The sequence below is a fragment of the Mixta tenebrionis genome (genome assembly GCF_006517625.1).
Classification (GTDB): Bacteria; Pseudomonadota; Gammaproteobacteria; order Enterobacterales; family Enterobacteriaceae; genus Mixta; species Mixta tenebrionis.
The window spans coordinates 1-57,333 of record NZ_VHQI01000002.1 but is presented as its reverse complement, the minus strand read 5'-3'; the positions used below and the strand labels follow the sequence as shown (position 1 = coordinate 57,333).

General features: G+C 56.0%; 56 protein-coding genes (1 of these 56 only partly in view). 26 read left to right on the top strand and 30 right to left on the bottom strand.

The window, feature by feature from the left end; genetic code table 11:
• The 6 genes from FKM52_RS03205 to zapE all read right to left on the bottom strand — a co-directional run.
• Positions 1-573 carry the 5' portion of an autotransporter outer membrane beta-barrel domain-containing protein gene (locus FKM52_RS03205; protein WP_141174763.1) on the bottom strand. It extends 2,667 nt beyond the left edge of the window, so only the first 573 of its 3,240 coding nucleotides appear in the window; it begins with the start codon at positions 571-573; its stop codon lies beyond the left edge, outside the window.
• A gap of 615 nt (positions 574-1,188) precedes the next feature.
• A complete protein-coding gene (gene sspB / locus FKM52_RS03200) occupies positions 1,189-1,674 on the bottom strand; it encodes a ClpXP protease specificity-enhancing factor (protein ID WP_141174762.1) in 486 nt (161 codons plus the stop codon).
• Positions 1,675-1,679: 5 nt separating this feature from the next.
• The gene (gene sspA, locus FKM52_RS03195) at positions 1,680-2,321 is read right to left on the bottom strand and encodes a stringent starvation protein SspA (RefSeq protein ID WP_141174761.1); all 642 of its coding nucleotides are present in this window, start codon (positions 2,319-2,321) and stop codon (positions 1,680-1,682) included.
• A gap of 301 nt (positions 2,322-2,622) precedes the next feature.
• Positions 2,623-3,015 (bottom strand): 30S ribosomal protein S9, encoded by a 393-nt coding sequence (gene rpsI, locus FKM52_RS03190; RefSeq protein ID WP_038628814.1) that lies wholly within the window; start codon positions 3,013-3,015, stop codon positions 2,623-2,625.
• Positions 3,016-3,030: 15 nt separating this feature from the next.
• On the bottom strand, positions 3,031-3,459 hold the full coding sequence (gene rplM / locus FKM52_RS03185; RefSeq protein ID WP_006121722.1) for a 50S ribosomal protein L13: 429 nt from the start codon (positions 3,457-3,459) through the stop codon (positions 3,031-3,033).
• A gap of 226 nt (positions 3,460-3,685) precedes the next feature.
• A complete protein-coding gene (gene zapE, locus FKM52_RS03180) occupies positions 3,686-4,801 on the bottom strand; it encodes a cell division protein ZapE (protein ID WP_141174760.1) in 1,116 nt (371 codons plus the stop codon).
• 174 nt (positions 4,802-4,975) lie between these two features.
• Here zapE and zapG point away from each other — a divergent pair, with 174 nt between their 5' ends.
• From zapG to FKM52_RS03160, 4 genes are all read left to right on the top strand, one after another.
• The gene (gene zapG / locus FKM52_RS03175; protein ID WP_141174759.1) at positions 4,976-5,377 is read left to right on the top strand and encodes a Z-ring associated protein ZapG; all 402 of its coding nucleotides are present in this window, start codon (positions 4,976-4,978) and stop codon (positions 5,375-5,377) included.
• A gap of 100 nt (positions 5,378-5,477) precedes the next feature.
• A complete protein-coding gene (gene degQ / locus FKM52_RS03170; RefSeq protein ID WP_141174758.1) occupies positions 5,478-6,854 on the top strand; it encodes a serine endoprotease DegQ in 1,377 nt (458 codons plus the stop codon).
• A 95-nt stretch (positions 6,855-6,949) separates the two neighbouring features.
• Entirely contained in the window at positions 6,950-8,008 is a 1,059-nt protein-coding gene (gene degS, locus FKM52_RS03165) for an outer membrane-stress sensor serine endopeptidase DegS (RefSeq protein WP_141174757.1), read from the top strand.
• Between the two features lie 196 nt (positions 8,009-8,204).
• Positions 8,205-8,519: a hypothetical protein gene (locus tag FKM52_RS03160; protein WP_141174756.1), complete on the top strand. Its 315-nt coding sequence runs from the start codon at positions 8,205-8,207 to the stop codon at positions 8,517-8,519.
• Here FKM52_RS03160 and FKM52_RS03155 read toward each other — a convergent pair.
• Complete coding sequence (locus FKM52_RS03155) at positions 8,516-9,313, bottom strand: DUF4225 domain-containing protein (protein ID WP_141174755.1); 798 nt, start codon at positions 9,311-9,313, stop codon at positions 8,516-8,518. The genes FKM52_RS03160 and FKM52_RS03155 overlap by 4 nt on opposite strands.
• Before the next feature lie 75 nt (positions 9,314-9,388).
• Between FKM52_RS03155 and FKM52_RS03150 the strand changes: the two genes are divergently transcribed.
• On the top strand, positions 9,389-9,871 hold the full coding sequence (locus FKM52_RS03150) for an Hcp family type VI secretion system effector (protein ID WP_141174754.1): 483 nt from the start codon (positions 9,389-9,391) through the stop codon (positions 9,869-9,871).
• 328 nt (positions 9,872-10,199) lie between these two features.
• On the opposite strand, the gene FKM52_RS03145 is transcribed toward FKM52_RS03150, so the two are convergent.
• From FKM52_RS03145 to mdh, 10 genes are all read right to left on the bottom strand, one after another.
• Positions 10,200-10,904, bottom strand: a complete 705-nt coding sequence (locus tag FKM52_RS03145) for a triphosphoribosyl-dephospho-CoA synthase (protein ID WP_141174753.1) — start codon at positions 10,902-10,904, stop codon at positions 10,200-10,202.
• 52 nt (positions 10,905-10,956) lie between these two features.
• On the bottom strand, positions 10,957-12,258 hold the full coding sequence (locus tag FKM52_RS03140; RefSeq protein WP_141174752.1) for an oxaloacetate decarboxylase subunit beta: 1,302 nt from the start codon (positions 12,256-12,258) through the stop codon (positions 10,957-10,959).
• Between the two features lie 12 nt (positions 12,259-12,270).
• Positions 12,271-14,034, bottom strand: a complete 1,764-nt coding sequence (oadA, locus tag FKM52_RS03135; protein ID WP_141174751.1) for a sodium-extruding oxaloacetate decarboxylase subunit alpha — start codon at positions 14,032-14,034, stop codon at positions 12,271-12,273.
• 15 nt (positions 14,035-14,049) lie between these two features.
• Positions 14,050-14,298, bottom strand: coding sequence for an oxaloacetate decarboxylase subunit gamma (locus FKM52_RS03130; protein ID WP_141174750.1), 249 nt, complete (start codon positions 14,296-14,298; stop codon positions 14,050-14,052).
• Positions 14,299-14,435: 137 nt separating this feature from the next.
• Positions 14,436-15,053, bottom strand: coding sequence for a L(+)-tartrate dehydratase subunit beta (gene ttdB / locus FKM52_RS03125; RefSeq protein WP_141174749.1), 618 nt, complete (start codon positions 15,051-15,053; stop codon positions 14,436-14,438).
• Positions 15,053-15,952, bottom strand: a complete 900-nt coding sequence (ttdA, locus tag FKM52_RS03120; RefSeq protein WP_141174748.1) for a L(+)-tartrate dehydratase subunit alpha — start codon at positions 15,950-15,952, stop codon at positions 15,053-15,055. The genes ttdB and ttdA overlap by 1 nt, the downstream gene beginning before the upstream one ends.
• A 36-nt stretch (positions 15,953-15,988) precedes the next feature.
• Positions 15,989-17,257, bottom strand: a complete 1,269-nt coding sequence (locus FKM52_RS03115; RefSeq protein ID WP_141174747.1) for an SLC13 family permease — start codon at positions 17,255-17,257, stop codon at positions 15,989-15,991.
• 418 nt (positions 17,258-17,675) lie between these two features.
• Complete coding sequence (locus FKM52_RS03110; protein ID WP_141174746.1) at positions 17,676-18,341, bottom strand: GntR family transcriptional regulator; 666 nt, start codon at positions 18,339-18,341, stop codon at positions 17,676-17,678.
• The gene (locus FKM52_RS03105) at positions 18,328-18,957 is read right to left on the bottom strand and encodes a GntR family transcriptional regulator (protein ID WP_141174745.1); all 630 of its coding nucleotides are present in this window, start codon (positions 18,955-18,957) and stop codon (positions 18,328-18,330) included. Before FKM52_RS03105 ends, FKM52_RS03110 begins: the two co-directional genes overlap by 14 nt.
• A 126-nt stretch (positions 18,958-19,083) precedes the next feature.
• Positions 19,084-20,019 (bottom strand): malate dehydrogenase, encoded by a 936-nt coding sequence (gene mdh, locus FKM52_RS03100; RefSeq protein ID WP_141174744.1) that lies wholly within the window; start codon positions 20,017-20,019, stop codon positions 19,084-19,086.
• A 467-nt stretch (positions 20,020-20,486) separates the two neighbouring features.
• Here mdh and argR point away from each other — a divergent pair, with 467 nt between their 5' ends.
• The 3 genes from argR to yhcN (FKM52_RS03085) all read left to right on the top strand — a co-directional run bounded on the left by argR (position 20,487) and on the right by yhcN (FKM52_RS03085) (position 22,137).
• A complete protein-coding gene (gene argR, locus FKM52_RS03095) occupies positions 20,487-20,957 on the top strand; it encodes a transcriptional regulator ArgR (protein ID WP_141174743.1) in 471 nt (156 codons plus the stop codon).
• A gap of 491 nt (positions 20,958-21,448) precedes the next feature.
• Positions 21,449-21,712, top strand: coding sequence for a peroxide/acid stress response protein YhcN (yhcN, locus tag FKM52_RS03090; protein ID WP_141174742.1), 264 nt, complete (start codon positions 21,449-21,451; stop codon positions 21,710-21,712).
• A 155-nt stretch (positions 21,713-21,867) separates the two neighbouring features.
• The gene (gene yhcN / locus FKM52_RS03085; protein WP_141174741.1) at positions 21,868-22,137 is read left to right on the top strand and encodes a peroxide/acid stress response protein YhcN; all 270 of its coding nucleotides are present in this window, start codon (positions 21,868-21,870) and stop codon (positions 22,135-22,137) included.
• Between the two features lie 81 nt (positions 22,138-22,218).
• Here yhcN (FKM52_RS03085) and FKM52_RS03080 read toward each other — a convergent pair whose 3' ends face one another.
• The 5 genes from FKM52_RS03080 to aaeX form a co-directional block, all read right to left on the bottom strand.
• Complete coding sequence (locus FKM52_RS03080) at positions 22,219-22,494, bottom strand: barstar family protein (RefSeq protein ID WP_141174740.1); 276 nt, start codon at positions 22,492-22,494, stop codon at positions 22,219-22,221.
• 48 nt (positions 22,495-22,542) lie between these two features.
• On the bottom strand, positions 22,543-23,994 hold the full coding sequence (locus FKM52_RS03075; RefSeq protein ID WP_141174739.1) for an NAD-dependent succinate-semialdehyde dehydrogenase: 1,452 nt from the start codon (positions 23,992-23,994) through the stop codon (positions 22,543-22,545).
• 112 nt (positions 23,995-24,106) lie between these two features.
• Entirely contained in the window at positions 24,107-26,074 is a 1,968-nt protein-coding gene (gene aaeB / locus FKM52_RS03070; RefSeq protein ID WP_141174738.1) for a p-hydroxybenzoic acid efflux pump subunit AaeB, read from the bottom strand.
• An 11-nt stretch (positions 26,075-26,085) separates the two neighbouring features.
• Positions 26,086-27,018 (bottom strand): p-hydroxybenzoic acid efflux pump subunit AaeA, encoded by a 933-nt coding sequence (aaeA, locus tag FKM52_RS03065; protein ID WP_141174737.1) that lies wholly within the window; start codon positions 27,016-27,018, stop codon positions 26,086-26,088.
• An 8-nt stretch (positions 27,019-27,026) separates the two neighbouring features.
• Positions 27,027-27,230: a p-hydroxybenzoic acid efflux pump operon protein AaeX gene (gene aaeX, locus FKM52_RS03060; RefSeq protein ID WP_141174736.1), complete on the bottom strand. Its 204-nt coding sequence runs from the start codon at positions 27,228-27,230 to the stop codon at positions 27,027-27,029.
• Positions 27,231-27,501: 271 nt separating this feature from the next.
• Between aaeX and aaeR the strand changes: the two genes are divergently transcribed.
• Positions 27,502-28,428 (top strand): HTH-type transcriptional activator AaeR, encoded by a 927-nt coding sequence (gene aaeR, locus FKM52_RS03055; protein ID WP_141174735.1) that lies wholly within the window; start codon positions 27,502-27,504, stop codon positions 28,426-28,428.
• Positions 28,429-28,463: 35 nt separating this feature from the next.
• On the opposite strand, the gene tldD is transcribed toward aaeR, so the two are convergent.
• From tldD to csrD, 8 genes are all read right to left on the bottom strand, one after another.
• Positions 28,464-29,909 (bottom strand): metalloprotease TldD, encoded by a 1,446-nt coding sequence (gene tldD / locus FKM52_RS03050; protein WP_141174734.1) that lies wholly within the window; start codon positions 29,907-29,909, stop codon positions 28,464-28,466.
• Between the two features lie 63 nt (positions 29,910-29,972).
• On the bottom strand, positions 29,973-33,827 hold the full coding sequence (gene yhdP, locus FKM52_RS03045; RefSeq protein WP_141174733.1) for an AsmA2 domain-containing protein YhdP: 3,855 nt from the start codon (positions 33,825-33,827) through the stop codon (positions 29,973-29,975).
• Positions 33,828-34,008: 181 nt separating this feature from the next.
• On the bottom strand, positions 34,009-35,478 hold the full coding sequence (gene rng, locus FKM52_RS03040) for a ribonuclease G (RefSeq protein WP_141175193.1): 1,470 nt from the start codon (positions 35,476-35,478) through the stop codon (positions 34,009-34,011).
• Entirely contained in the window at positions 35,478-36,065 is a 588-nt protein-coding gene (locus FKM52_RS03035) for a Maf family protein (RefSeq protein ID WP_141174732.1), read from the bottom strand. Before FKM52_RS03035 ends, rng begins: the two co-directional genes overlap by 1 nt.
• Positions 36,066-36,073: 8 nt before the next feature.
• Positions 36,074-36,562, bottom strand: coding sequence for a rod shape-determining protein MreD (mreD, locus tag FKM52_RS03030; protein ID WP_141174731.1), 489 nt, complete (start codon positions 36,560-36,562; stop codon positions 36,074-36,076).
• Positions 36,559-37,587 carry a rod shape-determining protein MreC gene (gene mreC, locus FKM52_RS03025; RefSeq protein ID WP_141174730.1) on the bottom strand — a complete coding sequence of 343 codons (1,029 nt, stop codon included), beginning with the start codon at positions 37,585-37,587 and terminating at the stop codon, positions 36,559-36,561. Before mreC ends, mreD begins: the two co-directional genes overlap by 4 nt.
• A gap of 69 nt (positions 37,588-37,656) precedes the next feature.
• Positions 37,657-38,700, bottom strand: a complete 1,044-nt coding sequence (gene mreB / locus FKM52_RS03020; protein WP_003855260.1) for a rod shape-determining protein MreB — start codon at positions 38,698-38,700, stop codon at positions 37,657-37,659.
• Between the two features lie 305 nt (positions 38,701-39,005).
• The gene (gene csrD, locus FKM52_RS03015; RefSeq protein ID WP_141174729.1) at positions 39,006-40,955 is read right to left on the bottom strand and encodes an RNase E specificity factor CsrD; all 1,950 of its coding nucleotides are present in this window, start codon (positions 40,953-40,955) and stop codon (positions 39,006-39,008) included.
• Between the two features lie 215 nt (positions 40,956-41,170).
• On the opposite strand from csrD, the gene acuI reads away from it, so the two are divergent.
• The 17 genes from acuI (at position 41,171) to FKM52_RS02930 (ending at position 57,189) form a co-directional block, all read left to right on the top strand.
• A complete protein-coding gene (gene acuI, locus FKM52_RS03010; protein WP_141174728.1) occupies positions 41,171-42,154 on the top strand; it encodes an acrylyl-CoA reductase (NADPH) in 984 nt (327 codons plus the stop codon).
• Between the two features lie 116 nt (positions 42,155-42,270).
• Positions 42,271-43,275: a protein-methionine-sulfoxide reductase catalytic subunit MsrP gene (gene msrP, locus FKM52_RS03005; RefSeq protein WP_141174727.1), complete on the top strand. Its 1,005-nt coding sequence runs from the start codon at positions 42,271-42,273 to the stop codon at positions 43,273-43,275.
• Entirely contained in the window at positions 43,276-43,881 is a 606-nt protein-coding gene (gene msrQ, locus FKM52_RS03000) for a protein-methionine-sulfoxide reductase heme-binding subunit MsrQ (protein ID WP_141174726.1), read from the top strand.
• Positions 43,882-44,118: 237 nt separating this feature from the next.
• Positions 44,119-44,571, top strand: a complete 453-nt coding sequence (gene aroQ, locus FKM52_RS02995) for a type II 3-dehydroquinate dehydratase (protein ID WP_141174725.1) — start codon at positions 44,119-44,121, stop codon at positions 44,569-44,571.
• A 21-nt stretch (positions 44,572-44,592) separates the two neighbouring features.
• The gene (gene accB / locus FKM52_RS02990; protein WP_141174724.1) at positions 44,593-45,063 is read left to right on the top strand and encodes an acetyl-CoA carboxylase biotin carboxyl carrier protein; all 471 of its coding nucleotides are present in this window, start codon (positions 44,593-44,595) and stop codon (positions 45,061-45,063) included.
• An 11-nt stretch (positions 45,064-45,074) separates the two neighbouring features.
• Positions 45,075-46,424, top strand: coding sequence for an acetyl-CoA carboxylase biotin carboxylase subunit (accC, locus tag FKM52_RS02985; RefSeq protein WP_141174723.1), 1,350 nt, complete (start codon positions 45,075-45,077; stop codon positions 46,422-46,424).
• Between the two features lie 78 nt (positions 46,425-46,502).
• The gene (locus FKM52_RS02980) at positions 46,503-46,745 is read left to right on the top strand and encodes a YhdT family protein (protein WP_141175192.1); all 243 of its coding nucleotides are present in this window, start codon (positions 46,503-46,505) and stop codon (positions 46,743-46,745) included.
• Positions 46,735-48,183: a sodium/pantothenate symporter gene (gene panF / locus FKM52_RS02975; protein ID WP_141174722.1), complete on the top strand. Its 1,449-nt coding sequence runs from the start codon at positions 46,735-46,737 to the stop codon at positions 48,181-48,183. Before FKM52_RS02980 ends, panF begins: the two co-directional genes overlap by 11 nt.
• A gap of 15 nt (positions 48,184-48,198) precedes the next feature.
• The gene (gene prmA / locus FKM52_RS02970) at positions 48,199-49,080 is read left to right on the top strand and encodes a 50S ribosomal protein L11 methyltransferase (RefSeq protein WP_141174721.1); all 882 of its coding nucleotides are present in this window, start codon (positions 48,199-48,201) and stop codon (positions 49,078-49,080) included.
• A gap of 178 nt (positions 49,081-49,258) precedes the next feature.
• Positions 49,259-49,993: a carbonic anhydrase gene (locus tag FKM52_RS02965; protein ID WP_141174720.1), complete on the top strand. Its 735-nt coding sequence runs from the start codon at positions 49,259-49,261 to the stop codon at positions 49,991-49,993.
• A 292-nt stretch (positions 49,994-50,285) separates the two neighbouring features.
• On the top strand, positions 50,286-51,251 hold the full coding sequence (gene dusB / locus FKM52_RS02960) for a tRNA dihydrouridine synthase DusB (protein ID WP_141174719.1): 966 nt from the start codon (positions 50,286-50,288) through the stop codon (positions 51,249-51,251).
• 24 nt (positions 51,252-51,275) lie between these two features.
• Positions 51,276-51,572, top strand: coding sequence for a DNA-binding transcriptional regulator Fis (gene fis / locus FKM52_RS02955; RefSeq protein WP_000462905.1), 297 nt, complete (start codon positions 51,276-51,278; stop codon positions 51,570-51,572).
• Positions 51,573-51,776: 204 nt separating this feature from the next.
• Positions 51,777-52,697 (top strand): kdo(2)-lipid IV(A) palmitoleoyltransferase, encoded by a 921-nt coding sequence (gene lpxP / locus FKM52_RS02950; RefSeq protein WP_141174718.1) that lies wholly within the window; start codon positions 51,777-51,779, stop codon positions 52,695-52,697.
• Between the two features lie 340 nt (positions 52,698-53,037).
• Positions 53,038-54,063, top strand: a complete 1,026-nt coding sequence (locus FKM52_RS02945) for an amino acid ABC transporter substrate-binding protein (RefSeq protein WP_141174717.1) — start codon at positions 53,038-53,040, stop codon at positions 54,061-54,063.
• 66 nt (positions 54,064-54,129) lie between these two features.
• A complete protein-coding gene (locus FKM52_RS02940; RefSeq protein WP_141174716.1) occupies positions 54,130-55,308 on the top strand; it encodes an amino acid ABC transporter permease in 1,179 nt (392 codons plus the stop codon).
• An 11-nt stretch (positions 55,309-55,319) separates the two neighbouring features.
• Positions 55,320-56,423 carry an amino acid ABC transporter permease gene (locus tag FKM52_RS02935; RefSeq protein ID WP_141174715.1) on the top strand — a complete coding sequence of 368 codons (1,104 nt, stop codon included), beginning with the start codon at positions 55,320-55,322 and terminating at the stop codon, positions 56,421-56,423.
• Between the two features lie 10 nt (positions 56,424-56,433).
• Positions 56,434-57,189, top strand: coding sequence for an amino acid ABC transporter ATP-binding protein (locus FKM52_RS02930; protein ID WP_141174714.1), 756 nt, complete (start codon positions 56,434-56,436; stop codon positions 57,187-57,189).
• Positions 57,190-57,333 lie beyond the last annotated feature (144 nt).

Sequence of the window (57,333 nt, the reverse complement as noted above, 5' to 3'; positions counted from 1 at the left end):
AATATATAATGCCCCGTTGGTGGTCAGCCTGTTGATATCCAGCGTAACGCCGTTGCTGGTGGTTAACGCATAGCCGAACTGATCATTTACGAAATTAATGCTGCTGTTGTCGAGCGTCAGGCTGCTGTTGTCACTTACGCTCAAAACATTGCTGCCGAGAGTGGTATTTATTTCTGAATTATTCAGCTTAATCGTGGAGCCAGAACTGCGCAGATAGCCGCCGTTGATGGTGGCGTTATTCAAGGTGACCGTAGCGCCGTTTTCTACCGAAACGGCTTTATTATCAAGCGCCGCATCGCTGGTATTGATGGTTATATCGCTTGCGTTGATTTTTTTCCCTGGGCCGTTGGCGACGATAACGGCGTCGGCCCAGTCGGAAAAGGCGGCATCATAAGTACCGCCGTTTATCTCCAGGTTTTGGTCGTGCTCATCGTCAACGACAAATAATGGCGCCGCCGGGGAAGAGAGGGGATAGCCCGTAATCAGTAGCGTACTTACTAATCCAGCAAGATAGCGCTTTTTGAATTTAACGCCGTCCGCTTTAATTCTTACATGATGTTTTAACTCAGACATGTAACAACTCCATTTGCTAATGTTCTTTGCGGAATTAAAATATTAAAAGCCGCCAAAATAATATCATAACCCTTCAGCGCAAATAGATAAAAAAATTTAACGAAATTATTAATGTCAATAAAATAACGTTCTGGTCAGACTGCCTTCCTTCTTTCATCGGCAATATTTATGTAGCGACAGGAAATGCGCTCAGGCGAAGTTAATGCCGCAGTAAAAATAACTAACTAACTATAAGCATATCCAAAACCGTGATATTCAAGACAATCTCATTGATTTAAAAGAAAATAAACAACGCTGCGCAAATTAATCTTCTGCGATGACGCACCAGAATACGCCGCAGGTAAATTGATATTATTTTAATAACTAAGAAAATTACATTAAAAATACCCAGAATTATTAATTAGCTTTTATAGCAGAAATTTATCTTTTCCGATCGTGAACGCTGCCCATAGCATGCCAATTAAGTTAGTGGAATATCTAATAAAGTTGAATCAAATATTGATATATGCCGTCGGTAAGCGCGCCTGATGCGCTGGCGAGGTAAATAACGGCGCGCAGGCCTGACGCCGGCAGCAGGAAAAATGTCGCATAAAAAACGGGCCCGCAGGCCCGTTTTTATTTTACCACCCGTAAAGCAGGCCGCCCGCCGCGCGGCGGCGGATCGTCCTCTGGATTTTCATCTTCCGCGTCAGCGCTATCAGGGCGATCGCCATCAATCACCGACATCACCGTTTCTTCGCCCGACGCCTGTTCTTCGCCTGCCAGCAGCTCATAGGCCGGTTCAGGTTCAAACATAGTACCCGCGCCATTTTCACGCGCGTAAATTGCCAGCACGGCGGCGATCGGCACCGTAACCTGGCGCGGAACGCCGCCAAAGCGCGCGTTGAAGCGCACCTCGTCATTGCCCAACTCCAGATTGCCCACCGCGCGCGGCGCGATATTTAACACAATCTGTCCGTCACGGGCATATTCCAGCGGCACCATTACGCCAGGCAGGTTAATGTCTACAACCAGATGCGGCGTAAGCTGGTTATCCAGCAGCCAGTCATAGAAGGCGCGCAGCAGGTAGGGACGGCGTGCGGTAAGTTGAGACATTTCCATAGCCGTTAGCCTCGGGCTTGCAGGCGCATTTCGCGTTCTGCTTCGGTCAGCGAAGCAAGGAAAGAGTCGCGCTCAAAAACGCGCGTCATATAGCCTTTCAGCTCTTTTGTTCCGCTGCCGCTCAGCTCGACGCCAAGCAGCGGCAAACGCCACAGCAGCGGAGCCAGATAGCAATCCACCAGACTAAACTCTTCGCTGAGGAAAAACGGCGTACGGGTAAAGAGCGGCGCAATAGCCAGCAGCTCTTCACGCAGCTGCTTACGCGCATTCTCTACCTGCTGGCCGGAACCCGTTTCGATAGTGCGCATCAGGCTATACCAGTCCTGCTCGATGCGGTGCATCATCAGACGGCTTTCGCCGCGCGCAACCGGATAAACTGGCATCAACGGCGGATGCGGAAAACGCTCGTCGAGATATTCCATAATGATGCGTGATTCATACAGCGTCAGCTCACGATCCACCAGCGTCGGAACGGTGCGGTACGGGTTGAGGTCAATCAGATCCTGCGGCAGATTATCCGTTTCAACCTGCTCGATCTCTACGCTGACACCTTTTTCTGCCAGTACGATACGTACCTGATGGCTGAAAATGTCAGTGGGACCAGAAAACAGCGTCATTACCGAACGTTTGTTGGCAGCGACAGCCATGAAAACCTCCAAGTTTATCCAGAATACAGTGCGAATAGCCAACCGCGCGGCGACTAACCTGCTTAACGACATCGCCCGCCAGCCGGAATCCTGTGAATCCCCTTCCTGTCAGGATTCCCTCCGTTTAACGGGCGCAAAGTGACAGTCAGTTTACCAGATTTTAGGCAGTTTGTGGGGAAGGAAGAAAAGAATTGCCGGTAAAAAGGCGCAATAGTCCGAAACCATAGCGGATAGCGCGCATAAAAAAACCCGACGCAGGGCGCCGGGTTTTCTGTAACTGCAGCTGCCGAAGCAGAAACAATTAACGTTTGGAGAACTGCGGACGACGGCGTGCTTTACGCAGACCGACTTTCTTACGTTCAACCTCACGAGCATCACGAGTAACGAAGCCTGCTTTACGCAGTTCGCCACGCAGTGACTCGTCATACTCCATCAGCGCGCGGGTGATACCGTGACGGATCGCACCAGCCTGACCAGAGATGCCACCGCCTTTAACGGTGATGTACAGATCGAATTTACCAACCAGATCCAGCAGTTCCAGCGGCTGACGAACTACCATGCGGGCAGTTTCGCGACCGAAATACTGTTCCAGAGAACGCTGATTGATAACGATGTTACCGCTACCCGGCTTAATGAAGACGCGAGCGGAAGAGCTTTTGCGGCGACCAGTGCCGTAGTTTTGAGTTTCAGCCATTGCCTGTAATCCCGATTAAATGTCAAGAACTTGCGGTTGCTGTGCCGCATGGTTGTGCTCGTTGCCCGCGTAAACTTTCAGTTTACGGTACATAGCACGACCCAGCGGGCCCTTTGGCAGCATGCCTTTAACCGCGATTTCAATCACACGCTCAGGACGGCGAGCAATCATCTCTTCGAAGGTCGCTTGCTTGATACCACCGATATGACCGGTGTGATGGTAATAGATCTTGTCGCTACGTTTGTTGCCGGTTACAGCAACTTTTTCTGCATTCAGAACGATGATGTAATCACCGGTATCGACGTGCGGCGTATATTCCGCTTTATGCTTGCCACGCAGGCGGCGCGCCAGTTCAGTCGCTAAACGACCTAAAGTTTTACCTGTCGCATCAACTACATACCAGTCACGCTGGACGGTTTCTGGCTTAGCTGTAAAAGTTTTCATCTAAAAGCTTACCCAAATTAAGTTACACGTTGGTGAAATCCCAAACGCTTGAATAAACGGTTGAGGCTCACACGACCTTATCGACCAGCAAGCCCACCCCCTCGGACAGTTTTGCCGGTGCTACAAAGTTTCTGGGAAAAAAAACCTTGTCGTAACGTGGGGTCGCAAGATTATAGAGAAGTCATTGCCAAAGATCGATCTCTTTTCATTAAAAAACGCACCCGCTTCAGCGGAGGTGTTTCAGCCGCAGATACTCCTCGCTCTGCATCTCCTGCAGGCGCGACAGACAGCGCTGATATTCAAATTTCAATCGCTCGCCCTGATAGATAGCGAACAGCGACGCCTCTGCCGATACCACCAGCTTCACGTGCCGCTCGTAAAACTCGTCCACCAGCGCCAGGAAACGACGGGCGCGATCTTCGCTGCGGGCATGCATCACCGGCACATCCAGCAGCAGCACGCTATGAAAGCGGCGCGAAAGCTCAATATAGTCATGCTGGCTGCGCCCTTCGCCGCACAGCGTGGCGAAATCGATCGCCAGCACGCCGTTTTCAACGCCCTGAGTCGCCAGCTGTCGATGATTGATTTCCAGCACCGGCTTATCCTGCGCCTCCTGCCCCGCCAGCGCAATAAACATGCGCGCCATCTCCTGCTGCGTCTTTGCATTAAGCGGATGCATCCAGAGGTGCGCCGAGGTCAAGGTGCGCAGCCGGTAATCGACGCCGGCGTCGACATTCATAATCTCGCAGTGCTGTTTAATCTGTTCGATGGCGGGTAAAAAGCGCGCGCGCTGCAGGCCGTTGCGATAAAGCTCGTCAGGCGGAATATTCGAGGTCGCTACCAGCGTAATGCCGCGGGCGAACAGCGCCTCCATCAGCGTGCCCAGCAGCATCGCGTCGGTTATATCAGAAACAAAAAACTCATCGAAACAGAGCACGTCCGCCTGCGCCTTAAAGCGGTCCGCGACGATTTCCAGCGGATCGCTCTCGCCCTGCAGCGCGGTTAACTCTTCATGCACGCGCAGCATGAACCGATGAAAATGCAGCCGCAGCTTACGCTCGCCAGGAATAGACTGAAAAAACAGATCCATCAGCCAGGTTTTTCCACGCCCGACGCCGCCCCACATATAGAGTCCGCGTAGCGGCGGCGTAGCGGCGTGTTTCTTCTTACCAAGCAGCCTGCCGAGCCAGCCGCCGTTCGGCTGGATTGAGGGAGACGCGGCGCTCAGCGCCTGCTGGATGGCGTCTAACCGACTGATAGCGGCGCGCTGCACGGCATCAGGCTGATACTCGCCTTGCGCGAGCGCCTGTTCATAGCGCGCCAGAGGGGAGAGGGTTTGCATGCTTCGTCTTACTTCCTTAAAAAACACAGGTCGCTGCCTGTTTGCTGAAAAAAAGTCCGTTCTACACTAAGCGAAGCTGCTGCAGGATTCCACTTCCGCAAGATTAACGGTTATAGTGGCTATTATTATGTGTGTTACGCCCTACGGAACAACGAGGACAATACGGGAGTCATTATGACCTGGGAATACGGGCTAATTGGGTTAGTCGTTGGCATTATTATCGGCGCCGTCGCCATGCGCTTTGGCAATAAAAAACTGCGCGAACAGCGCAGCATGCAGTATGAGCTGGAAAAATCGAAGGCAGAGCTGGCGGATTACCGCGAAGAGCTGACCAACCATTTCGCGCAAAGCGCCGAACTGCTGGATAATATGGCGCGCGATTATCGCCAGCTTTATCAGCATATGGCGAAAGGCTCTAATGATTTACTGCCGAATCTGCCCGGCGAGAAAAACCCGTTCGCTTATCAGCTTACCGAAGCGGAAGCGGATAACGATCAGGCGCCGGTGCAAATGCCGCGCGACTACTCAGAAGGCGCATCCGGCCTTCTGCGCGGCGAACGTTCGCCGCGTAGCTGATAAACAGGGCGCACCCGCGCCCTTTTTCTTTAACGTCGCCATACCAGTAGCAAATCATCCATTCCTTTTCCCTCAGTTGAGCAGCGAGAGCGTCGTAACGATGAAGAAAAAATCATTATTGTTGAGCGCAGTAGCCCTGGCCGTTGGCATACCTCTGACCATGGCGCCGTCAGCCATGGCGTCGCTACCGGCCCAGGTGCAGGATCAGGCGCTTCCCAGCCTCGCCCCGATGCTGGAGAAGGTGCTGCCGGCGGTGGTCAGCGTACACGTTGAAGGCACCGCGACAGAGGAACAGGCGCAGGATCTGCCTGAACCGTTAAAACGCTTTTTCGGCCAGGGAGAAGAGGATGAGCAGCCGCAGCCGTTTGAGGGGCTGGGCTCCGGCGTAATTATCGATGCGCAAAAAGGCTACGTACTGACCAACAATCACGTGGTGAACGGCGCCGACAAAATCAGCGTGCAGCTCAGCGACGGTCGCGACTATGACGCAAGGCTTATCGGACGCGATGAACAAACCGATATTGCGCTGATTCAGCTGCAGAACGCGCAGAACCTGACGCAGATTAAGGTGGCCGATTCCGATCGGCTGCGCGTAGGCGATTTCGCTATCGCTATCGGCAACCCTTTCGGGCTGGGGCAAACCGCCACGTCCGGCATTATCTCCGCGCTGGGGCGCAGCGGTCTGAATCTTGAAGGGCTGGAAAACTTTATTCAAACCGATGCCGCCATCAACCGGGGCAACTCCGGCGGCGCGTTGGTCAACCTCAACGGCGAACTGATCGGCATTAATACGGCAATCCTCGCCTCAAGCGGCGGCAACATCGGCATCGGTTTTGCTATTCCCGGCAATATGGCTATCGAACTGGCTAAACAGCTGATGGAAAGCGGCGAGATAACCCGCGGACAGCTCGGCATTAAAGGAACGGAAATGACCGCCGAAATGGCGCGCGCTTTTAACGTCGACGCCCGGCGCGGCGCCTTTGTTTCCGAGGTGTTGCCCCACTCGGCCGCCGCTACCGCCGGGATTAAAGCAGGCGATATCATTACCGCGATAGACGATAAGCCGATTGCCAGCTTTGCCGAACTGCGGGTAAAAATCGGCACCACGCAGCCGGGCAAAGAGGTAAAAATCGGCCTGCTGCGCGACGGGAAACCCTTATCGGTAACGGTGAAGCTGGACGCCAGCGCCCGGACGATGAGCAGCGCCGAGCTGGTCGCCATGGCGCCCGCGCTGCAGGGCGCCTCGCTAAGCGACGGACAGCTGCCGGACGGCAGCAAAGGCGTCAGGGTTGATGAGGTGCAAAAAGGAACGCCGGCCGAGCAGATCGGCCTGCAAAAAGAGGATGTGATTATGGGCGTCAACCGTACGCGCGTACAGAACCTGGCAGAGATGCGCAAAGCGCTGGAGAGTAAACCGTCGTTCCTGGCGCTTAACGTCGAACGCGGCGGTGAACGTATCTATCTACTGCTGCGTTAAATCACGCCTTGTTGCACAACGCGGACACAACCTCGTGTGTGTCCGCTTAACTCATGATATTCTGCCTCGGATCTTTTTTGCTGTGACTTAACACCATGTTTCTTAAACTCTTGCGTTCGGTAGTTTTGGGGCTGATCGTCGCAGGTATTTTACTGGCGGCGATGCCTGCATTGCGTATCGGCAGCGGTCTGCTTTCCGAACCGGAAAACAGCGCCGCTCAAACGCCATTCAGCTTCAATCAGGGCGTGCGCCGCGCCGTTCCGGCCGTGGTCAACGTCTACAATCGCAGCGCGTCCAGCAGCAACGGGCGAGGCATTACCACGCTCGGCTCCGGCGTGATCATGAATAACAAAGGTTACATCCTGACCAACCGCCACGTTATCAATGGCGCCGACCAGATTATCGTTGCGTTACAGGATGGACGTTTTTTTGAAGCGATGCTGGTAGGCTCTGACAGCCTGACCGATTTGGCAGTGCTGAAGATCACCGCGGCCAATCTGCCGGTTATACCGATTAACCCTAAGCGCGTGGCCCACGTCGGCGATATCGTGATGGCTATCGGCAACCCTTATAACCTGGGACAAACCGTAACCCAGGGGATTATCAGCGCTACCGGCCGCATCGGCTTAAGCCCCTCCGGACGTCAGAACTTTTTACAGACCGACGCCTCGATTAACCGCGGCAACTCCGGCGGCGCGCTGATTAATTCGCTGGGCGAGCTGATGGGCATCAACACCCTTTCCTTTGATAAAAGCAACGACGGCGAAACGCCGGAAGGTATCGGCTTTGCTATCCCTACCGCGCTGGCGACCAGGATTATGGATAAGCTGATCCGCGATGGGCGGGTTATCCGCGGCTATATCGGCATTACCGGGCGCGAGGTGCCGCCGCTGCACGGTCAGAACGCAGGCATCGATCGCATTCAGGGGATTGTTGTCAACAATGTCGCGCCGGACGGTCCGGCGGCAAAAGCGGGCATTCAGGCCAATGATTTGATTGTCAGCGTGAATGGCAAACCGGCGGTTTCCGCACAGGAAACTATGGATCAGGTAGCGGAAATCCGTCCAGGCTCAGTGATTGATGTACAGGTAATCCGTAACGATAAACGGCTAACGCTGCCGGTTACTATTCTGGAATACCCGGCGGCTAACTAAACCCGCGCGCCGCCGGGAGCGCCTTGGAACAACACCTATCGTTCCTGCAGGATAGCCGCCAGCAAATCCGGTAATAGCCTGGTAAGAGAGCCTTTGTTCCGCAGCCAAAGCCTGGTTGTTTACCGGCAGGACATTGCCAGTCTATTTCGGAGAAACTAAAGTAGGCTCGTACTTGTCAGGCCGGAGAAGAGGAAAAATGAACAGCGCTAAGATAGAGAAAGATCTCGCCAGAAACGGATTTACCGGAAAAGATATAGCCGCAATGCGGCAGTATCTGGGGCAGGATGGCGCAACTTATCCAACATTGCTTAATGAATTAAGACGTCGTTTTATTTTTTCAATAATAATTAGTTTTATACTTGTTTGCGCGACTATACATCAGGTTTATTCCGGAGACATTAATTATTTATTCGCCTATTCTCTTACATGGATAATCATTGGGCCAATTATATATTTCATGACACCGATGAAGCTTGGTTTTAAGGCATTCAGATACAAGTTGAAAAATTAGCCACTGTTTATATCATCGTAAAGGGTCTTTATCGATAACGTATCATTGTATGCTTCAATTCCTAAATCCAGACGGCTCATATCTTTTATCCCTCTGACATAGTCTGTACTCAGATAGTGAAAAAGACGATATTGCTGGGGTTTTATAATCAATCTCGCCATACCGTATACAGATAAAAGTAAGTCCATAGATGTATAAGCCAGCTCTGCCAATCTCTGGTCAAAACCGAAAAATTCTGCGCCTCCAATGTAGAATTTTCTTAAAAAACCCTGAGCATCGTTTTTACCGGTAAAAAGATTAAGACTACTTTCTACAACGCCATTAGCCCCATGTAAAATAAGCATTGCTCCGAATCCTGTACCTATTACATTACCTGTCGCAAATGATACCGCAGCCACTCCCAGCCCAGCGACAACCTGCATCCCGCCCAGCACAACCCCCACGCCATTAATAACCCAGTGCCAGACTTTGTCATTCTTAATAAACTGTACTGAGGCATGCAGGGCGGCCTCGCCTGAGCGCAGCATTTGATCCTGTAAGGACAAATATTTATGCTCGTCCTGCAGATTTCTCAGGCATTGCTGACACTCGATTTCCGAACTGGCAGAGCGGATGGCATCCAGCTGCGCGTCAATAAAACGCTTCACCTCATCCTGAAAAGCCATCTGTGTGAATCCATCCTTCAGATGGATAAAAGCTGCTTCCGTCGCCTTACTGTACAGCTGCTGCGCTTCCAGATTTGCCAGCGTAAGAAAATAACGGGAAAATCTGTCCTTATCCCAGTAGTTATCCATAACGTTACCTCGGTGGGAGCACGGGAAATTAGTGGAATTTAAACAGATAACACGGAAGACGCAAAGGAACACGCCATGAGCACTGATATTTTTTTACGCATTGAGGGGATAACCGGCGAGTCGCAGGATGCAAACCACAAAGGCTGGATCAACGTCGACTCATTTACCTGGGGCGCGGCACAGCCGGGAAACATGGGGGTTGGCGGCGGTGGCGGCGCGGGCAGGGTTCAGTATCGCGATCTGTCGGTACAGGCGGGCATCGATAAGGCCACGCCCGCCATCATGCGCTACGTCTCAAACGGTAAGCATATCAGTAAACTGGAGGTTTCTGTCTGTAAAGCCGGCGGCAGCCAGATCGAGTACTGTCGTATCACTCTTGAAGATGTGCTGATCACTAACGTCCTGTTCAGTGGCGCCACGCACCGGGATCTCACAGGCATCAGCTACCAGTTCCAGGCAGCAAGGGTCAAAAACCAGTACTGGGAGCAGACGGCCAGTGGAGGAAAAGGAGCAGAGACACAGTCAGGATGGAATATTAAAGAAAACCATGAGTTCTGATCGGGTCAGCCATTTGCCGCCCCGCAGGAAAGCTGACCAGGCCGTTTTTTATCGCCGGAGCAAAAAGTAATTCAGCCTGCCCGCTTTTTCCTGCTTCAGCGCTTCTTCCGGTGGTTAAAGCTGCTCTTGCTATTAGTCGGCGCGCCTCTCTCACCATGCCGATGCCTTTTCCGGCGTGCGATTCGCTCTTGCGGCATAAGCTTTATAACCTGATGTCGCTCTGCCGCACTGTTTCCAGTGCGGCAGATATAGGATTTCACCGTATGCTGGTTCCACCAGATTATCAGCGAGGCGTCATTCAGCCATACCGCCCTCGGCAACGCCTCAGTTAATCAACAAATATCGGCCCTGCTGGATAGCGGGCAAGAAATCCGGTGATGGCTAACAGCGCCCACAGCGTTGACCAGCTAAACTGTCGGGCGCTCAGCTCGTTATCTAACGTCAGCAACGCCGCAACGCCCTTCTCACCCAGCACGCCGCCCATCCAGAGCAGACGCTGAGCCTGCTGACGCACGCCGGGAACCTCGCTTTTCCACGCCAGCAGATGAAGCAGCGTTTGCTGCAGGCAGACTTCGTATGAGTGGCGATCGCGCTGCAGGCGGCGCCAGGCCGGCAACGCCACGCTGCGTAGCGTATAAAAGCCGCCGCGCACTTCGCTGTCGATCGCCGGCAGGTCAGCGCAAAGCTGGCCTGCCAGATCGCATAAGCGATTACTGGTGAGCGACTGACCTGTCGCGGCCATCCGTCCCGCAGCGGCGCACAGCAGGCCGAAGCCCTGCAGCCACAGCGTTGATGACTGTAACAGTTCGTCAGGCAAGATCGTCAGCGCGATAGCCTGCTGCGCATGCTGTTCGCCGCATTGATAGCAATCATTCAGCAAACGATGCCAGTCAGGTGGAAGCGCAGGGTGTTTCAACAGCTTCAGCGTCGGTTGCAGGCGGGAAAAATCTGCCTGCGACGCCAGCACATCGTTAATAACTCTTTCTTTTTCGAAGGCATGCATAACTAAATCAGGTGCCGCTTGTACATTCATTGCTCATTCCTTTTCGTCCAGGAAAAGGCCGTCGCCCTTTCCTGACGCCTTATCACATCGCCATCACATACTTAAGCATCACGCCCGCCGCAATTGCAGAACCGATCACGCCCGCGACGTTTGGCCCCATGGCATGCATCAGCAAGAAGTTCTGCGCATCCGCTTCCAGACCAACCTTATTTGATACGCGGGCCGCCATCGGTACCGCCGACACGCCGGCCGAGCCAATCAGCGGGTTGATTTTGTTTTTACTGAACAGATTCATTAGTTTCGCCATCAGCACGCCGGCGGCGGTGCCGATACCAAAGGCAATGACTCCCAGCAGCAAAATACCCAGCGTCTGCGGCTGCAGAAACTTATCCGCCACCAGCTTCGCCCCCACTGACAAGCCGAGGAAAATAGTAACGATATTAATCAGCCCGTTCTGCACCGTATCGCTCAGACGCTCCACCACGCCGCTTTCGCGCATCAGATTGCCGAAGCAGAACATTCCCAGCAGCGGCGCGGCATCGGGCAGCAACAGCGCCACCAGCAGCAACAGTACAACCGGAAACAACATCTTCTCGCGGCGGCTTACCGTGCGCAGCTGCACCATACGAATTTTGCGCTCCTTTTCGCTGGTCAGCAGCTTCATAATCGGCGGCTGGATTAGCGGCACCAGCGCCATGTAGGAGTATGCCGCCACCGCAATCGCCCCCAGCAGTTCCGGCGCCAGCTTGCTGGCAAGGTAGATAGCCGTTGGGCCGTCCGCGCCGCCGATAATGCCGATCGCCGCCGCCTGCGGCATGGTGAAGTGAATGATCCCCAGCATGTTCAACGCCAGCGCGCCCAGTACGGTAGCAAAAATACCGAACTGCGCTGCCGCGCCCAGCAGCAGGGTACGCGGGCTGGCTAACAGCGGGCCGAAATCGGTCATGGCCCCGACGCCCATAAAAATCACCAGCGGCGCAACGCCGGAGCCAATCGCAACTTTATAAAACAGCGCCAGCACCCCAGCGGAATAGCCCATATCCGTCGCCAGGACTTCCAGCTGATCCTGCAGCGATGGCAAGGCCAGCGCCAGCGCCTCTTTGATCGCCGTCACATCCGGCACGCAGTTGAGCTTCGCCGCGATCGCCGCCAGCTGTTCGGCATCCTGATGCGCCAGCAGATTCTCCAGCGCGGTCAGCGCCATGCCGGCTTCAGGAATATTTGATAGCAGCCCGCCGAACCCGATCGGCAGCAGCAGCAGCGGCTCAAATTTCTTCGCTATCGCCAGCCACAGTAGCAGCAGGCTCACCAGCAGCATCACCGCCTGCCCTGCGCCGAGGTGCATAAACCCCATACCCTGTAACAGAGCATTCAGACTTTCCATACCGCGCCTCCGTTACGCCAGCTGCATCAGAATATCGCCCACCGCCACGGCATCACCGGCTTTCACCCTGATGTCGCGTACGGTGCCCGCCTGGGCGGCGCGAATTTCGGTTTCCATCTTCATCGCCTCCAGAATCAGCAGCACGTCGCCTTCCGCCACCGTCTGACCCTCCGTGGCCACCAGCTTCCAGATGGTGCCGGCCAGCGGCGAGTTGACCGGCACGCCATTACCGACAGCTGCAGGGGCCGACGGCATCGGCGCCGCATTGCCGATCTGGCTAACATCGCCGCCTTCGCTGACTTTCACCACAAAAGCTTTGCCTTCCAGCTCCACGGTATAAACGCCGCAGGATGGCTTTTGCGTTGACGCCGGCGCAACCGGGCTGGCGCTTTGCGTCTGCGGCGCCGGTTCGAAGGCCGCCGGATTATTACGGTTCTCCAGGAATTTCAGACCGGGCTGTGGGAACAGCGCCACGGTCAGCACATCCTCAATAGCGTTCTCCGCCAGCACGATGCTTTTTTCCTGCGCCTGTTGCCTGATATCCGCCTCCAGCGTCGCCAGCTCCGGCTGCAGCAAATCCGCCGGACGGCAGGTAATCGGCTGGCCGCCTGCCAGCACCCTCGCCTGCAGCGCAGCGTTAACCGGCGCCGGGGTGCGGCCATACTCGCCCTTCAGGATACCGGCGGTTTCTTTCGCGATGCTTTTATAGCGCTCGCCGGTCAGTACGTTTAACACCGCCTGGGTGCCGACAATTTGTGAGGTGGGCGTAACCAACGGAATAAAGCCGAGGTCTTCGCGCACGCGGGGAATTTCCGCCAGCACCGCATCCAGTTTATCGCTCGCGTTCTGCTGCTTAAGCTGGCTTTCCAGATTGGTGAGCATTCCTCCCGGCACCTGCGCCACAAGAATACGGCTGTCGGTGCCTTTCAGCTGGCCTTCAAAAGCGTGATATTTCTTACGCACCTCGCGAAAATAAGCCGCAATGCCTTCCAGCCGACGGATCTCCAGCCCGGTGTCATATTTTGTGCCGGCCAGCGTCGCAACCAGCGCCTCGGTGGCCGGATGTCCGTAGGTGGCGCTCATGGAGGAGATGGCGGTATCGATGCCGTCCACGCCAGCTTCGATGGCTTTCAACAGCGCCATTTCCGCCATGCCGGTAGTAGCGTGACAGTGCAGGTGCAGGCGCACCTTGTAGCGTTGTTTAATTTCGCTGACCAGTTCATATGCCGCGCCCGGCGTCAGAATGCCGGACATATCTTTGATCGCTACTGAATCAACGCCGATTTCCAGCAGCTGTTCGGTAAGATCGAGCCAGGTTTGCAGCGTATGTACCGGGCTGGTGGTATAGGAGAGGGTTCCCTGCGCGTGCGCCCCGTGCTGGCGCACCGCCTGCAGCGCCGTCTTCATATTGCGCGGGTCGTTCATGGCGTCGAAAACGCGAAAAACATCCATGCCGTTTTTCACCGCGCGCTCAATAAAGCGTTCCACCACGTCGTCAGCGTAGTGTCGGTAGCCCAGCAGGTTCTGCCCGCGCAGCAGCATCTGCAGCGGGGTTTTCGGCAGCGCTTTTTTCAGCTCGCGCAGGCGCACCCAGGGATCCTCGCCAAGAAAGCGAATGCAGGCATCAAAGGTGGCGCCGCCCCAGCATTCAACAGACCAGTAGCCCATCTCATCCAGCTCAGCGGCAATGGGCAGCATATCGTCAAGGCGCAGACGGGTTGCAAACAGCGACTGATGAGCATCGCGCAACACGACATCGGTAATGGCAACGGACATATATTCCTCCATGAATCAGGGGTTAAGGCGACGGTGATGATGGATAGCGGCGGCAATAGCTGGCTTCAGACGGGTAAAATCGGCGGATGGCGCGGCGGACGGCGTCGTCGATAGCGGCGTGGCGGCGGCCTCCGGGAAAAAACGGTTAACCATAACGGACATCGCCCGGATAGCAAGAATCAGCAGCAGCAGAAACAGCATCACAAAGCCCATGCCGAGCAACATCAGGATAATCCCTTCGCTTAATAGCGCTGTATCAGTCATAAAATAGCCTTCAGCAATGCGGCACGATAATGTCTGGCGCTGCAAGCAAATAATATTTCTCCTGGCATAGCGGAACTATTTCCTGCCGGGTTAATAAACTTGCCGCCCATTATCGTACCGGTTAATTTATTCTGTATTTATTTGATGAAACTCACGTTCTGGCATATTTCATCGGCAACGATCTCTTTACGCTGATTGAAAATAACCTTGTTCTGCTCAAACAGATTATTGCCATGCGTATCGATCGAAACGATTAACGGTCCGAACTCTTTCACCCGACAAACCCACAGCGTTTCCGGCATGCCTAAATCACGCCACTGCGCATCTTCAATTTCTTCAACGCAGACGGCGGCGACCACCGCGCAACCGGCAGGGAATACGCAGTGCAGCGCCTTATGCTGCGCGCAGCCCTCTTCCGTTCCCTTGCCCATTCCGCCTTTACCGACAATAAGCTTCACGCCGGTTTGGGCAATAAATTCTTTTTCAAACTTTTCCATGCGCATACTGGTGGTCGGCCCCACGGAAACCATTTCGAATTTATCATCGCTGCCGGCGATCGGGCGCACGATTGGTCCGGCATGTAAAATAGCGCCGCCGTCAATATTCACTGGCAGCTGACGGCCGCCCTCAATTAAACGGCGATGCGCAACGTCGCGGCAGGTAACAATATGCCCATTCAGGTAAATAATATCGCCCGCCTTAATATCGGCTAAGTCTTCATCTTTAATCGGCGTAGTGAGTATTTTCTTCGTCATCAGAAAGCAACTCCTGTATGAGACAAAATGGTGTAGTTAAGATCTTTATCAAAAACGATGTGCCCTTTACGATGCGACCAGCAGCCGACATTTACCGCTACGCCGATAGTGGAAGGATGACGGGCGGTATTTTCAATATTGACGCCCATTACCGAAGTATTGCCCGACATGCCCTGCGGCCCCAGACCAATTTTGTTAATACCTTCTTCAAGCATCTTTTCCAACGCGGCGGCGCGTTGATTAGCGTTATGGCTGCCTACCGGACGCATCAGCGCCTTTTTCGACAGCAGCGCTGCCGTCTCCACCGAGGTAGCCACGCCCACGCCAACCAGCAGCGGCGGACAGGCGTTAAGGCCGTAGCTGGTCATAACGTCCAGCACGAAGCGCGTTACGCCTTCATAACCGGCGCCCGGCATCAGCACCATCGCCTTGCCGGGCAGTGAACAGCCGCCGCCGGCCATATAGGTATAAATAGCGCACTGGTCTGAATCGGGAACGATTTCCCAAAATACCGTCGGCGTACCTTTACCTACGTTTTTTCCGGTGTTGTATTCGTCGAAGGTTTCCACGCTATTGTGGCGCAGCGGGGAATCCACAGTCGCCTTAATTACCGCCTCACGCAGCAGCGTCTCCAGTTCGCCAATCAGCGGAAAATGCGCGCCGCACTCCACCAGAAACTGAATTACGCCGGTATCCTGGCAGGAAGGACGATCCAGCTCTTTCGCCAGACGCTGGTTGTCAAACATGGTGGTAAAAATGACGTTCGCCAGCTGACTGGTCTCTTTGGTCTGTAGCTCCTCCAGCTTAGCGGTGACATCATCAGGCAGAACTTTGCCGGTATATCCCACAAACCGCGCCATAATGTCGGTCATATGAGATATCTGTGCGCTTTTGCTCATTAAATGCTCCTTCTTAATCAGAAATACTTCTGTTAATTACGGGTGAAAAGGGAAAAGGATTGGCAGCAGGATCAGGCTGACAATGGTGGAAACCAGGATAAGGGGCAGGCCCGCTTTGGCGTAATCGACAAACTTATAGCCGCCCGCCGACAGCACCATCATATTGGCAGGCATACCGATGGGCGTTGCATAGGCGCAGGAGCCGCCGATAACCGTCGCCATCAATACCGCGCGCGGATCGGCGCCCATACCGGCGGCAATAGAGAGACTCACCGGCACCAGCAACGCCGTGGTCGCCGTATTGGACATGAAGTTGGTCATAATGACCGAGAGCACGAATATCACCACCAGCAGCGTAAAGGGCGAAGAGTTCTGTCCCAGCATGCCGATAACGTAATCCGCTACCAGTTTTCCGGCCCCGGTAATTTCCAGCGCCTGCGCCAGCGCCAGCGTGCCGCCAAAGATAAAAATGGTTTGTGAATCGATAGCGTTATACGCCTGCTTCTCATTCAGCACGCCTGTAACTACCAGCACCAGCGCGCCAATACAGCCGATAATGGCAAGGCTGATCCCGATCTGCTGTTCGAAAATCATGCCGAGAATGGTGGCAATCAGCACTACCAGCGACAACAGCTGTTTCCAGCGGGGAACATGGCTGTAATCGCGCTGTTCGCCCACGCCACCCGCCGCGCCGCCGTTGGGATTATTAGGCAGGAATTTGTAACCCAGCGTCAGAAAGTAGAGGATGCCGCAAATCAGCATCGGCATACCGATTTTCGCATACTCAAAAAAGCCAAAGCCGCCACCGATATTTTGTAAAGCAGACTGCGCAATCAGGTTGCCAGGCGCACCAATCATCGACAGATTGCCGCCCAGCGCGGCGGCGAAAACCAGCGGCATCAACAGACGAGAGCGCGCAAAGCCCGATTTTGCCGCCACGCCAATAACAACCGGAATTAACACGGCGGCGGTGCCGGTATTCGACAGCACGCCGGACATCAGGCCGGTGACCAGCATGATGGTGAAAATTAGCTGTTTTTCCGTTTTGGCAAAGCGGGTAATTACCCCGCCTACTTTATTCGCCATGCCGGTTTCAAACAGCGCACCGCCGACGATAAACATCGCAACAAACAGAATCACATTGGTATCAATGAAGCCGGAAAAAGCCTGCTTCATATTCAGTACCCCGGTAAGCACCAGCGCAACACAGATCATCATTGACGTTACCGCTAACGGCACCTTCTCCCAGACGAACATCACGATGGCGAAAAGCAGCAGAGCAAGAGTAATTGTAATAGGTTCCATGCTGCACATCCTTTATATATGATATTGTATCCAATATTCTGTAGCCAAAGCTATTCCCATACAAAAAGTAAGTCAATGGTTTTCCAGGAAACAGGCGGGGTTTGGGATCTGTATCAAGATCGGCCTGCGAACAGGATCGGGAAGAGTGAGAGCGGGATCGAAAAAAACTCTGTCGGCAGCGTCATGCGCCTGAAGCGTGGGCGCCGACGGGAGGTTTATTCAGGCGGCAGAGTTATGCGCTAAGGCGTGGCGCCGACGGAAAGGTTATCCAGGGCGGCAGAGTTATGCGCTAAGGCGTGGGCGCCGACGGAAAGGTTATCCAGGGCAGCAGAGTTATGCGCTAAGGCGTGGCGCCGACGAGAGGTTTATTCAGGCGGCGAAGTTCTGCGATAAGCGTGGACGCCGACGGAAAGGTTATTCAGGCGGCAGGATCGTCGATATAACGGGTCAGCATATTTTCCATGGAGCGGATAATATGGGCGCGCATGCGCTGGCGCGCCAGCTCTTCATTATGCTGTTCCAGCGCCTGTAAGATGCTGCGGTGTTCATGAATTGACAGTGAGGCATACTCCTCTTCCGTTACGTTCTGGCCCATAGAGAGGCCGTTCCACATATTGGAAAGCAGCATTTTCATTTTTTCATTGCCTGCCGTATTCCAGATTTCCATATGGAACGCCTGGTTCAGATCGGAATATTCAGCGGAGTTATTAGCCGCCAGCGCCTTTTCCGCCGCGTAGTGAATTTCCGCAATGCGTGAAATATCGGTGCCGGGACGCGACGCTTTCGCAACCGCCTCGCTCTCCAGCAGCGCACGGATCTCATAATGTTCGCGGATAGTCTGCTCATTGATCCCCAGCACCACGGCGCCTTTATTCGGGCGTACCTTAATCAGCCCGTCTGCTGCGAGGATCTGAAACGCTTCACGCACCGGCATACTGGAAACGCCCACCATACTGGCGATACCCTCCAGAGTAATCTCCTGACCTTCCAGCAGCTGCCGCGACAGGATAGCCTTGCGCAATACCGCCGCCACCAGCTCTTTCGCCGGCAGCAGCTTAATCTTTCCCAACTTAAACTTCTGCACTTTCCCAGGCCTTCATATGTTGACGCATCATTTCTGCTAATGAGAGAAAATAATGCTGCGTAGAGTGGGCAATGCCATCACGATCGTTAGCGCCAATGGCTGCGGCAAGCTCGCCCAGCATCTGCGCCGATACCTGATTGTCTTCTTTCAAATATAAAATGACGTAAGAAATATAGCCATCCAGGAACTGTTGATAAGCCTTACGTAAGTAACGGTTATCTATATACGACATCAGCGTCAGATGAAAATCAAGCTCGCGCGTTTTTTCCCCCTGATGGGCCAAATCTCTGGCGCACAGACGCAGCGACTCGCCGGCCGCCGCCGGAACTAATGCAAATAGCTCCGCCGCCATCACGGCGATAATACGGAAAATATGGCTGACATCATCAGGCTCAAGCCGGGACACCTGCATATGACGGTTCGGCAGTCGAATCAGGAATCCTTCCTGTTCAAGCGACTGTAAAGCCTCGCGCACCGGCATGCGCGACAGTCCCAGCTGTTCCGCGATACTCTCCTGCGCCAGCTCTTCTCCGGCCCTGATATTACCGGAAAGAATTTCATAGCGAATCATTTGAGTAATGTGGTCCCTGGTCTGCTTTCTCTCGATTTTTTTCACAGCGTCCTCGTTTGTTGCCGGTTAAAACGCGGGAAGTTTAGCAGATTTAGCCAGAGGTTTAGCAATGAAGCGGCGGGAGATGGCGGGGTAACAAGGCCGGAACGGCAATTCCGGCCGCGCAGAGGGTTATTTAACGAACGCTTCGCCCTGCTGTATATCTTTCTGCAGCGTATCTAACATTTCTTCCAGCGCGCTTTGCTCATACGCGCTTAGCTTGCCGAGCGGACGACGTTCAACTATCCCCTCTTTTCCTAACAGCAGCGGCTGCGAGAAGAAACGCGCATATTCACCATCGCCTTCCACATAGGCGTACTCAACGACATTGCTTTCGCCCTGCAAAGCGCGCACCAGCGACAGACCGAAACGCGCCGCCGCCTGGCCCATCGACAAGGTGGCCGATCCACCGCCCGCTTTAGCTTCCACCACTTCCGTACCGGCGTTCTGAATACGCCTGGTTAAGTCGATAACTTCCTGTTCGCTAAATGAGACGCCGGCAACCTGCGAAAGCAGCGGCAGAATAGTAACGCCGGAGTGGCCGCCTACTACAGGCACCTCCACTTCGCCGGGCTGTTTGCCTTTCAGCTCGGCAACGAAGGTATTGGCGCGGATAACATCCAGCGTAGTCACGCCGAACAGGCGATTCTTATCGTAAACGCCCGCTTTTTTCAGTACTTCTGCGGCAATCGCAACCGTGGTATTAACCGGATTGGTAATGATCCCGGTCAACGCCTGCGGGCAGGTTTGCGCTACCTGCTGTATCAAATTACGAACGATACCGGCATTTACGTTAAACAGATCGGAACGATCCATCCCCGGCTTGCGCGCCACGCCCGCCGAGATCAGCACCACGTCAGCGTCCTGTAACGCAGGCGTGGCATCTTCACCGCTGAAGCCCTGGATTTTTACCGGCGTTGGGATGTGGCTTAAATCAACGGCCACGCCTGGCGTAACGGGCGCTATATCGTACAGGGAAAGTTCTGAACCCGCAGGTAACTGGGTTTTAAGCAGAAGTGCAAGTGCCTGACCGATACCGCCGGCCGCACCGAGAACCGCAACTTTCATCCTAAACTCCTTATTATCGTGAGCAGAAAAATGCCGGAATCCAGCGGAGCAACCATGCTGGATAGCCTGAGGAGCAATAGCGAGAAATTCATCCTCATTTTGCGGCTCAGGACACAAACGGCCGGCAAAGCGGGAGGAAAAACGCCGTAACATACAGGCCAGCTAACGCTGTGATAGTCAGGCCAGATAATGACCGCAAACGGATGCTGAAATAATAAACAATAATACCTTAGCCGTAAGTGCTTATCATAACAACATCAATTTTATAACAACTTTGTCACCTTTTCCGCCATAGCTATGCGATCGACGCAAATTTTATCTTGCGTAAAACTCTGCTAAAATGCGCGCCCTCCGCGCCTTAACAGGATTATTCGCTGCGGTTTGTTTGCATAAAAATTCATCTAATTGCATAATAATGTATCGCCTGCTGGCCGGGCTTCACTGCATTTTTATATTATCGGTAGCCTATGCGTACTCCATCGAAACAAGAAGATCTGATTAAAGCCTTCAAAGCTTTGCTGAAAGAGGAAAAATTCAGCTCGCAGGGCGAAATTGTCGCCGCGCTGCAGGAAGAGGGCTTTGACAACATTAATCAGTCGAAAGTCTCCCGTATGCTAACCAAATTTGGCGCGGTGCGAACCCGCAACGCCAAGATGGAAATGGTTTACTGCCTGCCCGCAGAACTGGGCGTACCCACTACCACCTCTCCGCTAAAAAATCTGGTGCTGGATATCGATTACAACGAAGCGCTGGTAGTAATTCATACCAGCCCCGGCGCCGCCCAGTTGATTGCCCGCCTGCTGGATTCTTTGGGCAAGGCGGAAGGCATCCTCGGCACCATCGCCGGTGACGATACCATCTTTATTACCCCAGCCCGCACTTTCACCGTTAAGCAGCTTTATGAAGCGATTCTGACGCTGTTTGAGCAGGAGCTGTAAGCCAGGGGGCGTTAGCAACGCAGGCTAACGATCCCCGCTGCCCGCTTTGTACGCTTAGCTATGCGTGCCCCGCGCTACGCCACCTTTAGCTCTCTGCATCGGCACCGATGTTCTGTTTCAGACCGCGTCAGCGTAAACACGCCGCGCCCCTTTACAACGCAGGTCATCTTTAGCATTTTATGCTGTATTGATACGATAGTATCATTAAACACCCCATCAAATAGTAAACAAGCAGCTATATCTGTCGTCAGACAAAGCACGAATAGATAAAGTTACTTATGTTGCTGTTTTGATAAATATTTAACCGCAAAAGTACAAATTATACGCAATTTTAATAACTTCAGGTTATAAAAAATCACCTGAAAGTGCCTGCAACCCAACAAATCATTATTAGCGGGATATTAATTTCGCGCGTTATTAGATCTATACTTGTTTTCATGATGCAAATCACACTATGAAAAAAGAGAAAAAGAAGAGACGAGGAAAAGATCATGAAAATTACCACTACCATCGCCGCAGTAAGCCTGCTATCCGCGTTGTCATTCGGCGCCTTTGCAGCAGAATCGGTTAGCGCTGAACAGGCTAAAAATATGCAGCCGGTAGGCATTGTCACCATGAGCGGCGTTGCCGGCGCACCGATGGATATCCATCAGGCGTTACGTACTAAAGCGGAAAGCCAGGGCGCCAGCGCTTACCACATTATCGAAGCGCGTAATCAGGATACCTGGCACGTTACCGCCGAGCTCTATAAGTAAGATGCGCTGACGCCGCGTCAGCGCCCTGAACCCTGAACCCTGAACCCTGAACCCTGAACCCTGAACCCTGAACCCTGAAACCGGCAGCCACAGAAATAATAATCGCTATTAAGCCATCCCGGCCGCCGCAACAAACGATACTCTGGAGTGAAAAGATGAAAACCACATTTACCCTTGCTGCTTTAGGTCTGGCCTCGCTACTCTCTTTCGGCGCTACCGCCGCCGACCTGGTAACCCAACAGGATGTCGCCAGCCAAAATCTGCAGCCCATCGGCACGATCTCCGTTAGCGGCATTGATGGCAGCCCCTCTGCCATTCGCCAGCACCTGTCACAGCAGGCAGATAAACAGGGCGCATCCGCCTATCGCGTCGTGGAGGCCTATAACAACGGCAACTACCACGCCACGGCAGAGATTTATAAGTAATTCCTCGTCAGTCAGTGACGAACCCTTTGGCCCGCTCGCCGGGCCTTTTTTCGTTGCGCCTTCAGCCGCAAGCAGGCAGCGTCATGCCTGCCGAACGTTGAAACGGAGCTGGCCCTCCAGCTCTTCTTCCGCCTCATCAAACAGCAGAATCAGCGCGCCATAGCGTCTTTTTTGCCCTGCGCCCAGATGAATAAACTCAATTTCTACCGGTAGCGGCAGCGCGGATGCAATAACCGCATCCCACAGCGAATCGAGATCGAAAATCAACGATTCCGGCAGCGCGAAGCGTTCGCTGAACTGACGATAAAAATGCGCCCGATCGACGATCTCATCAAAGTCAAATGTCTCTTTCCTCATGCTGGCTGCTCCGTCATGCTGAAACGGGCGCCCGCGCGCCCGTCTGGGTTACAGACCACCAATATGCAGGGCTTTAACTTCCAGATATTCCTCAATACCAGCTACCGATCCTTCACGCCCCAGTCCCGACTCTTTTACGCCGCCAAAAGGCGCCAGCTCGGTAGAAACCGCGCATTCGTTAATGCCGATCATGCCGCTTTCCAGCGCGGCGGCGACGCGAAAAACGCGCTGCAGATTCTGCGTATAAAAATAGGCGGCCAGGCCATATTCCGTCGCGTTAGCGCGCTGAATCGCCTCTTCTTCACTGCTAAAGCGGAAACAGGCGGCTACCGGACCAAAAGTTTCTTCATGCGCCAGCTTCATCTTTTCACTGGCGTCAGCAATCACCGTCGGCTGCCAGAAGTTGCCGCCCAGCGTATGACGCGCGCCGCCCGTGACGATACGCCCGCCTTGCTCCTGCGCATCTTTTACATGCTCTTCCACCTTTTCGAGCGCATCCTGGTTGATTAACGGCCCCACGACCACCCCTTCCTCCATGCCGTCGCCAACCTTCAGCTTACTTACCTGTTCCGCCAGCTGGTCAACAAAGCGGTCGTACACCGCATCATGAATAAAGAAGCGGTTCACGCTAACGCACACCTGCCCGGCGTTACGAAATTTATTGGCGATGGCGCCTTTCACCGCCGCATCGATATCGGCATCCTCAAACACGATATAGGGCGCGTTGCCGCCCAGCTCCAGCGATACCTTTTTCATCGTCTCCGCGGCGTTGCGCATCAGCGTCTTACCTACGGCGGTCGAGCCGGTAAACGAAATTTTGCGCACCACGCCGCTGGCCATGATCGCATCGCTAATGGCGCGCGTATCGCCGGCGACGCCGTTCAGTACGCCGTCAGGCACGCCCGCCTTCTGCGCCAGCGCCAGCAGAGCAAAGGCGGAAAGCGGCGTATTGTTGGCGGGCTTGATAATACCGGTACAGCCAGCGGCCAGCGCCGGTCCCAGCTTGCGCGTCAGCATCGCCATCGGGAAATTCCACGGCGTGATCGCCGCCACCACGCCAACCGGCTCGCGCGTGGCCAGAATACGGGAGCCGCTTTTAGCGGCGGGAATAATTTCACCGTTAATACGTTTCGCCTGTTCGGCAAACCACTGAATAAAGCTGGCGGCATAGTCCACTTCGCCTTCCGCCTCTTTCAGCGGTTTGCCCTGCTCCGCCGTCATCAATTTTGCCAGCCAGCTTCTGTTTTCGATCATCAGCTGATACCAGCGGTAGAGGATTTCTGAACGCTGCTTCGCCGTCAGCGCGCGCCAGGCGGGAAGGGCGCGCTCCGCTGCGGCAATCGCCTGCTCGGTTTCTTTTTTACCGCCCTTTGCTACCTGAGCGATGGTTTCGCCCGTGGCAGGATTAAGCACCGCAAAGGTTTCATGCAGCGTGATCCAGCGGCCGTCGATCAGACAACCAGTCTGGAAAAGATCATTATCCTGGAGTGCATGCGCCATTTTTTACTCCTGTTTGTCATCCCGGTTTGCAAAGTATAGTTGGCAACGGGCGCGCTTTCGCTCGCCTCCGCAATGAAGGAGAAAAATGGCGCCCGCAGACGCCGTTGGCTTATCAGATGTTAATCAGGGTGTGCTGATATTTCTTCAGCATATCGGCGAGACGTTGCACCGGCTCGGTAACGCTCAGCGGCGCATCATACTGCAACAGCTTTTGCTGATAGACATCGAACTCGCTCAGCAGGCGCTGATAGTAGTAGCGGCGTTTATCATCGCTACGGGAAGCGATGACCCGATCGGCGGTATAGCGTAGCTGCTTATGATACGCCGAGAGATCGGCGTTCACCGGAATCTCCGCGTTACGCAGCCGCTGATGGCCGATAATCAGCGTCAGCGCCAGACGATACTTATCAATATCGCCGGGGAACAGATTCAGCAGCAGAAACAGCTGCTGATAGAGCGCAGGCAGATGGTTCTCTTTACGCCGCGCCTGATTAGTGGTCAGCGCGGAAACCGCCGCATACATAAAGCGGTTCAGTAGGGTCCTGCCGGTACGGGCGCGGGAATTATCGCGGATAATCAGGATCACCATCAGCGCGACGAAACAGCCGATAACCTGTCCCAGCACGCTATCGAAAAAGGCATTTACCGAGAAGGTCATCGGATTATCCAGCACCAGCACGTTTAGCGTGCCGACAAAGGCGCCCAGCGTGCCCAGCTGCCGTCGCTGAATAAAGATCCCGGCGACAAACGCCAGCGTCCCTATGGCGATACACAGCAGCAGCATACTCTGCTGGGTGGCGGGCATAATCACCATAAAATAGAGCGCCCCCAGCGGCACCGCCACCGTCATGCCGTAGAGAAAATCTTTCGCCATCATTAGCGGATTGGGCGCGCGCATCGCCAGCGCGGTGATTACCGCCAGCATAATCATACAGCCGCTGCCGGAGGTCCAGCCGGTATAGAGCCAGAACAGCGAACCAAGCGCAGTGGCCACGAAGGTACGAATGCCGTTGATCATCGCGTGATGGGTTTCCGCCGAACGGGCGCGTACTACCTCAACTTCGGCGTTCAGCAGCGTCTCTTCCTGCTGGCTGATGCTGCTGTTGGTTTGTACGCCCTTCAACAACATTAAATACTGGGTGGCGGCGCCAACCCAGCTGGAGAGCGTGACCGGCGTGCTTTTACTGCCGACGGCGCTGATGACCCGGCGCAGATTTTTCAAATGCTTATGTAAATCGGCAAGGCTGTTCACCTCTTTTTCTATCAGCAGCCGATAGTGCGACGGAATATACTCCGGACGCGAATTTTGAATCAGAAAGGTTTCCGCCGCCTGGGTAATCAGCATCAGCGAAAGCGTATGCAGCGCCTTCAGGCGCCGGTTGGCGCGCTGCCAGCGCGAGGATTCCATCGCAAGCTGGCTGCGCATCCCATTGAGCGTGGTGGTACGGCGCACCAGGTTTCCCCAGGCCTTATCTACCTCATCTTTATCGCCATGCGCCACGCAGAGTTGTAGCAGACGATAGTGATCCAGCAGCAGCGACTCAATCTCTTTATCGATCACCTTCTTGATCGAGCGCGGCGAGAAAATCATATCCGCCAGGATGGCGCAGACGATGCCGATGACAATCTCGCTGCAGCGCTCAACGGCAAACTGCGGCGCCAGCATCGGCGTGCCGCCGGGGAACATATCGACGCTGATCACGATGATCAGCGCGGTATAGCCTGCCAGCCCCAGCGCATAGGAGTTTTCGACGCGGATCAGGGAAGAGAGCCAGACGCAGACGCCCGCCCAGATACAGCAGAGCAGCAGCATTACCACCGGCGCGCGGATAGTGGCGATCATGATCGTCAGCGCCGCCAGGCAGCCGAGAAAAGTACCGATAATACGCAGCAGGCCGCGATGACGCAGCGCCCCGGAGTAAGGATCGCCGCCCGCGGCGAAAGCGGTGCCGCCCGCTACGATCCCGGCGGTCATTACCGCCCAGCGCGGCGTTTCCAGATTAAAATGGAAGCCCACCAGCAGCGCCGTAAGGATGGCGAAAGTGAGCTTAACCGGAAAGCGTAATCGTTCGAGTTGCATCACGCCCTCGCCTAGCCGAACTCACGCAGACGCTGCAGCAGCCGGGAAAGCGGCGATCGCGGCGCCTGCTGGCGATCTTTCTCGCCGGTGACCACCACCGTGGCGGTCGTACCGGCGGGATAGAGATTGCCCTGTTGGCGATCGAGGCGAATTTTAACCGGCACGCGCTGCGCCAGGCGCACCCACTCCAGGTTGGAATCGATGGTCGCCATGCCTTTGCTGTCCACGCTGCTGCTGCTGTTAGTGACGCCCGCGGCGATGGAATCGACCGTACCGCGCAGCACGCGCTCGCTGCCCAGCGGCGTAATCTCCGCGCGATAGCCGGGACGGATGCCCTCCAGCTTGGTCTCTTCCATATAGGCCACAATGTAGTAAGAATTCTGTTTCACCAGCGCGACCGCGGTAGTACCACGGTTAATAAATTCGCCGCTAAAGACGTTCAGGTTAGTAACCCAGCCATCCGCAGGCGCGCGGATCTCGGTACGTTCAAGATCCAGTTTCGCCAGATCGCGGGAGGCCTGCGCCTTCGCCAGCTGATGCTCGGTGGTTTGCAGATCGTTATTCGCCTGCTCGATCGCCTCACGCGACATGGCGATCGCCCCCAGCTTGTTGCGCCGCGCCGCCTCGCGCCGCTTTTCAGCCACCACCGTCTGATAGTACTGAACGTCCGCTTCCGCCTCTTCCAGCGCTTTTTGAAAGCGCGGCCGATCGATAGTGAAGAGCACTTCGCCCTTGTTAACGTGCTGGTTATCGCGCACGCGCACGTCGGTCACCAGACCTGTGACATCGGGCGCGATCGCTACCACGTCCGCAGCGAATTTAGCATCGCGGGTCCAGGGCGATTCAGTATAAAAAGCCCAGGCGCGAAACACGACGATAACGGCTATTACCACCAGAATCAGGGTAATGGCATAGCGCGCAATTTTTCTTATTAGAGCTTTCACTTATAACCTCAGACGAACAGTCGGGATACCAGATAGAACAGGCAACAGTAGAGGGCGGTATTAAACAGCGCCGGATGCCAGACAAAATCATACAGGCCGACCGGCAGCAGCAGACGACGCACCAGCCAGAACAGCAGTAGCGAAACGATGATTTCAAAAAATATCGGCGGGAACGACAGCCCAAACACGACAATAACCGGTAACACACTCATTTTTTATCCTTGTTGATACGCAACCGGGCTATTCCGTTATGCCAACGCCAGGCCAGCCTGCTGATACAGGCCCTTTAACATTACGGGTTGATGATGGTCGGACGACAGGTACACTGTCAGACGAATATCAAAACCTTAAGCATAGCGTGTATGACATATCCTGACCCGGAAGGTGAGTAACCAGAGGGCAACCCGGCGTCATAGTGTAACGCGCCTGAAGTCAGCTTATCTACATAATGTGATCTAAATCACTTTTAAGCCAGAGTGAATAATGGAACGTCTAAAAGGCATGTCGGTTTTTGCCAAAGTGGTTGAATTAGGCTCGTTTACCGCCGCTGCGCGGCAGCTACAGATGAGCGTCTCCTCCATCAGCCAGATTGTAGCCAAACTGGAAGGTGAGCTGCAGGTAAAGCTACTGAATCGCAGCACCCGCAGCCTTGGGCTGACCGAAGCGGGGCGCATTTACTATCAGGGCTGCCGCCGCATGCTCTCTGAAGCGCAGCAGGTACATGAACAGCTCTACGCCCTGAATAATTCCCCCATCGGCACCCTGCGCATCGGCAGCTCCTCCACCATGGCGCAAAACGTACTGGCGACCATGACGGCGGAAATGCTGCAGGAGTATCCCGGCCTGACGGTTAATCTGGTAACCGGCATTCCCGCGCCCGATCTGATCGCGGATGGCCTGGATATGGTGATACGGGTCGGCGCGCTGCAGGACTCCAGCCTCTTCTCGCGGCGGCTGGGCTCGATGCCGATGGTGGTCTGCGCCGCGAAGCGCTACCTTGAGCAGCACGGCACGCCGGAGAAACCGTCCGATATCGCCAATTTCTCATGGCTGGAATATAGCGTGCGCCCGGACAGTAATTTTGAGCTTATCGCGCCGGAAGGCATCAGCACCCATCTTTCACCGCAGGGGCGCTTTGTCACCAACGATTCGCAAACCCTGATCCGCTGGCTGAAGGCGGGCTGCGGCATCGCCTATGTACCGCTGATGTGGATAATTGATGAGATTAAGGCGGGCGAGGTGGAGATTCTGTTCAGCCGCTATCAGTCCGATCCGCGGCCGGTTTACGCGCTCTATACGCAAAAGGATAAATTACCGCTAAAGGTACAGGTCTGTATCGATTATCTCAGCGGCTGGTTCAAAAAGGTAGCGCAGATCTATCAGGAGCACCGCAACGGCGGCCAGGGCTAGCCCCCTGAGCGCCGTCATCGTCAGGGAGCGTTTTCTCAGGCGGTGCCGCCTACGGTCAGGCAATCCAGCTTCAGCGTCGGCTGGCCGACGCCTACCGGCAGGCTTTGCCCCTCTTTACCGCAAACGCCCACGCCTTTATCCAGCGCCAGATCGTTGCCGACCATAGAGATCTGCTGCATCGCTTCAATACCGGAACCGATCAGCGTCGCGCCTTTCACCGGACGGGTCACCTTGCCTTTCTCGATCAGATAGGCTTCGGAAGTAGAGAAAACAAATTTTCCGGAGGTGATATCCACCTGGCCGCCGCCAAAGTTAGGCGCATAGAGACCATACTCGACGCTTTCAATAATTTCCTGCGGCGTGGACTGTCCGCCGAGCATATAGGTATTGGTCATACGCGGCATTGGCAGATGCGCATAGGATTCACGCCGCCCGTTGCCGGTGGGCTTAACGCCCATCAGACGCGCATTAAGCTTGTCCTGCATATAGCCTTTCAGCACGCCGTTTTCGATCAGCACGTTGTACTGGCCGGGCACGCCTTCATCATCAATGGCTAACGAACCGCGCAGGCCGCTTAGCGTGCCATCGTCCACCACCGTACAAAGCTCGGAGGCGACCAGCTTGCCCATCTGACCGCTGAATACCGAGGTGCCGCGACGGTTGAAATCGCCTTCCAGGCCGTGGCCTACCGCCTCATGCAGCAGCACGCCGGGCCAGCCGGCGCCCAGCACCACCGGGATCGATCCCGCCGGCGCGGCGACGGCGGAGAGATTAACCAGCGCCATACGCACCGCTTCGCGCGCCCAGCGCTCCGCACGCACTTCACCCGCTTCATCAGCGAGGAAGAAATCGTAGCCGGTACGCCCGCCGCCGCCGCTGGAGCCGCGTTCGCGCTTGCCGTCCTCTTCTACCTGTACGCTGACCGACAGGCGCACCAGCGGACGCACGTCCGCCGCCAGCGTTCCGTCGGTGGCCGCCACCAGCACCAGCTCATACACGCCGGAGAGGCTGGCGCTGACCTCCTGCACGCGTTTGTCCGCCGCCCGCGCCGCGCTATCGACGCGATGCAGCAGGGCGATTTTTTCTTCGCGCGACAGGCTTTGCAGCGGATCCTGGGCAGAATAGAGCGCGCGCTGGTTGACTGCCGCCAGCGCCCGCGCCTGACCGTTGCCCTGCTCGCGTACGATGCTGCGCGCCGCCTGCGCGCTCTGCTGCAGGGCGGTCAGCGTAATCTGGTCCGCATAGGCGAAGCCGGTTTTCTCGCCGCTAACGGCCCGCACGCCGACGCCCTGATCGATATTCCAGGAGCCATCTTTTATGATGCGGTCTTCCAGCACCCAGGATTCGTGGTAGCTGGATTGAAAATAGAGATCGGCATAATCCAGACGACGTTCTGAAAGCTGCCCAAGCAGGGTGAACAGATCCTGCTGATTGATGTTGTTCGCAGTTAGCAATTGCTCACTTACCAGATTCAGAGTCATCGTTTCTCACTCGTTATGTGACGTTATGCTATAGCCTGCGGTAATTCCCCTGCGGCGTCAAATTCACTTCGCGCTCTTTTCGCGCGGCTTACGCAATACTTCATTGATTTCCGGCTTATCCAGCGGGCCGCTGATGTGATAGCGCAGTAAAGAGATCTTATTCCACAGCGGCCCCAGCACCTTGCTGGCGGCAAAAACCGCCGCGCCCACCACCGGGTTAATCACAAACGCGGTGGCGACGCCCACCGAAGCGGAGATTTCAGGCGCCACTACCGCTTCCATATCGATACGCCGCTGCACCAGATCGATCTTACCCTGCATGGCGATATCCGCCTCCAGTCCATCCACCAACAGATTATCGGTGCGTATCACGCCCTCTTTAATCCACGCCGTGCCGTTGATGGAGTCAAACCAGAAGCCTTCGCTGAAGGTGTCGCTGAAATCAAAACGCAGCTTACGCAGCAGCGCATCAAAGCTGACCAGACGCAGCAGCTGACCGGCGCGCCCGCTGCTGACGTCGGCAATCTGCCCCTTGCCGAGGTGGGTTTTCAGTACCCCGCTCAGCGAAGATTCCGCCGGCTGCCAGGGCGCGTCGCGCCAGTGCAGGTCGTAATCAATATTAAAAGAGGCGTTGCGCATCGGCGTGCTAACGCCGAACCAGTTGGTGGCGTCGTTAATGTTTTTACCGCTCAGCTTCCCCTTAAGCGAGGTGCGCTGCTCGCCTGCGCGGTTAACCCACTCGCCGTCGATACGCAGGCGGGCGCTGCCGGTATCCACTAAGCCATTAGTGAGTACTAACGTATCTTCCCGCGGCGTCAGATCGCCGCTAATGCGCCCGAACTTCTGCCCCCGCAGCCAGCACTCATCGCAGCTAAGCTGCAAAGCAGGCCAGCCGGCAAAATTTATCGCCCCGCTGTCCGGCTGCGCCTTATTTTGCTGCGCAGCGGCACCGGAAGAATCCCCGCCGTTACTCTGCCACTGCGGATTGTAATAGAGCCGCTTAAGATGCGCTTGCCAGGGGCCGCCGGCGGGGATATCCAACCTGGCGCTAATTTCACGCCCTTCGGCCTCCGCCTGCATGGCCCCGGCCGTCAGCTGACGCAGCGTTATCTGCGCGTCGCGCCACTGCTGGCCCGCGAGCTGCAGCGAGGACGTGCTCAGGGTAATATCGCCCGGCAGCATGTTTTGTTTAAAGGCGGCGCCCGCCGGCGCGGCGGACTTATGCCCCGCGCCCGAAGAGGCACTGCCGGCCATTAGCAGCTTTACCCAGCTATCGCCATCCAGCGGCGGCAGCTGCAAAAGCATTCCGCGCGTTTCAGGCAGCGCGGGCGTGGCCTCTGCATCATTACGCCAGACGCCGCGATCGAGGCGCAGCTGTTTCCCCAGCAGCCAGCGGCTGTTAAAACGCTGCTGATTTGCCAGCACTCCCTGTAAATCGAAGTGATGCAGATCGCCTGCGGCGGTCACCTTTAGCGGTAGCGCTTCGCCGCTCGCTTTCGTCAGCGGAGCGGGTAAGTGACTGCTTACATCTTTCAAATCGCCCGCCAGATCGATTTTATAACTGGCGCCGCCGCCGCTATGCGGCAGCGTTATCGCCACCTCGCCCTGCCACGGCAGCGTGCCGCTTAGCTGCCGGCTGACGGCGGCTGGCACAGGCGTAAGCTGATTAACCTGCCACTCTGCCGCCAGGTTAACGCCGATACGGTACGCCTCCGGCTGCTCCTGGGTATGGAAGTTAACCTTTACCGGCTGGCCGAACCAGTTGGCCCGCAGCGTATCGCTGCGTAAGTTGCCGTTATCGTAGCTAAAGCTGCCGCTCAGCCCGGTGAGATGCGTCCCCAGCGGCGCGACAAACAAAGAGTTATTATTCAGCTGCACGTCGCCGGCGGCATGCACCAGCTTGCCGTTCAGCGGAATAGCCAGCTTCAGGTGCCCGCCGGTCTGCCCGCTCAGCTGCAGCTCATCAAGCGCGGCGCCTAATGAGGGCTGCAGCGGCGTCTGCTGGAAATAGTCGCGAATATCCGCCGCCTCGCCGCGCAGGTCGCCATTAACGATCAGCTGCTGTTTCAGGTAGTCCGGTATAATGGCGCTGACGTTATTCGCCTGCACGTTGCCCAGCATCGCCTGCTGCGCCTTCATCCACAGACCGTCATTAACAAAATCGAGATCGATATCGAGCTTGTCGATAGCGGGCCAGCCGGGCTGGAAGGCGTAACTGGCATTACGCAGCGGCACCCAGACTTCAAACATGCCGTCATTGTGGCGGAAGGGGAAAAGTTTGGGGTTACCGGCAAACAGCAGCGTGGCGTTGTTAACCTCGCCGCCTTTAATCGCGCCGCTCAGGTAGTTGGTCAGGCCGGTGCCCATCAGCGGCTCCGGGAAGTAGCGCCAGGCGTCTCCGGCGTGGGTGACATTAATGCCCGCCAGGATATCGAGCTGCGGCGGCTGGCCTGCCGCCTGACGGTAGCTGAAATCGCCTTTCGCCCACAGCGAACGCGCCTGCAGATCAAGCTGCCGGCCCTGCAGCGCCAGCGCGTTTGCGCTGCGCTGCCAGCTCAGCGTGCCGGTGGCCTGCTTTACCTCCAGCGGCGCGCGGAACATGGTGCCGTAAGGCATTACCGCGTCCCTGACGCTGAACTCAAGGCGCCCGTCGGGCAGACTGCCGCTTAATCGCCCGGCAACGTGCTGCGCGCCCGGCAACAAATGCCAGTGCTGCCAGTTCATATCGCGCCAGCGCGCCTGGAAGCGGCTCTGCTCCGGCTGGCGCAGCGGCACATCCAGCGCCAGGCTATCAACCATCCCCTGCGGCTGCAGGGCGCGCCAGTTTTCCAGCAGCTGCGGCGACAGACGGGAAAAGAGCGGGATCAGCGGCTCAAGACGTTGCAGGTTCAGCCCCGTTGCGCGTACGCGCAGTTCTTCTTCTTCCTGCGGCCCAGGCGCATCTCCACGCTGCGGCAGCCATGCCAGCGCGAAATGCCCCTTTGGCCACGCCTCGCCGTCGGTGCGCAGGCTGTTTTGCGGCATGGTAAGGGTCCAGCCGCCGCGCCAGCGCGCCAGGTGCAGCGTCAGGTTGTCCACCTCGAGCCGGTGCGGCTGCTTATCGCCCTGCCAGTGGGCGCCGCCCTGTTTCAGCCAGACATCGCCATCGTAAATTTCGCCCTCTTTCAGGCTGAGCCAGGCCGCAAGGCTGAAACGCGCGCGTTGCAGCGTGGTGTTATCGCGCATCCACTGCCCCAGCCAGGGCTTAACGTCGACGTCGTCCGCCTGCATCCAGACGCGCCCGCTGTTCAGCAACCCGTTTTCATCGCGTAGATCGAGCCGCACCTGCACCACGCCGTGCTGTCCGGTAAAGCTGGAAAGGCTGACTTCGCCCTCGGCCCGATGCCGCGCTTTTTCATTCAGCCAGCTCAGGCGAGGAATCGCCAGCTCGGCACGCTGGCCGGAAGGCGTCTGAAAACGAATGCGGCTGTCGCGTAAATCAAAGTGATCGAACTGGCGCAGGAAGAGATCGCTGATCTGTCCCGCTTTCAGGGTGTGTTGGTTATCGTTGCTGATTAACGGGGAACGGCTGTCGAGATCGAGCTGCCAGAAGGTAAGTTCACGAAACTGCCAGCGCAGGTGCAGCAGCGACTGCCAGATATCCAGCGCCAGCGTAACGCGATCGATATTAAGCGAACCGCCATCGGGAAGCGTGACCGCCAGCTGATGCGCATCCAGCGTCGGGCCGAAATTCTCCCAGCGCCCCTGCAGCATGGCGGCTTTAACCGGCAGGCCGGTAGCGGAAGAAACCACGTCCAGCACTTTATCGCGGTGGCGATCGATCTGCGGCATCAACAACCGCAGGCCGCTGACCAGTAGCGCAACGATAACGATCAACGCTGCGCCTGTAAGTAACAGGATCCTGGGCAGTTGCCTCACACACCTCTCCTTGTCTTGCGCAAACTGAACGGTTAAATAAGCTGGCTTATCTTCCCGAAGATGCGATAGCCGCCGCCGTCAGGGAGAAGCAGGTCACTACAGTTTACCTGAAACAGACGCGCATTTTTAGCGCCTGGCGGGAGAGAAAACCGCAAAATCCGGCCAAAATATTAACCAGATTTTACATCATCACGACGTCGAACTGCTCCTGGGTATAAAGTGGTTCAACCTGAACTTTGACCTGTTTGCCGACGAACAGCTCAACCTCGGCCAGCGCGTGCGACTCATCGCTTTTCAGCGCTTCGCCCACGGTCGGCGATACGTAGACCAGAAAACGATCGGTATCATAGGCGTGATGGACGCGTACAATTTCACGCATAATTTCGTAGCAGACGGTTTCGACGGTTTTCAGCGTGCCGCGCCCTTTACAAACCGGGCAATCCTGGCACAGGACGTGCTCAATGCTTTCACGGGTGCGCTTGCGCGTCATCTCCACCAGCCCCAGCGCGGAAAAGCCGTTGATGCTGGTTTTCACCCGGTCTTTACTCAGCGCGCTGTCCAGCGAATGCAGCACGCGGCGACGGTGCTCCTCATTATTCATATCGATAAAGTCGATAATGATAATGCCGCCGAGATTGCGCAGCCGCAGCTGGCGGGCAATCGCCTGCGTCGCTTCGATATTGGTATTGAAGATAGTTTCATCAAGATTGCGATGGCCGACAAAGGCGCCGGTATTGATATCGATAGTGGTCATCGCTTCCGTCTGATCGATAATCAAATAACCGCCCGACTTCAGCTCCACCTTGCGATCGAGCGAACGCTGGATCTCATTCTCTACGTCGTAGAGATCGAAGATCGGCTGTTTGCCGCTGTAGTGCTCCAGCTTGGCGGTCATCTCAGGAATATATTCGGCGGTGAACTCCAGCAGCAGCTCATAGGTCAGACGCGAATCGACGCGAATGCGATCGAGCGCGGCGCCGGCGAAATCGCGCAGCACGCGCTGCGCCAGCGCCAGTTCGCCATACAGGCGACAGCGGGTTTTATTGCGCTTTTTGCGCTCGATAACTTTCGTCCACAGACGCTTAAGAAAAGCGGCATCCTGCGCCAGCTCTTCTTCGCCGATGCCTTCCGCCGCGGTACGAATAATAAAGCCGCCCTGCTCATCGCAGTAGCCGGAAACTACCGCCTTCAGCCGATCGCGTTCCGCCTCGCTCTCAATACGCTGCGATACGCCAACATGCGAGGCGCCGGGCATAAACACCAGGTAACGTGAAGGCAGGGTAATATCGGTAGTCAGCCGCGCGCCTTTGGTGCCCAGCGGATCTTTAACCACCTGCACCATCAAATCCTGCCCCTGGCGCACCAGCTCGGCGATATCCCGGACGCTGAAGTTTTTCTGCTCTTCGCCCGCCACGCATTCGGTATGCGGCATAATATCGGAGGCGTGCAAAAACGCCGCCTTGTCCAGGCCGATATCGACAAAAGCCGCCTGCATCCCAGGCAGCACGCGGCTCACGCGTCCTTTATAGATATTACCGACGATCCCGCGCTTCGCTTCGCGTTCAATATGGATTTCCTGCAGGATACCGCCGTCGATATAAGCCACGCGCGTTTCGGATGGCGTAACGTTTACCAGTAGCTCAGCCGTCATCATGACCTCTCACCCACCTCACGCAGCGATTGAAAATGGCTGAACAGCTCGTGCGTTTCCACCAGCGGCAGGCCAACCACAGCGTGATAGCTTCCATTAATTTTTCTGACAAAGTTGCCGCCCAGCCCCTGAATGCCATAGGCGCCCGCTTTATCCATCGGTTCGCCGCTGGCGATATAATCATCGATATCCTGCGGCGTCAGCAGGCGGAAAGTGACCTCCGTCTGCACCAGACATGCCAGCTCACGTTGACGATCCGCCAGCGCCACCGCCGTCATCACCTGATGCGTATTGCCCGACAGACGCCTGAGCATCTCTGCCGCATGCGCCGCATCGCGCGGCTTTTCCAGCACCTCGCCGTTCAACACTACGATGGTATCCGCGCCCAGCACCGGCAGATCCTGCGGCGCAGCCGCGACGCCCGCCTGCGCCTTTTCCCGCGCCAGGCGACACACATAGTGCAGTGCGCTCTCATCGACGCGGCGCTGCTCTTCCACCTCGGTCTGGAGACGCTCAAAACGCAGGCCAAGCTGCGCTAACAGTTCACGTCGACGCGGTGAACCGGAGGCAAGATAAAGGGATAACATAGTTGTCCTTATTGCACTGCGAATTGACGACGAATTTTTCTCATCAATAAGAATAGCCACGGCCACAAAATACCGTCGATAACGCTGCTCCAGAAAATTTCCGGGCGGAACGAGATATTAATTACCAGGAACTCGGCCCAGAAAACAATGACATCCATGGCCAGAGATAGCACCATAACCATTAACGCCTGTTGCCACAACGCCAGGTTACGGAAAAGCTGGAATTTAAACGCCACCAGATAGGCGATGATACTGAGCGCCAGCGCACGCACGCCCAGCGTCGAGCCTGAAATGAGGTCCATAACGCCCCCCATCAGGAAGCCGGTGCCGACGCTAACCCGGTGCGGCAGCGCCAGCAGCCAGTAAATCAGAATCAACAGCAGCCACGAGGGGCGAAACATATAGAGCTCATCCGGCCAGGGCATAATTTGCAGCACCAGCGCCACAAGAAACGAGAGCCAGATAACCCAGCGGCCGTGACTGCGATAGCGACTCAAGGCTGACCTCCCGCAACGCCGCTTCTGCCGGCGGCGGATGAATCAGCAGCCGGCGCGCCGGCGTCCGAAGCCGCGCCGTTAGCGGCCGGCGGCAGGGGCGGCCCCATTTCTCCCGCCGGCGGCAGCACCTGCGGCATCATCTGCATCAAACGCTCATTGGCGACCCGGTGCACTTCATCCGGCGCCATCGGCAGATCGCCATTGCGATCGGCGCCCCACAGCAGCAGCAGGTAGCGCAGGCGCTGCAAGCCTGCCGTCGGACGCGCCTGGATCACCGTGTAGGCCCGCTGCGTATCCACCTTGACGGAGGAAACAACCGCTACCGGGTAGCCTTCAGGGAAGCGCCCGCCCAGCCCGGACGTCACCAGCACATCGCCGACGCGGATATCGGTATTGCCCGGCAGGTGCTCCAGCTGTAAATCTTCCGTACAGCCGTTGCCGGCGGCGATCACCCGGATATCGTTACGCAGCACCTGAATCGGCAGCGCATGGGACGCATCGCAGATCAGCAGCACGCGGCTGGTAATCTGCCCTACCGCAATCACCTGCCCCACCACGCCTTTATCGCTGATAACCGGCTGCCCTTCGTAAACGCCGTTAAGGCTGCCCTTATCAATCACCACCTGATCGGTATAGGGATCGGTGCCGGTAGAGATTACCTGCGTCACCATTTTTTGCTCGTCCTGACGCAGCGGCGAGCCGAGCAGCTCACGCAGGCGCGCGTTTTCCTGCCGGTATTGTCCCAGTATCAGCAGCTCGCTATTCTTCAGAAAAAGTTCGCGCTGCAGCGCCTTATTCTCCTGCTCCAGCTGCTGGCGAGAGGCCAGCGTCTCAGCGACGCTGTCCAGAATTTGTCGTGGCCCGTTGGCCAGGAAATAGAACGGACTGACCGCCGTATCCATATAGTTACGGACTTGGGTAAACGAACCCACGCGACTGTCGGCGACAATGATGCCGACGGCGACGATAACCGCCAGAAAAAGGCGGAGCTGCAGGGAAGGCCCCCTGCTGAAAATTGGCTTCATAAACTCTGCGTATTCCCCGACATCAAGAAAAGGGAGCGTGGCTTGCGCCGCGGCTCCCTTCTGGCGAAATTATTCTTCGCTGAACAAATCGCCGCCGTGCATGTCGATCATTTCCAGCGCTTTACCGCCGCCGCGCGCTACGCAGGTCAGCGGATCTTCCGCCACCACCACCGGAATACCGGTTTCTTCCATCAGCAGACGATCCAGGTTGCGCAGCAGCGCGCCGCCGCCGGTGAGCACCATGCCGCGCTCTGAAATATCAGAAGCCAGCTCCGGCGGACACTGTTCCAGCGCCACCATTACCGCGCTGACGATGCCGGTCAGCGGCTCCTGCAACGCTTCCAGGATCTCGTTGGAGTTAAGCGTAAAGCCGCGCGGCACGCCCTCGGCCAGATTGCGCCCGCGTACTTCGATTTCACGCACTTCGTCGCCCGGATAGGCGGAGCCGATCTCGTGCTTGATGCGCTCGGCGGTCGCTTCACCGATCAGGGAACCGTAGTTACGACGCACATAATTAATGATGGCTTCATCAAAGCGGTCGCCGCCGATACGCACGGAAGAGGAGTAAACCACGCCGTTGAGAGAAATGACCGCCACCTCAGTGGTGCCGCCGCCGATATCCACCACCATCGAGCCTGTCGCTTCCGACACCGGCAGCCCGGCGCCGATCGCCGCCGCCATCGGTTCTTCAATCAGGAAAACTTCGCGCGCGCCTGCGCCCTGGGCGGATTCGCGGATGGCGCGACGTTCAACCTGCGTGGCGCCAACCGGCACGCATACCAGCACACGCGGGCTGGGACGCATAAAGCTGTTGCTGTGCACCTGTTTAATAAAGTGCTGCAGCATCTTTTCGGTGACAAAGAAATCGGCGATCACGCCATCTTTCATCGGACGGATAGCGGCAATATTGCCCGGCGTACGGCCAAGCATCTGTTTTGCATCATGACCGACTGCCGCAACGCTCTTTGGGGAGCCGGCACGATCCTGACGGATAGCAACGACGGAGGGCTCATTCAGCACGATGCCCTGGCCTTTGACATAAATCAGGGTATTCGCAGTACCCAGGTCAATGGACAAGTCGTTGGAAAACATGCCACGAAATTTTTTAAACATACTAAAGGATAATCCTGCAAGCTGGGGGCGGAAAATAAAATCCGCTTACTTTACCAACCACGCGAAGCCGCCACAAGGCGCAAAAACGTTCTACTTCGGTGAAAAATCAAGCTATCTCGCGCTTGTTCTCTGCCTGTCGCAGCAGGGCCACGATATTTAGCCGAAAAACCAGCTAAATGCCCGCACGAGCGGGCTGGTAAGCGGACATAACGGTTATAAAATTTAACATTTAATTTCCACGGCGGTTAACCGCCGTATCAGGCCGCCGGCTCCATAACCGCGCGTCATTATGGCAAATCATCCGATTAAACCCGAACTCTTTGCGAATATTTTTTTACGTTGCTGTCCACCAGCTGCGAGGTGGAAAAGAAGTCGCCCTGGCCGCCCGCTACGCCCAGCGTCGCCAGCGTTTGCCACTCTTCGCGCGTGCGTACGCCGGCGGCAAAAACCTGGGTCGGGGTCATTTTGCAGACTTCCAGCAAACTTTTTACAAACAGCTGGTTTTCGGTGCGCCGGTCGATATTGCGCACCAGTCCCGGATGCAGCTTGATAATTTCAACGCCCGCCAGCGTAATATAGGAGGTGCTGACCACCGTCAGCCCGGCCTGATTCACCGCCAGGCGACAGCCGAAACCTTTTAATAAACGCAGCGCCGGCTGCAACCGGTTGAAGTGTTGACACACTTCCGCCTCTGCAAGTTCAAATAAAAAACGCCGACGCTGCGATTTAGTACACTGCAGCAGGATATCGCGCAGCGCGCGCCGGAAGCCTGGCTGTAATAACGAGTCGATGGTGACGGGCACCGCCAGCGTCTCTTCCGGCCAGCGTAGCGACAGCTTCATGATGTGCTGCATCAGCTGGCGGTCATAGGCTTCCGCCAGCCCCATCTGCTGCACCAGCGGCATAAACTCCGCGGCCGGCAGCTCTTTCTCGCCGTCGAAAATCCGCGGCAGCAGTTCGCGATGATGCACGCGTCCGTTACGCTGCACCGCCGGTTTTTGATAAAGCCGCGGGCCGCCGCGCTTCAGGGTATGTTCCAGCAACGTGCGCCACTTAACGCTGCCGCGCCCGACGTCGCTGTCCGAGCCTTCACCGATAACCCAGGTGTTGCCCCCCTGCAGCGAGGCGTGACGGGTCGCCTGTTCCACGCTTTCCAGCACCTGCTGGGTCGTCTGCCCGCTGCGCCAGGCGCTGATGCCGATATGGATCATATTTTGCCGATCGATCGTCGGCGTCGGCGGTAAGGCGTCCACCGCCTTCACCAGCTGGGCGGCGATGCCGTCCGCCTCTTTCAGCGTGCGATGCGGCAGCAGCACCATAAAATCGCTGCGGAAGTAGCGCGCCAGCAGCGCGCCGGGATAACGCATCACGAAGGTAGAGAGCATGTTCACCAGCGAGAAGAGAAACTCCTGGATGGCGGCATGGCCCCAGCTCTCGCTCAGGCTGTCGAAATCCGGCAGGCGGATCATCATTACCACGCCGTGAGTGCCGACTTTCTCCTGATCCTCCAGCAGCGTCGCCAGCTGGTTATCAAAAAACAGCCGGTTATTCAGGCCGGTGGCGGCATCCTGTGCGGTAAAGGCGCGGATCAGCGTATCAATGCGGGTGCGCTGTTCCCCCGCCTCCTGCAAATCTTCCAGCAGCAGATCGAGCGCCATTGATGCTTTCTGCGGCCATTCATTAACGTTGCCGCGCCCGATACCGCGCCGCTCGCCGGCGATAATGCGTTCGGCGCGCCGCTCCAGGCCCTCCATCCCTTTCAGCTGCCGCCAGAGCCAGCGGTGCGTGGGCACCAGCAGCAGCATCATTACGCCGGCCACCAGCAGCATGATGATCAGGGTAGTAGAGCCAATAAAGGAGCGGAAGAACGTATCGGCGGGATCGAGCAGCTCAACGCGCACCATCCAGCCCTGCTGTTGTTGCAGAGGCAGATCGTAACGGCGGAAACGGTTAGGCGTGTCTTCCAGCAGCGGATGCTGATGGCGGGAGAGCTTCAGCGCCACGCTGTGCGGGCTGCGAATCTCCAGGCGTTCAATATCCAACAGCGGCATAATATGCCGCAGCCAGGGGGTAAGGCTGGCGGCCTCCTGCGTCAGCAGCGCCCGATCGACTTCGGTCGCCAGCGTCTGCACCTGATTTTCTACGCGCTCGCCGCGCAGCCAGAAAAAACTCAGCGCGCAGCCAGCAACCATTAAAACCAGTGCCAGAGTAATAAGTAGCGCGATAAACGATGACAGTTTGGTGGTTAATCGCATCCCTGTGCCTTTTTCACTGCGTTTATGACCACGCCGTTGGCCTACAGAGCGGTTTCCAGATAGTTAACGATCTGAAACTATCCGCACCGTCAGCGTTAAATAACCGCAGCTGCCCGCAGTTTATTTGCGGCTGGTCAGACGCTGCGCCCATTCGGCGAGTATAGTTGCCAGAGACCTTATGGTTACCATTGAAAATTAAATTTCAGGAGAATCTCATGCAGGCCCTACTGATTGAACAGTCTGACGGCGCTTATCAAACGGTATTGAGTGAAATTTCACCGCAACAGCTGCCGCCGGGTAACGTAACCGTGGATGTTAACTGGTCGAGCATCAACTATAAAGATGCACTGGCAATTACCGGTAAAGGAAAAATTATTCGCCAGTTTCCGATGGTGCCCGGCATCGATTTCGCCGGCAGGGTTCATCACAGCGAAGATCCGCGCTTTCACGTTGGCCAGCAGGTGCTGCTGACCGGCTTCGGCGTTGGCGAAACGCACTGGGGCGGCCTGGCGGAACAGGCGCGCGTCAACGGCGACTGGCTGGTGGCGCTGCCGGAAGGGCTGAGCGAACGTCAGGCGATGATCCTCGGCACTGCGGGTTTTACCGCCATGCTGTGCGTGATGGCGCTGGAGGATGGCGGCGTAACGCCCGATAAAGGCGAGATAGTGGTGACCGGCGCCAGCGGCGGCGTCGGCAGCACGGCGGTCGCTCTGCTGAGCGCGCTGGGCTATCGGGTAGCGGCAGTCAGCGGACGCGCCGGCAACGCTGACTATCTGCGCCAGCTGGGCGCGGCTCAGGTGCTGCCGCGCAGCGAATTCACGGCTGAAGGCCGTCCGCTGGAAAAACAGCGCTGGGCGGGGGCGATCGATACCGTAGGCGGCAACGTGCTGGCCAACGTGCTGGCGCAGGTAGAGTATTCCGGCGCCGTTGCCGCCTGCGGGCTGGCGGGCGGTTTTACGCTGCCGACCTCGGTAATGCCTTTTATCCTGCGCAACGTGCGCTTGCAGGGCGTTGATTCCGTACAGACGCCGGCGGCACGGCGTATCGAGGCCTGGAAACGCCTGGTTAAAACGATTCCGGCCAGCTTTTATCAGCAGGCCACCACCGAAATTTCCTTAAGCGAAGCGCCGGAAGCGGCGCGCCGGCTGCTGAACAATGAAGTAACCGGACGTACGCTGGTGAAAGTCAGCCAGGGCTAAGCCAGCCAGGAAATTTCATATTTTTGGGTAAAAAGTCGCGATATCGCGGCTTTTTATTTCATGCTTACTTATCTGCTCCCCGCGCTGACGCCGGGAACCTGCACAGGAGTAACGCCATGAAGCCCGTTAATAAACTCACCGAAGCGGACGTCACGCCCGAATCGATTTTTTATCAGCAGCGCCGCCAGGTGCTGAAAGCGCTGGGTTTAGGCGCGGCGGCATTGACGCTTCCCGGCGGCGCGCGCGCCGATCTGCTCTCCTGGTTTAAAGGCAACGATCGCCCTCCCGCCCCGGCGGACCGTCCGCTCGATTTCAGCAAGCCGGCCGCCTGGCAGGCGCCGCTGCCGCTGACCCCGGAAGATAAGGTCAGCGGCTATAACAACTTTTATGAGTTTGGCCTGGATAAAGCCGATCCCGCCGCCAACGCCGGCAGCCTGCAAACGGATAACTGGAAGGTGCGTATTGATGGCGAAGTGGCAAAACCGCTGACGCTGGATATGGATGACATCTTTAAACGCTTTCCTCAACAGCAACGTATTTATCGTATGCGCTGCGTCGAGGCGTGGTCGATGGTCATTCCCTGGGTCGGTTTTGAGCTGGGGCAGCTGTTAAAAGCGGCGGAGCCAACCAGCAACGCGCGCTACGTCGCGTTTCAGACGGTTTACGCGCCCGACCAGATGCCCGGCCAGAAAGATCGCTTTATCGGCGGCGGGCTGGACTACCCTTATGTTGAAGGGCTGCGGCTGGATGAGGCGATGCATCCGCTGACGCTGCTCTCCACCGGCGTCTACGGCAAAGCGCTGCCGCCGCAGAACGGCGCGCCGATCCGCCTGACGGTGCCATGGAAATATGGCTTTAAGGGCATAAAATCCATCGTCCATATCAAGCTGACGCGCGATCGTCCGCCAACCACCTGGAATCAGCTGGCGCCGGATGAGTATGGCTTTTTCGCCAATGTGAACCCGCACGTCGATCACCCGCGCTGGTCGCAGGCCAGCGAACGCTTTATCGGCAGCGGCGGCATTCTGGATGTGCAGCGCCAGCCGACGCTGCTGTTTAACGGCTACGGCGATCGGGTCGCCGCGCTTTATCGCGGGCTCGACTTACGGGAGAACTACTGAGTGCGCCTGACGCTAAAACAGATTACCGTTCTGAAGGTTCTGCTCCATCTGGCCGGGTCGCTGCCGCTGCTGTGGCTGATTTTCGCCGTGCTGCAGGGCAGCGGCCTGAGCGCCGATCCGGCAAAAGATATTCAGCATTTTACCGGCCGTATGGCGCTAAAGTTTTTGCTCGCTACGCTGCTGGTATCGCCGCTGGCGCGTTACGCCCGTCAGCCGCTGCTGATACGGGTACGGCGGCTGCTCGGCCTCTGGTGCTTCGCCTGGGCAACCCTGCACCTGACAAGCTATGCGCTGCTGGAGCTGGGCCTTTCTGATTTGCGCCTGCTGGGTTCGGAGCTGATCGCTCGCCCCTATCTTACGCTGGGCATTATCAGCTGGCTGATTCTGCTGGCGCTGGCGTTGACTTCGCTGCAAATAGCGCAGCGAAAGTTAGGCCGGCGCTGGCAACTACTGCACAACACCATCTATATAGTCGCGATTTTAGCGCCAATACATTATGTCTGGTCGGTTAAAACCCTCTCGCCGCAGCCGCTGATTTACGCCCTGTTCGCCCTTATTCTCCTTGCCTGGCGCTATAAAAAATTCTGGCGCTGGTTGGCAAAATAGCGGCACGATCTGTGCCGCAGCCCGCATATCTGCCGCATTAGGCTAAAACTTCGTTGTTATCAGGTTGATAAACTTCGCAGATAAGACCAGTATTTAGCTGCGAAAAGCAACGAACTAGATATAATGCCCGGCTTCAGTTGCAGCGACGCTTCATTTTTCGCCTCGATAAAGGTGACAAATGGCTTCTCACGAGGTATTTTACGCGATGCCTCGATTATTGCAGGAGATAGCAGCAAAATGGCGCATGATTTTCATATTCTGCTCTTGAACGGCCCCAACCTCAATTTACTGGGGACGCGGGAGCCGGAAAAGTATGGACATACCACGCTGACCGGGATCGTTGACGATCTGACATCGCAGGCCGGCGCGCTGAATGTGAAACTGAGCCATTTGCAGTCGAATGCAGAACACGTTCTGATTGAGCGTATTCACGAGGCGAGAGGCAATGTCGATTATATTGTCATTAATCCGGCGGCTTTTACTCATACCAGCGTGGCGCTACGCGATGCGCTGCTGGCGGTCGATATCCCTTTTATCGAGGTGCATATTACCAACGTACACGCCCGCGAGCCTTTTCGCCACCATTCCTGGCTTTCTGATATTGCTGCCGGCGTAATCTGTGGACTTGGCGTCGACGGTTACTCCTGGGCTTTACAAACGGCAGTAAAACGCCTGTCAAAATCAAATTAAATAGAGTACGGAACCACACTCATGGATATTCGTAAGATTAAAAAACTGATCGAACTGGTTGAAGAATCCGGTATCGCTGAACTTGAAATTTCCGAAGGCGAGGAATCCGTTCGCATCAGCCGCGCGCCTGCAGCTCCCGCTTATCCAATGATGCAGCAGGCCTATGCCGTTCCTGCGCCGCAGCAGCCTGCCCTGGCCAACGCCGTCGCGCCAGCCAGCGCGCCAGCGCTCGAAGCGCCTGCCGCAGCGGAGCTGAGCGGCCACATCGTTCGCTCTCCGATGGTCGGCACCTTCTATCGCACGCCAAGCCCGGACGCGAAAGCCTTTGTGGAAGTCGGTCAGAAAGTGAATATCGGCGATACCCTGTGCATCGTTGAAGCCATGAAGATGATGAACCAGATCGAAGCAGACAAGGCGGGCGTGGTTAAAGCTATCCTGGTCGAAAGCGGTCAACCTGTTGAGTTTGACGAGCCGCTGGTCGTCATCGAATAACGAGGCGCACCATGCTGGATAAAATTGTTATTGCCAACCGCGGTGAGATCGCGCTGCGCATTTTACGTGCCTGTAAAGAGCTGGGCATTAAAACCGTCGCGGTGCATTCCACGGCGGATCGCGATTTGAAACATGTGCTGCTGGCGGACGAAACGGTCTGTATCGGTCCGGCGCCGTCGGTAAAAAGCTACCTGAATATCCCGGCGTTGATCTCCGCAGCGGAAATCACCGGCGCGGTGGCGATCCATCCCGGCTACGGCTTTTTGTCGGAAAACGCCGACTTTGCCGAGCAGGTTGAGCGTTCCGGTTTTATTTTCATCGGCCCGCGCGCCGAAACCATCCGCCTGATGGGCGATAAGGTTTCAGCGATCAACGCGATGAAAAAAGCGGGCGTGCCTTGCGTGCCTGGCTCTGACGGCCCGCTGGGCGACGATATGGATAAGAACCGCGCCATTGCCAAACGCATCGGCTATCCGGTAATTATCAAAGCCTCCGGCGGCGGCGGCGGACGCGGTATGCGCGTAGTCCGCAGCGATAAAGAGCTGGAAAACTCCATCAGCATGACGCGGGCGGAAGCGAAAGCCGCTTTCAACAACGACATGGTCTACATGGAGAAATACCTGGAGAACCCGCGCCATATCGAGGTTCAGGTATTGGCGGACGGCCAGGGCAACGCCATCTATCTCGCCGAGCGTGACTGTTCAATGCAGCGCCGCCACCAGAAAGTGGTGGAAGAAGCGCCGGCGCCGGGCATCACCAGCGAAATGCGCCGCTATATCGGCGAACGCTGTACCCGCGCCTGCGTGGAAATCGGTTATCGCGGCGCCGGCACCTTCGAGTTTCTGTATGAAAACGGCGAGTTCTACTTTATTGAGATGAACACCCGTATTCAGGTAGAGCATCCGGTCACCGAAATGATTACCGGCGTGGACCTGATCAAAGAGCAGCTGCGTATTGCTGCCGGTCAGCCGCTCTCCATTAAGCAGGAAGAAGTAGTGGTGAAAGGCCACGCGGTAGAGTGCCGCATCAACGCGGAAGATCCCAACACCTTCCTGCCGAGTCCGGGCAAGATTACCCGCTTTCATGCGCCGGGCGGCTTTGGCGTGCGCTGGGAATCGCATATTTATGCCGGCTACAGCGTGCCGCCCTACTATGACTCCATGATTGGCAAACTGATCACCTACGGTGAAAACCGCGACGTGGCCATTGCCCGCATGAAAAACGCACTGGCTGAACTGATCATCGACGGCATCAAAACCAACGTTGAACTGCAGATGAAGATCATGTGCGATGAAAACTTCCAGCACGGTGGCACCAATATCCACTATCTGGAGAAGAAGCTGGGTCTGGTGGAAAAATAATTCTCCCGTTGCCCCATTTGAGGCCGGCTTGTCCGGCCTTTTCTCTTTCTGGTTTCGTTCATAATGAAAGGCACGATGATGGATGCGCGCTTTATTCAGGCACACCGCGAGGCCCGCTGGTCTTTCTGGCTGGCGGTAGCGTATCTGGCAGTATGGGCGCTCTGCGCCTGGCTGGGCGGCATGCAGCCGGGCATTACCGGGCTGCCGCGCTGGTTTGAACTCTCCTGTCTGTTTGCTCCGCTGCTGTTTATTTTTCTCTGCTGGCTGATGATTCGCATCTGCTTCCGCGAGATCCCGCTGGAGGACGATCGTGCAAGCTGAAGTGATTCTTCCTCTGCTGGGCTATCTGCTGCTGATCGCGGCGCTTTCCGTTTATGCGGTGCGCAAGCGTAGTCAGGGGCGCTTTCTTAATGAATATTTCCTCGGCGGACGCTCGATGGGCGGCTTTGTGTTGGCGATGACGCTGACCACCACCTATATCAGCGCCAGCTCGTTTATCGGCGGTCCGGGCGCGGCCTATAAATATGGCCTCGGCTGGGTATTGCTGTCGGTCATTCAGGTGCCTGCCGTCTGGCTGTCCCTGGGCGTTTTAGGCAAAAAATTCGCCATTCTGGCGCGGCGCTATAACGCGGTAACGCTCAACGATATGCTTTACGCCCGCTATCGCAGCACGCTGCTGGTCTGGCTGGCGAGCCTGAGCCTGCTGGTGGCTTTTGTCGGCGCGATGACGGTGCAGTTTATCGGCGGCGCCAGACTGCTGGAAACCGCCGCTGGCGTGCCCTACGATACCGGCCTGCTGATTTTCGGCACCACCATCGCGCTCTACACCGCCTTCGGCGGCTTTCGCGCCAGCGTGCTGAATGACGCCATGCAGGGTCTGGTGATGCTGGTGGGCACCTTTCTGCTGCTGTTTGCGGTGATTCATACCGCAGGCGGCATGCACGCCGCGGTCACAAAGCTACAGCAGATCGATCCGCGTCTGATTACGCCGCAGGGGGTGGACGACATAATTAATCCGACCTTCCTTGCCTCCTTTATCGTGCTGGTCTGCTTCGGCGTGATCGGCCTGCCGCATACCGCCGTGCGCTGTATCTCCTACAGGGACAGCAAAGCGGTGCATCGCGGCATCCTGCTCGGCACGATAGTGATGACCATTCTGGTGTTGGGGATGCATCTGGCGGGCGCGCTGGGGCGGGCGATTCTGCCCGATATCGCCATTCCCGATCGCGTGATCCCCTCGCTGATGCTGACCGTGCTGCCGCCGTTTGCCGCAGGCATTTTTCTCGCCGCGCCGATGGCCGCCATTATGTCCACCATTAACGCCCAGCTGCTGCAATCCTCCGCTACGATAGTGAAGGATCTCTATCTGCGTCTCTATCCGCAGCAGCTGCATAATGAGCAGCGCCTGCGCCGCCTCTCCGGGATGATTACCCTGCTGCTGGGCCTGCTGCTGCTGCTGGCGGCGTGGAACCCGCCCGATATGATTATCTGGCTTAATCTGCTGGCCTTCGGCGGCCTGGAAGCGGTGTTTCTCTGGCCGCTGGTGCTGGGGCTGTACTGGGAAAAAGCTAACGCCGCAGGCGCGCTGAGCGCGATGATTGTCGGCGCGGCATCTTATACTCTGCTGGCGGCGCTGCATCTGGAGCCAGGCGGCTTTCATCCGATTGTCCCCGCCCTGCTGTTAAGCCTGCTGGCGTTTATTATCGGTAATCTGTTTGGCCGTCCAGCCTCTGCTGCGGACGATGCCTCCACTGTATAAATAAAGAGAATTGCTATGCCCTGGATACAAATTAAGATCAATACTACCGGCGCGGATGCAGAAGCGCTGGGTGACCTGTTAATGGAACAGGGTGCCGTGTCGGTAACCTTCCAGGATACGCACGATACGCCGGTTTTTGAGCCGCTGCCGGGCGAGACGCGCCTGTGGGGCGATACCGACGCTATCGGCCTGTTCGATGCGGAAACGGATATGGCGGAGATCGTCAGCCTGCTGGAGCAGGATCCGCTGCTCGGACAGGGCTTTCGTCATAAGATCGAACAGATCGAGGATAAGGACTGGGAACGCGAATGGATGGAGAATTTTCATCCAATGCGCTTTGGTCAGCGGCTGTGGATCTGCCCCAGCTGGCGCGATGTGCCCGATCCCGATGCGGTGAACGTGATGCTCGATCCGGGTCTGGCCTTCGGTACCGGCACGCATCCCACCACCGCGCTCTGCCTGAGCTGGCTGGACGGCCTGGATCTGCAGGGCAAAACGGTGATCGATTTTGGCTGTGGTTCCGGCATCCTGGCTATCGCCGCGCTGAAGCTCGGCGCCGCTCAGGCAATCGGCATCGATATCGATCCGCAGGCGATCCAGGCCAGCCGTGACAATGCGCAGCGCAACGGCGTTGCCGATCGGCTGGCGCTCTATTTGCCCCACCAGCAGCCGGAAAATCTCAGCGCTGATGTGGTGGTGGCGAATATCCTCGCCGGCCCGCTGCGCGAGCTGGCGCCGCAGATTAGCGCGCTGCCGAAAAGCGGCGGATACCTGGGGCTTTCCGGTATTCTCGCCAGCCAGGCCGAAAGCGTATGTGAAGCCTATGCAGAACGCTTCGCGCTCGATCCGGTAGTGGAAAAAGAGGAGTGGTGCCGTATTACCGGCGTTTGCCGTTAACGTTCTCCATCCTGACGCGCGCTACGAGCCGCTATCGTAGCGCGCCATTTCCCTTTTCCGCTTTTCTATTAATTCAGGGACGATTATTTTTTGTACTATCCCTAACAATTAAGGCGTTATCGCTTTAATCACCAAGGCGCACAAGACGCCCGTACTAATCCAAATAAGGAATATCAGGATGCGAAATAAATCAACTGCACTACTGGGCTTGCTGCTGGCATGGACCACGTCAGCAGCCGCGGAAAATCACTGGTCATATGAAGGCCAGACCTCGCCTGAACACTGGGGCGAGCTCAATAAGCAATGGCAGGTCTGTAAAAACGGCAAGTATCAGTCGCCGATTGATATCAAAAACCCCGTGGCAGGCAATCTGCCGCCGTTAGAACTTAACTTTACCACTCATGCTAAAACCATCGTTAACAACGGGCACACTATCCAGATCGCCGTTGAAGATGAAGATGATTTCAAACTGGACGAGCAGCGCTGGGCGTTAAAGCAGTTCCATTTCCATTCGCCCAGCGAAAACCATATCAACGGGCAAAGCTTCCCGGTTGAGATCCATTTTGTCCATGCCAACAGTGAAGACGATCTGGCCGTTATTGCGGTAATGCTGGTGCCGGGGAAAGCCAATCCCGCGCTGGAAACCATTCTTAACGTACTGCCGCAGCAGGAGAATCAGGAAAAGCCGGTAAACCAGAAGTTCGCGCTGGAATCGCTTTTCCCGCAGGATAAGCACTATTATCGCTTCAGCGGCTCGCTCACTACGCCTCCCTGTAGCGAAGGCGTTATCTGGCTGGTGATGAAGCAGCCGGTGGAAGCGTCTGAAGCGCAGCTGAAGCGTTTTACTGAGGCGCTGCGCCACTCCAATAACCGTCCGCTGCAGCCGCTGAACGGTCGACAAATCGTCCACTAACGGCAGTTCTCTGCCTTCACAGGCGCGTGAATACCGACGTATGCCCGGTTTTGCGCGTCTGAAAGTACCTTTTAGAGTGCGGCAACGATCACAAATTAAGAAAAATCTTTGCTCACAATTTCAGCTTATATTTTTAATTGTTTGTTTTATAAGAAAATTATTTTATTGAACGAACAGTAGCCTACATTTCCATGATTTTTACCCGCTGATTGTTCAAAGTTTGGCCTTTCATCTTCGGTAAAAAATGCGTAATATACGCCGCCTTGCGAGTAGATATGGTCACTTCTTTTTCATGCGCATAGGACAACACCAGCTCCGTAACCGATTGATAGCCGCTCCGATGGCCGGTATTACCGACAGGCCTTTCAGAACGCTCTGCTATCAGATGGGAGCCGGAATGACCGTTTCTGAGATGATGTCGTCGAACCCGGAGGTTTGGGCCAGCGATAAATCTCGTTTGCGTATGGTATACAGTGACGAGCCCGGAATTCGCGCCGTGCAGATTGCCGGTTGCGATCCTGATGATATGGCCGAAGCGGCGCGCATTAACGTAGCGTCCGGCGCGCAGGTTATTGATATCAACATGGGCTGCCCGGCAAAGAAGGTGAATCGTAAGATGGCCGGCTCCGCACTGCTGCAGTATCCCGACGTGGTGAAAAGTATTCTTACCGCGGTGGTGAATGCCGTAGAGGTACCGGTGACCTTAAAGATACGTACCGGCTGGGATAAAGAAAATCGTAATTGCACTGAAATTGCCCAATTGGCTGAACGTTGTGGTATCCAGGCCCTGACCATTCATGGACGTACCCGCGCCTGTTTGTTCAACGGCAATGCTGAATACGACAGCATTCGGACAGTTAAGCAGAACGTTTCCATTCCGGTTATCGCGAACGGAGACATTACTGACCCGCACAAGGCCAGGGCGGTGCTCGACTATACGGGGGCTGATGCCCTGATGATAGGCCGTGCCGCTCAGGGAAGACCGTGGATCTTCCGGGAAATCCAGCATTATCTGGACACTGGGGAGTTGCTCCCACCCATGCCGCTGGCAGAAGTGAAGCGCTTGCTCATCGCGCATATACGGGAACTGCACGACTTTTACGGTCACGGCAAGGGATACCGTATTGCACGAAAACACGTCTCCTGGTATCTCCAGGAGCACGCCCCGAACGACCAGTTTCGGCGCACATTCAACGCCATAGAGGATGCCAGCGAACAGCTGGAGGCGTTGGAGGCATACTTCGAAAAACTTGCGTAAACGAAATAAAGAGCTGACAGAACTATGTTCGAACAACGCGTAAATTCTGACGTACTGACCGTTTCTACCGTTAACTCACAGGATCAGGTAACGCAAAAGCCGCTGCGTGATTCGGTAAAACAGGCACTGAAGAACTATTTTGCTCAACTGAATGGTCAGGATGTGAATGACCTGTATGAGCTGGTACTGGCTGAAGTAGAGCAGCCTCTGTTGGACATGGTGATGCAATATACCCGTGGCAACCAGACCCGTGCAGCCCTGATGATGGGCATCAACCGCGGTACGCTGCGTAAGAAACTGAAAAAATACGGTATGAACTAATCCTCACCGCCGTAAAAAAGGCGCTCCTTCGGGATGCGCCTTTTTTAATGGCTGGATCTTAATTTTTATAGCTTTTTTGTAAAGTTAGGTTTTCCTGCCCAACTTCTCCGCCCTACCGCTGTCTGAGAATCTGTACCGCGATTGATTGAAACCCGCTTGACATCATTATGCGCTACATCCTTCTTTATTGCATAAGTGAGAGTCATGAAATCATCGCCACAATTTAGTATCGCTCTGCTGCATCCCCGCTATTGGTTGAACTGGTTCGGTCTTATCGTTTTATTCCTGCTGGTACAGCTTCCCTTCCCGGTAATCGAACGTCTGGGCGTCTGGCTGGGGCGTACCTCAATGCGTTTTCTGCCGCGGCGGGTACGTATCACGCGCCGTAACCTTGAACTCTGTTTTCCGGATCTCAGCTCTTACGAACTGGAGCAGCGCATCGTACATAATTTTGAATCATTGGGCATGGGCCTGATGGAAACCGGCATGGCCTGGTTCTGGCCGGACAGCCGCGTCAAACGCTGGTTTACCGTTAACGGCCTGCATAATCTGCAGGCGGCACAGCAAAACAAGCGCGGCGCGCTGATTATCGGCGTGCATTTTATGTCGCTGGAGCTGGGCGGGCGTACTATGGGGCTGTGTCAGCCGATGATGGCGATGTACCGTCCCCACAACAGTAAGCTGATGGAGTGGGTACAAACGAAAGGCCGCACCCGCTCAAATAAAGCGATGATCGATCGGCGCGATCTGCGCGGTATGGTAAAAGCCCTGAAGCAGGGCGAAGCGGTATGGTTTGCTCCGGATCAGGACTACGGCCCAAAAGGCAGCGTGTTCGCTCCGCTGTTTGCCGTACCTCAGGCGGCGACTACCAGCGGCACCTTTATGCTGGCCCGTCTGGCGCGCCCGGCAATGATTACCGTGGTGCTGATTCGTAAAGAGCGCGGCCAGGGCTATGAGCTGGTGATTCAGCCACAGCTGGAAGATTATCCGCTGGACGATGAGCAGGCCGCCGCCGCCTATATGAATAAAATTATCGAGCGGGAAATCCTGCGTGCGCCCAGCCAGTATTTATGGCTGCACCGCCGCTTTAAAACGCGCCCGACCGGCGCCGCCTCGCTTTATTAAGCCGGCTTCCCTGCCCGCCCGTCCGTTGCCGAACCGACGGGCTTTTTTTCGCCCTGACATCGCTGCACTTAACGCGCGCCAGCTCACATTGTCGCAATGGAAAAAATCGCATTGCACACTTTGTGATCGCGTCGACTTACGCTGCATCATACTGGTGCGCGATAGTAGCCAAACTATCCAGTTACCTTAAGTTATTACTACTCTCTTCCCCTAATTCAGGAATCTACCACTCTGGCACCTTCTTTGCAGAGTGATGGATGGCTGACCGCCGCAGACAGGAAAAGCGCATCTCCGCGCGCTCGTCACACAACAATAACGCCCATGCCACACAGGATAATGTATGAATAAGAAGATGCTTTCCGCTTTGGTAACCGTCGCGTCGCTGTTCGCTGTGGCGAACCAGGCCCATGCCGGAACAACGCTTGATGCAATTAAGAAGAAAGGTTTTGTACAGTGCGGCATTAGCGACGGCCTGCCGGGTTTCTCCTACGCCGACGCTAACGGGAAATTTACCGGCCTTGACGTGGATATCTGCCAGGCTACCGCAGCCGCGATTTTTGGCGATGCCGCTAAGGTTAAGTACACGCCGCTGACGGCCAAAGAGCGCTTTACCGCGTTACAGTCTGGCGAAGTCGATATTTTGTCACGTAACACCACCTGGACCTCGTCACGCGATGGCGGTATGGGCTTTCTGTTTGCCGGCGTGAACTACTATGACGGCATCGGTTTCCTTACCCATAACAAAGCGGGCCTGAAAAGCGCGAAAGAGCTGGACGGCGCCACCGTTTGCATTCAGGCAGGCACCGATACCGAACTGAACGTGGCGGACTATTTTAAAGCCAATAAGATGCAGTATACCCCGGTCACCTTTGATCGTTCGGATGAGTCAGCCAAAGCGCTTGATAGCGGACGCTGCGATACGCTCGCCTCTGACCAGTCACAGCTTTACGCGCTGCGTATTAAGTTAGGCAGGCCTGATGAGTTTATTGTACTGCCGGAAGTTATTTCAAAAGAGCCGCTGGGGCCGCTGGTACGTCGCGGCGACGATGAGTGGTTTACTATCGTGAAATGGTCTTTCTACGCCATGCTGAATGCTGAAGAGATGGGCGTCAGCTCCAAAAACGTAGACCAGATGGCAGCTAAGCCGACTACGCCTGATATGGCCCATCTGCTGGGCGCTGAAGGCGATTTCGGTAAGGATTTAAAGCTGAATAACAAATGGGCCTATAACATCATCAAGCAGGTCGGCAACTATCAGGAGAGTTTCGATCGCAACGTAGGTAAAGACAGCCCGCTGAAAATTTCTCGCGGCCAGAATGCGCTATGGAAAGATGGCGGCATTCAGTACGCGCCGCCCGTGCGCTAATCCCCGTGATTACACCGGGCGCCGGCTGCGGCGCCCACGCCGGTATTCTCGTCACCGAGGTTTATCATGCTGCAACCTTCAGGCATGAAAAGGGATTTTTCATTCTCAAATCCGGCGGTTCGCGCCTGGCTTTATCAGATTATCGCGGTCGTAATCCTGTTAGCCGCAGTGGGCTATCTTATCCATAATAGCGTGGTCAACCTGGCAAACCGCGGCATCACTTCCGGCTTTGGTTTTCTGGAACGCAACGCTGGCTTTGGTATTGTGCAGCATCTTATCGACTACACGGAAGGCGATACCTACGCCCGCGTCTTTCTGGTGGGGTTAACCAATACGCTGCTGGTTTCTGCCCTCTGTATTCTGTTCGCTTCGGTGCTGGGTCTGTTTATCGGCCTGGCGCGCCTCTCTGATAACTGGCTGCTGCGTAAAATTTCCACGGTCTATATCGAGATCTTCCGTAACATTCCACCGCTGCTACAGATTTTCTTCTGGTATTTCGCCGTTCTGCGTAATCTGCCAGGCCCGCGCCAGGCCATCAGCGCGTTCGATCTGGCATTTATCAGTAATCGTGGGCTCTATATTCCCTGGCCGGAATATAGCGCGGGAAGCGTACCTTTTATTATCGCGCTGCTGCTGGCGATCGCTCTCTCCGTTGCGCTGTTGCGCTATCACCGTTATTACCAGCTGAAAACCGGGCGGCTACGCCGTAGCTGGCCCGCCGCCCTGGCGATGCTGCTGCTGTTTCCCGCCATCGCACACCTGCTGTTCGGCGCGGCAATGCACTGGGATGTTCCCACCCTGCGCGGTTTTAACTTTCGCGGCGGCTTCGCGCTGATACCTGAGCTGGCAGCGCTAACGCTGGCGCTTTCGGTTTATACCTCTTCATTTATCGCTGAGGTTATTCGCTCCGGCATTCAGTCGGTACCGCACGGTCAGCATGAGGCGGCAATGTCGCTGGGGCTACCAGGGCCGGTAACGCTGCGCCAGGTGATCATTCCGCAGGCGATGCGGGTGATCGTGCCACCGCTAACCAGTCAGTATCTGAATATCGTTAAAAACTCTTCGCTGGCCGCCGCTATCGGCTACCCCGATATGGTATCGCTGTTTGCCGGAACGGTGCTGAATCAAACCGGCCAGGCGATTGAAACTATTGCCATTACTATGGCGGTCTACCTGACGATTAGCCTGCTGATTTCTCTGCTAATGAATATTTACAACCGCAAAATCGCGCTGGTTGAGCGTTAAAAGGACGCAATATGACAACAGCCACCACTGATAATCTCTCTCCGGCAGCGACCGGGGCGCCGATACGCATTGCCCGCTGGATGCGCAAGAATCTTTTTTCCAGCTGGTTTAATACTTTGCTTACCTTGCTGTGCCTGTGGCTGTTCTGGCAGACGATTCCGCCAGCGCTGAACTGGCTGATTTTTCAGGCGAACTGGCTGGGCGACAGTCGGGCCGACTGCACCAAAGAGGGAGCCTGCTGGGTATTTATTCATGCGCGCTTTGGTCAGTTTATGTATGGCCTCTATCCGTATGAACTACGCTGGCGCATTAATCTGGCGCTGATCGTCGGCTTGCTTTCGCTTATCCCAATGTTTATCCGCCAGCTGCCCCGGCGCGGACGCTATATCGCCGCCTGGGCCGTTATCTATCCGCTGTTCGTCTGGCTGATGCTCTACGGTGGGCTGTTTGGGCTGGAGCGCGTTGAAACCCGGCAGTGGGGCGGTTTAACTCTCACGCTGATCATTGCGGCAGTGGGCATCGCCGGCGCGCTGCCGTTAGGCATTTTGCTGGCGCTGGGCCGACGCTCTTCCATGCCGATAGTCAGAACGCTGGCAACGATTTTTATTGAGTTCTGGCGCGGGGTGCCGCTGATTACCGTTTTATTTATGTCATCGGTGATGCTGCCGCTGTTTATGGCGGAAGGCACCAGCATTGATAAGCTGGTCAGGGCGCTGACGGGCATTATTTTGTTCCAGTCCGCCTATGTCGCTGAAGTGGTCAGAGGCGGTCTGCAGGCGCTGCCAAAAGGGCAAACCGAGGCGGCGGAATCGCTGGCGTTAGGCTACTGGAAAACCCAGCTGCTGGTGATCCTGCCGCAGGCGCTGAAGCTCACGATTCCCGGACTGGTTAATACCATCATTGCGCTGTTCAAAGATACCAGCCTGGTGATCATCATTGGTCTGTTCGATCTCTTCAGCAGCGTGCAGCAGGCCACCGTCGATCCTGAGTGGCTGGGGATGTCGACGGAAGGCTACGTATTCGCCGCGCTGATCTACTGGATCTTCTGTTTCAGCATGTCGCGCTATAGCCACTATCTGGAAAAGCGTTTTCACACCGGGCGTAAATCTTATTAAGGATCTCATTATGTCATCCACAACGCACAGCACCGAAGCGATGATCACGCTCGAAAACGTGAATAAATGGTACGGTCAGTTTCACGTGCTGAAGAATATTAACCTGACGGTCAAACCGCGTGAACGCATTGTGCTATGCGGTCCGTCCGGCTCAGGGAAGTCGACCACGATACGCTGTATTAACCATCTGGAAGAACATCAGCAAGGGCGCATCGTCGTTGACGGCATTCACCTGAATGAGGACTTGCGCAATATAGAGAAAGTACGCACGGAAGTGGGGATGGTCTTTCAGCATTTTAATCTGTTCCCCCACCTGACCGTGCTGCAAAACTGCACGCTGGCGCCGCTTTGGGTGCGTAAAATCGCCAGAAAGGAAGCGGAAGCGCTCGCGATGCACTATCTACAGCGGGTGCGTATTGCTGAACACGCGCATAAGTTCCCAGGACAGCTTTCTGGCGGTCAACAACAGCGCGTGGCCATTGCCCGTTCACTCTGTATGAAACCGAAAATTATGCTATTCGATGAGCCGACGTCTGCGCTCGATCCTGAAATGGTTAAAGAAGTGCTGGATACAATGATTGGCCTGGCTGAAGATGGCATGACAATGCTTTGCGTTACCCATGAAATGGGTTTCGCCCGCACCGTAGCCGACCGGGTGATATTTATGGATAGCGGAGAGATCGTCGAACAGGCGCCGCCGGAAGAGTTCTTTGCACATCCGCAATCGGAGCGTACGCGCAAATTTCTGTCACAGATTATACATTAGCCGCTGGCTGCTCCGGCGGGCGCCGGGGCGGTTCAGGTTTATTACCGCTCATATAAAGCGTTGATAAATTTATGCGCCGGAAACGAAAAAGCCTCAGCTTTCGCTGAGGCTCTGTCGTTGTTTTGATGCCTGGCAGTTCCCTAC

Excerpts from the sequence above, each read along its gene's own strand:
- sspB (WP_141174762.1), bottom strand. The coding sequence starts at position 1,674 with ATGGAAATGTCTCAACTTACCGCACGCCGTCCCTACCTGCTGCGCGCC.
- sspA (WP_141174761.1), bottom strand. The coding sequence starts at position 2,321 with ATGGCTGTCGCTGCCAACAAACGTTCGGTAATGACGCTGTTTTCTGGT.
- rpsI (WP_038628814.1), bottom strand. The coding sequence starts at position 3,015 with ATGGCTGAAACTCAAAACTACGGCACTGGTCGCCGCAAAAGCTCTTCC.
- rplM (WP_006121722.1), bottom strand. The coding sequence starts at position 3,459 with ATGAAAACTTTTACAGCTAAGCCAGAAACCGTCCAGCGTGACTGGTAT.
- zapE (WP_141174760.1), bottom strand. The coding sequence starts at position 4,801 with ATGCAAACCCTCTCCCCTCTGGCGCGCTATGAACAGGCGCTCGCGCAA.
- zapG (WP_141174759.1), top strand. The coding sequence starts at position 4,976 with ATGACCTGGGAATACGGGCTAATTGGGTTAGTCGTTGGCATTATTATC.
- degQ (WP_141174758.1), top strand. The coding sequence starts at position 5,478 with ATGAAGAAAAAATCATTATTGTTGAGCGCAGTAGCCCTGGCCGTTGGC.
- degS (WP_141174757.1), top strand. The coding sequence starts at position 6,950 with ATGTTTCTTAAACTCTTGCGTTCGGTAGTTTTGGGGCTGATCGTCGCA.
- FKM52_RS03160 (WP_141174756.1), top strand. The coding sequence starts at position 8,205 with ATGAACAGCGCTAAGATAGAGAAAGATCTCGCCAGAAACGGATTTACC.
- FKM52_RS03155 (WP_141174755.1), bottom strand. The coding sequence starts at position 9,313 with ATGGATAACTACTGGGATAAGGACAGATTTTCCCGTTATTTTCTTACG.
- FKM52_RS03150 (WP_141174754.1), top strand. The coding sequence starts at position 9,389 with ATGAGCACTGATATTTTTTTACGCATTGAGGGGATAACCGGCGAGTCG.
- FKM52_RS03145 (WP_141174753.1), bottom strand. The coding sequence starts at position 10,904 with ATGAATGTACAAGCGGCACCTGATTTAGTTATGCATGCCTTCGAAAAA.
- FKM52_RS03140 (WP_141174752.1), bottom strand. The coding sequence starts at position 12,258 with ATGGAAAGTCTGAATGCTCTGTTACAGGGTATGGGGTTTATGCACCTC.
- oadA (WP_141174751.1), bottom strand. The coding sequence starts at position 14,034 with ATGTCCGTTGCCATTACCGATGTCGTGTTGCGCGATGCTCATCAGTCG.
- FKM52_RS03130 (WP_141174750.1), bottom strand. The coding sequence starts at position 14,298 with ATGACTGATACAGCGCTATTAAGCGAAGGGATTATCCTGATGTTGCTC.
- ttdB (WP_141174749.1), bottom strand. The coding sequence starts at position 15,053 with ATGACGAAGAAAATACTCACTACGCCGATTAAAGATGAAGACTTAGCC.
- ttdA (WP_141174748.1), bottom strand. The coding sequence starts at position 15,952 with ATGAGCAAAAGCGCACAGATATCTCATATGACCGACATTATGGCGCGG.
- FKM52_RS03115 (WP_141174747.1), bottom strand. The coding sequence starts at position 17,257 with ATGGAACCTATTACAATTACTCTTGCTCTGCTGCTTTTCGCCATCGTG.
- mdh (WP_141174744.1), bottom strand. The coding sequence starts at position 20,019 with ATGAAAGTTGCGGTTCTCGGTGCGGCCGGCGGTATCGGTCAGGCACTT.
- argR (WP_141174743.1), top strand. The coding sequence starts at position 20,487 with ATGCGTACTCCATCGAAACAAGAAGATCTGATTAAAGCCTTCAAAGCT.
- yhcN (WP_141174742.1), top strand. The coding sequence starts at position 21,449 with ATGAAAATTACCACTACCATCGCCGCAGTAAGCCTGCTATCCGCGTTG.
- yhcN (WP_141174741.1), top strand. The coding sequence starts at position 21,868 with ATGAAAACCACATTTACCCTTGCTGCTTTAGGTCTGGCCTCGCTACTC.
- FKM52_RS03080 (WP_141174740.1), bottom strand. The coding sequence starts at position 22,494 with ATGAGGAAAGAGACATTTGACTTTGATGAGATCGTCGATCGGGCGCAT.
- FKM52_RS03075 (WP_141174739.1), bottom strand. The coding sequence starts at position 23,994 with ATGGCGCATGCACTCCAGGATAATGATCTTTTCCAGACTGGTTGTCTG.
- aaeB (WP_141174738.1), bottom strand. The coding sequence starts at position 26,074 with ATGCAACTCGAACGATTACGCTTTCCGGTTAAGCTCACTTTCGCCATC.
- aaeX (WP_141174736.1), bottom strand. The coding sequence starts at position 27,230 with ATGAGTGTGTTACCGGTTATTGTCGTGTTTGGGCTGTCGTTCCCGCCG.
- aaeR (WP_141174735.1), top strand. The coding sequence starts at position 27,502 with ATGGAACGTCTAAAAGGCATGTCGGTTTTTGCCAAAGTGGTTGAATTA.
- tldD (WP_141174734.1), bottom strand. The coding sequence starts at position 29,909 with ATGACTCTGAATCTGGTAAGTGAGCAATTGCTAACTGCGAACAACATC.
- rng (WP_141175193.1), bottom strand. The coding sequence starts at position 35,478 with ATGACGGCTGAGCTACTGGTAAACGTTACGCCATCCGAAACGCGCGTG.
- FKM52_RS03035 (WP_141174732.1), bottom strand. The coding sequence starts at position 36,065 with ATGTTATCCCTTTATCTTGCCTCCGGTTCACCGCGTCGACGTGAACTG.
- mreC (WP_141174730.1), bottom strand. The coding sequence starts at position 37,587 with ATGAAGCCAATTTTCAGCAGGGGGCCTTCCCTGCAGCTCCGCCTTTTT.
- mreB (WP_003855260.1), bottom strand. The coding sequence starts at position 38,700 with ATGTTTAAAAAATTTCGTGGCATGTTTTCCAACGACTTGTCCATTGAC.
- csrD (WP_141174729.1), bottom strand. The coding sequence starts at position 40,955 with ATGCGATTAACCACCAAACTGTCATCGTTTATCGCGCTACTTATTACT.
- acuI (WP_141174728.1), top strand. The coding sequence starts at position 41,171 with ATGCAGGCCCTACTGATTGAACAGTCTGACGGCGCTTATCAAACGGTA.
- msrP (WP_141174727.1), top strand. The coding sequence starts at position 42,271 with ATGAAGCCCGTTAATAAACTCACCGAAGCGGACGTCACGCCCGAATCG.
- aroQ (WP_141174725.1), top strand. The coding sequence starts at position 44,119 with ATGGCGCATGATTTTCATATTCTGCTCTTGAACGGCCCCAACCTCAAT.
- accB (WP_141174724.1), top strand. The coding sequence starts at position 44,593 with ATGGATATTCGTAAGATTAAAAAACTGATCGAACTGGTTGAAGAATCC.
- accC (WP_141174723.1), top strand. The coding sequence starts at position 45,075 with ATGCTGGATAAAATTGTTATTGCCAACCGCGGTGAGATCGCGCTGCGC.
- FKM52_RS02980 (WP_141175192.1), top strand. The coding sequence starts at position 46,503 with ATGGATGCGCGCTTTATTCAGGCACACCGCGAGGCCCGCTGGTCTTTC.
- prmA (WP_141174721.1), top strand. The coding sequence starts at position 48,199 with ATGCCCTGGATACAAATTAAGATCAATACTACCGGCGCGGATGCAGAA.
- FKM52_RS02965 (WP_141174720.1), top strand. The coding sequence starts at position 49,259 with ATGCGAAATAAATCAACTGCACTACTGGGCTTGCTGCTGGCATGGACC.
- dusB (WP_141174719.1), top strand. The coding sequence starts at position 50,286 with ATGCGCATAGGACAACACCAGCTCCGTAACCGATTGATAGCCGCTCCG.
- fis (WP_000462905.1), top strand. The coding sequence starts at position 51,276 with ATGTTCGAACAACGCGTAAATTCTGACGTACTGACCGTTTCTACCGTT.
- lpxP (WP_141174718.1), top strand. The coding sequence starts at position 51,777 with ATGAAATCATCGCCACAATTTAGTATCGCTCTGCTGCATCCCCGCTAT.
- FKM52_RS02945 (WP_141174717.1), top strand. The coding sequence starts at position 53,038 with ATGAATAAGAAGATGCTTTCCGCTTTGGTAACCGTCGCGTCGCTGTTC.
- FKM52_RS02940 (WP_141174716.1), top strand. The coding sequence starts at position 54,130 with ATGCTGCAACCTTCAGGCATGAAAAGGGATTTTTCATTCTCAAATCCG.
- FKM52_RS02935 (WP_141174715.1), top strand. The coding sequence starts at position 55,320 with ATGACAACAGCCACCACTGATAATCTCTCTCCGGCAGCGACCGGGGCG.
- FKM52_RS02930 (WP_141174714.1), top strand. The coding sequence starts at position 56,434 with ATGTCATCCACAACGCACAGCACCGAAGCGATGATCACGCTCGAAAAC.